This window comes from Azospirillum sp. (assembly GCF_050789165.1).
Genome location: NZ_JBOZRT010000155.1, coordinates 100,399 through 155,450, shown reverse-complemented (window position 1 = coordinate 155,450; position 55,052 = coordinate 100,399). Strand labels below are relative to the sequence as shown.

53 protein-coding genes and 1 pseudogene (2 of these 54 only partly in view) are annotated in these 55,052 nt (G+C 69.9%); 17 read left to right on the top strand and 37 right to left on the bottom strand.

Annotation, left to right across the window (positions count from 1 at the left end; genetic code table 11):
- Nucleotides 1-135 carry the beginning of a metal ABC transporter solute-binding protein, Zn/Mn family gene (locus ACRWK7_RS32705; protein WP_431861635.1) on the bottom strand. 831 nt of this gene lie to the left of the window's left edge, so only the first 135 of its 966 coding nucleotides appear in the window; its start codon is at nt 133-135; the stop codon falls past the left edge of the window.
- Between the two features lie 159 nt (nt 136-294).
- Between ACRWK7_RS32705 and ACRWK7_RS32700 the strand changes: the two genes are divergently transcribed.
- Together ACRWK7_RS32700 and ACRWK7_RS32695 are read left to right on the top strand one after the other, a co-directional pair.
- Entirely contained in the window at nt 295-1,023 is a 729-nt protein-coding gene (locus ACRWK7_RS32700) for an SAM hydrolase/SAM-dependent halogenase family protein (protein ID WP_431861633.1), read from the top strand.
- A gap of 88 nt (nt 1,024-1,111) precedes the next feature.
- Complete coding sequence (locus ACRWK7_RS32695; RefSeq protein ID WP_431861631.1) at nt 1,112-2,713, top strand: AMP-binding protein; 1,602 nt, start codon at nt 1,112-1,114, stop codon at nt 2,711-2,713.
- A gap of 110 nt (nt 2,714-2,823) precedes the next feature.
- Here ACRWK7_RS32695 and ACRWK7_RS32690 read toward each other — a convergent pair whose 3' ends face one another.
- The 4 genes from ACRWK7_RS32690 to ACRWK7_RS32675 form a co-directional block, all read right to left on the bottom strand.
- Nucleotides 2,824-3,201 carry a response regulator gene (locus ACRWK7_RS32690; RefSeq protein ID WP_431861805.1) on the bottom strand — a complete coding sequence of 126 codons (378 nt, stop codon included), beginning with the start codon at nt 3,199-3,201 and terminating at the stop codon, nt 2,824-2,826.
- A gap of 88 nt (nt 3,202-3,289) precedes the next feature.
- A complete protein-coding gene (locus tag ACRWK7_RS32685) occupies nt 3,290-3,937 on the bottom strand; it encodes an HAD family hydrolase (protein ID WP_431861629.1) in 648 nt (215 codons plus the stop codon).
- A 37-nt stretch (nt 3,938-3,974) separates the two neighbouring features.
- The gene (locus ACRWK7_RS32680) at nt 3,975-4,232 is read right to left on the bottom strand and encodes a hypothetical protein (protein ID WP_431861627.1); all 258 of its coding nucleotides are present in this window, start codon (nt 4,230-4,232) and stop codon (nt 3,975-3,977) included.
- 160 nt (nt 4,233-4,392) lie between these two features.
- Complete coding sequence (locus ACRWK7_RS32675; protein WP_431861626.1) at nt 4,393-4,827, bottom strand: Fur family transcriptional regulator; 435 nt, start codon at nt 4,825-4,827, stop codon at nt 4,393-4,395.
- Between the two features lie 306 nt (nt 4,828-5,133).
- Here ACRWK7_RS32675 and ACRWK7_RS32670 point away from each other — a divergent pair, with 306 nt between their 5' ends.
- A complete protein-coding gene (locus ACRWK7_RS32670; RefSeq protein ID WP_431861624.1) occupies nt 5,134-7,059 on the top strand; it encodes a TonB-dependent receptor domain-containing protein in 1,926 nt (641 codons plus the stop codon).
- Nucleotides 7,060-7,126: 67 nt separating this feature from the next.
- On the opposite strand, the gene htpG is transcribed toward ACRWK7_RS32670, so the two are convergent.
- Both htpG and ACRWK7_RS32660 read right to left on the bottom strand, forming a co-directional pair.
- Nucleotides 7,127-8,998, bottom strand: coding sequence for a molecular chaperone HtpG (htpG, locus tag ACRWK7_RS32665; RefSeq protein WP_431861622.1), 1,872 nt, complete (start codon nt 8,996-8,998; stop codon nt 7,127-7,129).
- A 195-nt stretch (nt 8,999-9,193) separates the two neighbouring features.
- Nucleotides 9,194-10,771 carry a hypothetical protein gene (locus tag ACRWK7_RS32660; protein ID WP_431861620.1) on the bottom strand — a complete coding sequence of 526 codons (1,578 nt, stop codon included), beginning with the start codon at nt 10,769-10,771 and terminating at the stop codon, nt 9,194-9,196.
- 146 nt (nt 10,772-10,917) lie between these two features.
- On the opposite strand from ACRWK7_RS32660, the gene ACRWK7_RS32655 reads away from it, so the two are divergent.
- From ACRWK7_RS32655 to ACRWK7_RS32640, 4 genes are all read left to right on the top strand, one after another.
- The gene (locus ACRWK7_RS32655) at nt 10,918-13,452 is read left to right on the top strand and encodes a helicase-related protein (RefSeq protein ID WP_431861618.1); all 2,535 of its coding nucleotides are present in this window, start codon (nt 10,918-10,920) and stop codon (nt 13,450-13,452) included.
- Entirely contained in the window at nt 13,449-13,868 is a 420-nt protein-coding gene (locus tag ACRWK7_RS32650) for an RNA-binding S4 domain-containing protein (protein WP_431861616.1), read from the top strand. The genes ACRWK7_RS32655 and ACRWK7_RS32650 overlap by 4 nt, the downstream gene beginning before the upstream one ends.
- A 98-nt stretch (nt 13,869-13,966) precedes the next feature.
- Nucleotides 13,967-14,701 (top strand): TerC family protein, encoded by a 735-nt coding sequence (locus ACRWK7_RS32645; RefSeq protein WP_431861614.1) that lies wholly within the window; start codon nt 13,967-13,969, stop codon nt 14,699-14,701.
- Nucleotides 14,702-15,169: 468 nt separating this feature from the next.
- A complete protein-coding gene (locus tag ACRWK7_RS32640; RefSeq protein WP_431861612.1) occupies nt 15,170-15,733 on the top strand; it encodes a DJ-1/PfpI family protein in 564 nt (187 codons plus the stop codon).
- A gap of 81 nt (nt 15,734-15,814) precedes the next feature.
- Here the strand turns inward: ACRWK7_RS32640 and ACRWK7_RS32635 are convergent, their stop codons facing one another.
- The 6 genes from ACRWK7_RS32635 to ACRWK7_RS32610 all read right to left on the bottom strand — a co-directional run bounded on the left by ACRWK7_RS32635 (nt 15,815) and on the right by ACRWK7_RS32610 (nt 21,017).
- Complete coding sequence (locus tag ACRWK7_RS32635) at nt 15,815-16,417, bottom strand: hypothetical protein (RefSeq protein WP_431861611.1); 603 nt, start codon at nt 16,415-16,417, stop codon at nt 15,815-15,817.
- 93 nt (nt 16,418-16,510) lie between these two features.
- The gene (locus tag ACRWK7_RS32630) at nt 16,511-16,963 is read right to left on the bottom strand and encodes a PRC-barrel domain-containing protein (protein ID WP_431861609.1); all 453 of its coding nucleotides are present in this window, start codon (nt 16,961-16,963) and stop codon (nt 16,511-16,513) included.
- A 56-nt stretch (nt 16,964-17,019) separates the two neighbouring features.
- Entirely contained in the window at nt 17,020-17,994 is a 975-nt protein-coding gene (locus tag ACRWK7_RS32625) for an Hsp33 family molecular chaperone (protein WP_431861607.1), read from the bottom strand.
- Complete coding sequence (gene argF, locus ACRWK7_RS32620) at nt 17,991-18,908, bottom strand: ornithine carbamoyltransferase (protein WP_431861605.1); 918 nt, start codon at nt 18,906-18,908, stop codon at nt 17,991-17,993. Before argF ends, ACRWK7_RS32625 begins: the two co-directional genes overlap by 4 nt.
- Nucleotides 18,905-20,071 (bottom strand): aspartate aminotransferase family protein, encoded by a 1,167-nt coding sequence (locus ACRWK7_RS32615; RefSeq protein WP_431861603.1) that lies wholly within the window; start codon nt 20,069-20,071, stop codon nt 18,905-18,907. Before ACRWK7_RS32615 ends, argF begins: the two co-directional genes overlap by 4 nt.
- A gap of 142 nt (nt 20,072-20,213) precedes the next feature.
- Nucleotides 20,214-21,017: an ABC transporter permease gene (locus tag ACRWK7_RS32610; protein WP_431861601.1), complete on the bottom strand. Its 804-nt coding sequence runs from the start codon at nt 21,015-21,017 to the stop codon at nt 20,214-20,216.
- Nucleotides 21,018-21,107: 90 nt separating this feature from the next.
- Here ACRWK7_RS32610 and ACRWK7_RS32605 point away from each other — a divergent pair, with 90 nt between their 5' ends.
- A complete protein-coding gene (locus ACRWK7_RS32605; RefSeq protein ID WP_431861599.1) occupies nt 21,108-21,674 on the top strand; it encodes a regulatory protein RecX in 567 nt (188 codons plus the stop codon).
- A 98-nt stretch (nt 21,675-21,772) separates the two neighbouring features.
- On the opposite strand, the gene rpmB is transcribed toward ACRWK7_RS32605, so the two are convergent.
- The 5 genes from rpmB to ACRWK7_RS32580 all read right to left on the bottom strand — a co-directional run bounded on the left by rpmB (nt 21,773) and on the right by ACRWK7_RS32580 (nt 26,757).
- Complete coding sequence (gene rpmB / locus ACRWK7_RS32600; protein WP_109118835.1) at nt 21,773-22,066, bottom strand: 50S ribosomal protein L28; 294 nt, start codon at nt 22,064-22,066, stop codon at nt 21,773-21,775.
- A 177-nt stretch (nt 22,067-22,243) separates the two neighbouring features.
- Nucleotides 22,244-23,017 (bottom strand): phasin family protein, encoded by a 774-nt coding sequence (locus ACRWK7_RS32595; protein ID WP_431861597.1) that lies wholly within the window; start codon nt 23,015-23,017, stop codon nt 22,244-22,246.
- Nucleotides 23,018-23,206: 189 nt separating this feature from the next.
- Nucleotides 23,207-24,208, bottom strand: coding sequence for a methylmalonyl Co-A mutase-associated GTPase MeaB (gene meaB, locus ACRWK7_RS32590; RefSeq protein ID WP_431861595.1), 1,002 nt, complete (start codon nt 24,206-24,208; stop codon nt 23,207-23,209).
- Nucleotides 24,209-24,227: 19 nt separating this feature from the next.
- Nucleotides 24,228-24,785, bottom strand: coding sequence for a biliverdin-producing heme oxygenase (locus ACRWK7_RS32585; RefSeq protein ID WP_431861593.1), 558 nt, complete (start codon nt 24,783-24,785; stop codon nt 24,228-24,230).
- A gap of 133 nt (nt 24,786-24,918) precedes the next feature.
- Complete coding sequence (locus ACRWK7_RS32580) at nt 24,919-26,757, bottom strand: ABCB family ABC transporter ATP-binding protein/permease (RefSeq protein ID WP_431861591.1); 1,839 nt, start codon at nt 26,755-26,757, stop codon at nt 24,919-24,921.
- Between the two features lie 175 nt (nt 26,758-26,932).
- Here ACRWK7_RS32580 and ACRWK7_RS32575 point away from each other — a divergent pair, with 175 nt between their 5' ends.
- The 3 genes from ACRWK7_RS32575 to ACRWK7_RS32565 all read left to right on the top strand — a co-directional run bounded on the left by ACRWK7_RS32575 (nt 26,933) and on the right by ACRWK7_RS32565 (nt 30,176).
- Nucleotides 26,933-27,085, top strand: coding sequence for a hypothetical protein (locus tag ACRWK7_RS32575; protein WP_431861589.1), 153 nt, complete (start codon nt 26,933-26,935; stop codon nt 27,083-27,085).
- Between the two features lie 138 nt (nt 27,086-27,223).
- Nucleotides 27,224-29,653: a methyl-accepting chemotaxis protein gene (locus ACRWK7_RS32570; protein ID WP_431861587.1), complete on the top strand. Its 2,430-nt coding sequence runs from the start codon at nt 27,224-27,226 to the stop codon at nt 29,651-29,653.
- 148 nt (nt 29,654-29,801) lie between these two features.
- Nucleotides 29,802-30,176, top strand: coding sequence for a hypothetical protein (locus tag ACRWK7_RS32565; protein ID WP_431861585.1), 375 nt, complete (start codon nt 29,802-29,804; stop codon nt 30,174-30,176).
- A 1-nt stretch (nt 30,177) separates the two neighbouring features.
- Here the strand turns inward: ACRWK7_RS32565 and ACRWK7_RS32560 are convergent, their stop codons facing one another.
- Nucleotides 30,178-31,047, bottom strand: a complete 870-nt coding sequence (locus ACRWK7_RS32560) for a LysR substrate-binding domain-containing protein (RefSeq protein ID WP_431861583.1) — start codon at nt 31,045-31,047, stop codon at nt 30,178-30,180.
- Nucleotides 31,048-31,168: 121 nt separating this feature from the next.
- On the opposite strand from ACRWK7_RS32560, the gene bla reads away from it, so the two are divergent.
- Nucleotides 31,169-32,068, top strand: coding sequence for a class A beta-lactamase (gene bla, locus ACRWK7_RS32555; protein ID WP_431861582.1), 900 nt, complete (start codon nt 31,169-31,171; stop codon nt 32,066-32,068).
- 39 nt (nt 32,069-32,107) lie between these two features.
- Here bla and clpB read toward each other — a convergent pair whose 3' ends face one another.
- Nucleotides 32,108-34,714, bottom strand: a complete 2,607-nt coding sequence (clpB, locus tag ACRWK7_RS32550) for an ATP-dependent chaperone ClpB (RefSeq protein ID WP_431861580.1) — start codon at nt 34,712-34,714, stop codon at nt 32,108-32,110.
- Between the two features lie 247 nt (nt 34,715-34,961).
- Between clpB and ACRWK7_RS32545 the strand changes: the two genes are divergently transcribed.
- Both ACRWK7_RS32545 and ACRWK7_RS32540 read left to right on the top strand, forming a co-directional pair.
- Nucleotides 34,962-35,459: an NUDIX domain-containing protein gene (locus tag ACRWK7_RS32545; protein WP_431861578.1), complete on the top strand. Its 498-nt coding sequence runs from the start codon at nt 34,962-34,964 to the stop codon at nt 35,457-35,459.
- Between the two features lie 54 nt (nt 35,460-35,513).
- Nucleotides 35,514-36,281 carry an MOSC domain-containing protein gene (locus tag ACRWK7_RS32540; RefSeq protein WP_431861576.1) on the top strand — a complete coding sequence of 256 codons (768 nt, stop codon included), beginning with the start codon at nt 35,514-35,516 and terminating at the stop codon, nt 36,279-36,281.
- Nucleotides 36,282-36,421: 140 nt separating this feature from the next.
- On the opposite strand, the gene ACRWK7_RS32535 is transcribed toward ACRWK7_RS32540, so the two are convergent.
- Together ACRWK7_RS32535 and prmC are read right to left on the bottom strand one after the other, a co-directional pair.
- Nucleotides 36,422-36,874: a DUF4167 domain-containing protein gene (locus tag ACRWK7_RS32535; RefSeq protein WP_431861574.1), complete on the bottom strand. Its 453-nt coding sequence runs from the start codon at nt 36,872-36,874 to the stop codon at nt 36,422-36,424.
- Between the two features lie 254 nt (nt 36,875-37,128).
- On the bottom strand, nt 37,129-37,983 hold the full coding sequence (gene prmC / locus ACRWK7_RS32530; RefSeq protein ID WP_431861572.1) for a peptide chain release factor N(5)-glutamine methyltransferase: 855 nt from the start codon (nt 37,981-37,983) through the stop codon (nt 37,129-37,131).
- Between the two features lie 78 nt (nt 37,984-38,061).
- On the opposite strand from prmC, the gene ACRWK7_RS32525 reads away from it, so the two are divergent.
- Complete coding sequence (locus ACRWK7_RS32525; protein WP_431861571.1) at nt 38,062-38,379, top strand: endonuclease domain-containing protein; 318 nt, start codon at nt 38,062-38,064, stop codon at nt 38,377-38,379.
- A gap of 2 nt (nt 38,380-38,381) precedes the next feature.
- Here the strand turns inward: ACRWK7_RS32525 and prfA are convergent, their stop codons facing one another.
- The 9 genes and pseudogenes from prfA to ACRWK7_RS32480 all read right to left on the bottom strand — a co-directional run bounded on the left by prfA (nt 38,382) and on the right by ACRWK7_RS32480 (nt 48,486).
- On the bottom strand, nt 38,382-39,455 hold the full coding sequence (gene prfA / locus ACRWK7_RS32520; protein ID WP_431861569.1) for a peptide chain release factor 1: 1,074 nt from the start codon (nt 39,453-39,455) through the stop codon (nt 38,382-38,384).
- Nucleotides 39,452-40,765 (bottom strand): glutamyl-tRNA reductase, encoded by a 1,314-nt coding sequence (gene hemA / locus ACRWK7_RS32515; RefSeq protein WP_431861567.1) that lies wholly within the window; start codon nt 40,763-40,765, stop codon nt 39,452-39,454. The genes prfA and hemA overlap by 4 nt, the downstream gene beginning before the upstream one ends.
- A gap of 143 nt (nt 40,766-40,908) precedes the next feature.
- Nucleotides 40,909-42,033: a flavodoxin-dependent (E)-4-hydroxy-3-methylbut-2-enyl-diphosphate synthase gene (gene ispG / locus ACRWK7_RS32510; RefSeq protein ID WP_431861565.1), complete on the bottom strand. Its 1,125-nt coding sequence runs from the start codon at nt 42,031-42,033 to the stop codon at nt 40,909-40,911.
- A 97-nt stretch (nt 42,034-42,130) separates the two neighbouring features.
- Nucleotides 42,131-43,060, bottom strand: coding sequence for a DUF4115 domain-containing protein (locus ACRWK7_RS32505; RefSeq protein WP_431861803.1), 930 nt, complete (start codon nt 43,058-43,060; stop codon nt 42,131-42,133).
- A pseudogene (locus tag ACRWK7_RS32500) lies at nt 43,055-43,321 on the bottom strand (helix-turn-helix domain-containing protein); the annotation flags it as partial. The gene ACRWK7_RS32505 and the pseudogene ACRWK7_RS32500, both read right to left, overlap by 6 nt.
- Nucleotides 43,322-43,453: 132 nt before the next feature.
- Entirely contained in the window at nt 43,454-45,742 is a 2,289-nt protein-coding gene (ptsP, locus tag ACRWK7_RS32495) for a phosphoenolpyruvate--protein phosphotransferase (protein WP_431861563.1), read from the bottom strand.
- Between the two features lie 94 nt (nt 45,743-45,836).
- Nucleotides 45,837-46,109: a hypothetical protein gene (locus tag ACRWK7_RS32490; RefSeq protein ID WP_431861561.1), complete on the bottom strand. Its 273-nt coding sequence runs from the start codon at nt 46,107-46,109 to the stop codon at nt 45,837-45,839.
- Nucleotides 46,110-46,171: 62 nt separating this feature from the next.
- Nucleotides 46,172-47,227, bottom strand: a complete 1,056-nt coding sequence (locus ACRWK7_RS32485) for an NAD(P)H-dependent flavin oxidoreductase (protein ID WP_431861559.1) — start codon at nt 47,225-47,227, stop codon at nt 46,172-46,174.
- Between the two features lie 23 nt (nt 47,228-47,250).
- Nucleotides 47,251-48,486, bottom strand: coding sequence for an aspartate kinase (locus tag ACRWK7_RS32480; protein ID WP_431861557.1), 1,236 nt, complete (start codon nt 48,484-48,486; stop codon nt 47,251-47,253).
- A gap of 175 nt (nt 48,487-48,661) precedes the next feature.
- Here ACRWK7_RS32480 and ubiG point away from each other — a divergent pair, with 175 nt between their 5' ends.
- Entirely contained in the window at nt 48,662-49,405 is a 744-nt protein-coding gene (ubiG, locus tag ACRWK7_RS32475; RefSeq protein WP_431861555.1) for a bifunctional 2-polyprenyl-6-hydroxyphenol methylase/3-demethylubiquinol 3-O-methyltransferase UbiG, read from the top strand.
- Nucleotides 49,402-50,238 (top strand): hypothetical protein, encoded by an 837-nt coding sequence (locus ACRWK7_RS32470; protein ID WP_431861553.1) that lies wholly within the window; start codon nt 49,402-49,404, stop codon nt 50,236-50,238. Before ubiG ends, ACRWK7_RS32470 begins: the two co-directional genes overlap by 4 nt.
- On the opposite strand, the gene ACRWK7_RS32465 is transcribed toward ACRWK7_RS32470, so the two are convergent.
- The 6 genes from ACRWK7_RS32465 to ACRWK7_RS32440 form a co-directional block, all read right to left on the bottom strand.
- Entirely contained in the window at nt 50,239-50,799 is a 561-nt protein-coding gene (locus ACRWK7_RS32465; protein WP_431861551.1) for a Uma2 family endonuclease, read from the bottom strand. It lies immediately after the preceding gene.
- A 68-nt stretch (nt 50,800-50,867) separates the two neighbouring features.
- Nucleotides 50,868-51,326, bottom strand: a complete 459-nt coding sequence (gene ptsN / locus ACRWK7_RS32460; RefSeq protein WP_431861549.1) for a PTS IIA-like nitrogen regulatory protein PtsN — start codon at nt 51,324-51,326, stop codon at nt 50,868-50,870.
- A gap of 43 nt (nt 51,327-51,369) precedes the next feature.
- Nucleotides 51,370-51,957 (bottom strand): ribosome hibernation-promoting factor, HPF/YfiA family, encoded by a 588-nt coding sequence (gene hpf / locus ACRWK7_RS32455; RefSeq protein ID WP_431861547.1) that lies wholly within the window; start codon nt 51,955-51,957, stop codon nt 51,370-51,372.
- A gap of 123 nt (nt 51,958-52,080) precedes the next feature.
- Complete coding sequence (rpoN, locus tag ACRWK7_RS32450) at nt 52,081-53,628, bottom strand: RNA polymerase factor sigma-54 (RefSeq protein ID WP_431861545.1); 1,548 nt, start codon at nt 53,626-53,628, stop codon at nt 52,081-52,083.
- Nucleotides 53,629-53,644: 16 nt separating this feature from the next.
- Entirely contained in the window at nt 53,645-54,451 is an 807-nt protein-coding gene (gene lptB / locus ACRWK7_RS32445) for an LPS export ABC transporter ATP-binding protein (protein ID WP_431861543.1), read from the bottom strand.
- A gap of 20 nt (nt 54,452-54,471) precedes the next feature.
- On the bottom strand, nt 54,472-55,052 hold the 3' portion of the coding sequence (locus ACRWK7_RS32440; protein ID WP_431861541.1) for an LptA/OstA family protein. Its footprint extends 259 nt past the window's final position; 581 of the gene's 840 nt are visible here — the last part of the coding sequence; its start codon lies off the right edge, out of view — the gene reads right to left on this strand; its stop codon occupies nt 54,472-54,474.

Sequence of the window (55,052 nt, the reverse complement as noted above, 5' to 3'; positions counted from 1 at the left end):
GGCCACGGCGCGCGCCACGTCGGCGACCATGCCCGTGGTGGCGAGGACGTTGAGGCGCTTGGATTGCGCGGAGGCCGGAGCGGCCGTCCACAGCAGCGTCAGCATCGCCAGGAGAAAAGCTGAATACCTGTTCATATTCCCGATCATTCAGACGAGTTCCGTCATAACAAAATAAAGATGCCGCGATCGTCTTTTCCGCCTCTGGATATATGAAGCGGAGTCGCGGCGAGACAAGACATGTTCCGTCGCTTCGGATGGGTTACAGGTCGGCGGTCGCGCGCTATACTGGCGGGCATGATCGTGCTGTTCACCGATTTCGGGCTCGCCGGGCCGTACACCGGGCAGGTCAAGGCGGCGCTCCTGCGCGAGGCGCCGGGCGTGCCGATCATCGATCTGTTCGCCGACGCCCCGGCCTTCGACCCGCAGCTCTCGGCCTACCTGCTGGCCGCCTACGCGCCGGAATTTCCGGCCGGCACGGTGTTCGTCTGCGTCGTCGATCCCGGCGTCGGCACGGAGCGCAGGCCGCTGTGGGTGCAGGCCGACGGCCGCACCTTCGTCGGCCCGGACAACGGCCTGTTCGAGCTGGTGCGCCGCCGTGCGGTGGACTTCAAGGCGGCGGTCATCGACTGGCGCCCGCCGCGGCTGTCGAACACCTTCCACGGCCGTGACCTGTTCGCCCCCGTGGCGGCGCGGGCGGCGCTGGGCCGCGCCCCGCTGGCAACGCCGGTGAGCCAGGAGGAGATCGCCCGGCCGGACTGGCCGGACGATCTGGCGCGGATCGTCTATGTGGACGTCTACGGCAACGCCATGACCGGGCTGCGCGCCGGCAGCGTGCCGGAGTCGGCGCTGCTGATCGCCAACGGCTACGAGTTGCGCCACGCCCATACCTTCGGCGCTGCGGCGGAGGGCGAGGCGTTCTGGTACGTCAACTCCAACGGGCTGGTGGAGATTGCCGTCAACCGCGGGCGCGCGGACCGCGACCTGGAACTGGAGGTGGGGATGGCGGTCGAGGTGGAAGCCTGAGTCGCACCCTATGACTTGCCCCAGGCCCGATCGCCCCGCTACCCTTCCATTCCAATGAGATAAGAACCGGGGTCAGGGAGGGCGTCGCATGTATCCCCATCTGCGCGACGAGGCGCGCTGGGTCGTGCCGGAGGTGCTGGCGTATCAGGCCGCGGCGCGCGGCGACCGGCCGTTCGTCACCATGGCGGACGGGGCGGCGCTGACCTACGCCCAGGCGCAGGACGAGGCGGCGCGGGTCGCCGGGTTCCTGGCGTCGCTCGGGGTCAAGCCGGGCGACATGGTGGCGGTGATGCTGCCCAACGGGCTCGACTTCGTGCGGGTCTGGCTGGGGCTGGCGCGGCTGGGCGCGGTGCTGGTGGCGCTCAACACCGACCTCAAGGGATCCTTCCTGGAGCACCAGCTGGAGAACGCCGGGGCGGCGCTCGCCATCGCCGACCAGACGCTGCTCGACCGCTTCGCCGAGCTGGGATCGCGGCTTACCGCGCTGAAGACGGTGCTGAGCGTCGGCACCGCCGTGGCGCCCAGCGGCTTTCCGTTCGCCCTGGCGGCGCTGGAGGGCTGGCGCGGCGCCGGGCCGTACGAGGGGCCGATGCCGCGGGCCGGCGACACGCACTGCGTCATGTACACCTCTGGCACCACCGGGCCGTCTAAGGGCGTGCTGATGCCGCACGGGCACGCCTTCCTGTTCGGGCTGGGCTCCATCGACAACTACGCGATGACCGAGGCGGACCGCTTCTACATCTGCCTGCCGCTGTTCCACGCCAACGGGCTGTTCATGCAGCTGTTCGCCACCATGATCGCCGGCTGCGACGCGGTGCTGCGCGAGCGGTTCAGCGCATCGGCCTGGATCTCCGACGTCCGCCGCTACGGCTGCACGGTGACCAACAGCCTGGGCGCCGTCACCGCCTTCGTGGTGGCGCAGCCGCCGCGGCCCTACGACCGCGACCACCGGCTGCGCCTGGTCGGCGCCGCGCCCAACCCGGCGGCGACCGAGGCGGTGCTGCGCGAGCGCTTCGGCATCCGCGACGTCATCGGCCTGTACGGCATGACCGAGGTGAACATTCCGCTCTATTGCGAGATGGGCAACCCGCGTCCCGGCACCTGCGGCCGGCTCTACGACCGCTATTTCGAGGTGGAGATCCGCGATCCCGTCACCGACGTCCCGGTGCCGCCCGGCCACATCGGCGAGGTGATGGTGCGCCCCAAGGCGGCGTTCGGCTTCATGACCGGCTACCACCGCATGCCCGACAAGACGGTCGAGGCGTGGCGGAACCTGTGGTTCCACACCGGCGACGCCGCGGTGATGGGCGAGGACGGCTACGTCACCTTCGTCGACCGCATCAAGGACTGCATCCGGCGGCGCGGCGAGAACGTCTCCTCCTACGAGGTGGAGACCGCGATCTCCCGGCTGGAGGGCGTGGAGGAGGTGGCGGCCTACGGCGTTCCCTCGGAAGGGGAGGGCATGGAGGAGGACATCATGCTGGCCGTGGTGCCGTCCCCCGGGGCGGCGCTGACGGTGGAGGCCGTCGTCCGCCACGCCGCGCGCGAGCTGCCGCGCTACGCCCAGCCGCGCTACGTGCAGATCGTTGACGCGCTGCCGAAGACGCCCACCGCCAAGGTGCAGAAGGGCAAGCTGCGCGAGCGCGGCGTCGGGCCCGGCGTGTGGGACCGGGTGCGGGATGCTACGTAGAGGCGCGCATGCCCCTCCCCAGCCCTCCCCCGCTTCGCGGGAGAGGGGGTAGAGCGGCCAAGTTCCCTCCACCTCGAAGAGGGTGAGGGTTAGGGAGGGGGCAGCAGTCTTTACGCCGCCTCGAGCAGGCAGCGGTCGAGCCCGCGGGCATCGGCCGGCAGGGTCAGCACGGTGAAGGCGTCGTCGCCGGTCCGGGCGTCGGCCGGGCCGGTGGTCATGATGATGCGGGTGCGCGGGTACAGCATGCGGGCCAGCGCCGCGATGCGCTCGCCGTCGTCGGACTCCGCGTGGCTGCGCAGCAGGGCGATGCCGGGCTCGCGCTCGCCGATGATCGACAGCGCCTCGTAACCGTCGCTGGCCTGCGCCACGGTGAAGCCCAGCGCCTCCAGCTGGCGGGAGACGGCGGTGCGCTGCTCCAGGTCGGTGTCGGCGACCACGGCCAGCCGCGCCGGAGAGGACTTCCCGACCTGCACGTCGATGCTGAACACAGTCAAGCCTCCGCCTCATGTCATATGGCCAGGACGGCAATACCTGACCAATGTCATACACTATTGGCCGGAGGGCGTAAAGAAACCATTAAGGGATGCGAACGACGATCTTCCGGTCGAGCAGCGCCAGCATGGGCAGGTCGCTCGGGCGGTTGCCGTAGCCCCAGGTCTCGCCGGCCGGGCCGTTGGCGGCCAGCCAGGCGCGCACGCGGTCGGCCTTGTCGATGCGCACGCAGTTGCCGGTGGCGAGGCGGCCGGTCAGGCGGCCGTCCTGCACCTCCATGCCGGTGGCGAGCAGGTCGTCCACCGCCTCCTCCCGCAGCAGGAAGGGCATGTAGACGTCGAGCGCGCCGGTGGCGACCACCACGCGGCGTCCGGCGCGGCGGTGCTCGCGCAGGGCCTGCACGGTGGGCGGGTGCCAGCGCAGCTTGGCCGACATCCGCTCAGCCGCGGCGTGCGCGTCGGCCAGCGGCAGGCCGCGCAACGTGCGCTTCAGCAGGATCTCCTTGATCGAGCCGCGGAAGTCCACCCCCGGCCCGCGGCCGCGCAGGTGGCGGTGCCCCGCGGAGCGGATCGCGTCGGCGAAGGCCAGCCGCGTGCGGCGCCGGCCGATCACCTCGGCGATGAACATGGGCAGGGTGTCGCCGTGCACCAGCGTGCCGTCGAAATCGAAGAAGGCGACGCCGGGATGCTGCTCGACAGCAGGCCGGTCGAGGGTAGGGGCTTCCGTCCGCATGACGCGTGTGTAGCAGATCGCTGACGGAATGGCGTCCTCAATGAATGAAGTGCCAGACGGTCTCTGACTCGTCGTCATCGTCCTCGTCGTCGTCCTCCGCCTCCTCGACCAGCTCGTCGACGGCGCAGTCGAGGCTGGCCTTGATGGAGACCAGCAGGTTGATCATCTCGCCGGACTCGCGCTCCAGGTTGCGCAGCCGTGCGTCCATGGCGTCGAACTTGGCCTCGACGGTGTCGTGCAGGCGGTCAAGGCGCGCGAGGATCGCCATCAGAAGGGGGTCGTCGCTGTGATCCATGGGCGGCCTGGAGTCCCGTGCTTTTGCGGTCGATTCTGAACCTAGACCGTAGGGGACGCCACGCACAGTCCCGCGGGCGGCGCACTCCGCAAGGGTTTCCAGGGCTCCGGCCGGTTCCGGACGGCGCGACCGGCGAATCCCGCCGGATAACCCCCTTCTATCAAGAGTTGTCTTGCGAGGCCGTCTGACGGCCGAGGGGGACGCCGTACAGCTCCAGGCGATGGCCAACCAGTTCATAGCCCAGCTTGCGGGCGATGGTGGACTTCAATTGCTCCAGTTCCTCGCTGGTGAACTCCACCACCTCGCCGGTCTGCAGGTTGATGAGGTGATCGTGGTGCTCGTCCTTCTTCTCCTCGTACCGCGCGCGGCCGTCGCCGAAGTCCAGCCGTTCGATGACCTGGGCGTCCTCGAACAGGCGCATGGTGCGGTACACGGTGGCGATGGAGATGCGCGGGTCGATGACGACGGCGCGGCGGTGCACCTCCTCCACGTCGGGATGGTCGGTGGACTCCGACAGCACGCGGGAGATCACCCGGCGCTGGTCCGTCATCTTGAGGCCCTTCTGGGCGCAGAGGTCTTCGATCCGCGAAGGCATAGGATCCACTTTCCGGGACTGACCCAAGAAAGATAGTGCGGAGGCGAAGCGTTCCAAAGGGGGAAGAAACGGCTTTATTCAAGGGGCGTAGAAACGTTCGCATGACCAGCATTGCTGGCCTTGGGCGCCGTGATTCCGGCGTCGCCTTGACCGCGGTCAAGTCATGGACGAAAGGGGTGCTGCATTGTTGCGAATGCGTCGCATTACCGATTTTGGCCGGTCGTGCGACGCGACGCCATACCGCCCGCCAGCCCGCCGTTTCGCCAGCCAGCCAGGGCCCGTCCAACACCCAGCCATGGACCGCCCATGCCTGCTTCGCGCACCCTGCGCCCTCTGGCGCCATTGCCCTTCCTTTTGCTCAGCGTTCCCGCCATCGCCCAGGACGGGGCGATGCGGCTCGATCCGGTGTCCGTCACCGCCACCCGCACCGAGCACACGGCCTCCGAGGCTCCGGCGACCGTCACCATCATCAACGCCGACGAGATCGCGGCGAAGGGGGCCGCCGACCTCCAGGAGGCGGTGCGCTCCACGCCCGGCATCAGCCTGCTCGGTCAGCAGGTGGGTGGGCGCAAGACCTTCTCCATCCGCGGCACCGACAACCGCCACACGCTCGTGCTGATCGACGGGCGCCGGATCTCGGCGACCGACGACGTGATCGGCCACTCCGACTACCAGTACGGCTGGATCCCGATGGGGCAGGTGGAGCGCATCGAGGTGGTTCGCGGCCCGATGTCGGCGCTCTACGGCTCCGAGGCCATGGGCGGCGTCGTCAACATCATCACCAAGAAGACGGGCAAGATCTGGACCGCCCAGGGAACCGTGCGCGGCGACCTGAACCCCGACGCCGGCGGCGACGGCCGTCAGGTGGCGGTTTCGGCGGGTGGCCCGCTGGGCGACAAGGTCTCCGTCGGCTTCTCGGCCGAGGACTTCCGCGAGGCCGCCGTGCCGCTGCCCGGCACCCCGCTTCTGAGCGAACTCGAGGGGCGCAGCCGGCGCGGCGGCACCCTCGACCTCACCTTCCGTCCGGTCGAAGGGCATGAGGTGTCCGTCAACCTGCTGGAAAGCCGGGAGACCCGCTGGCGTGGCAACCAGGAGACCTCCGGCGCCCGACGCTACTTCACCGACAGCTACGACCTCGATCGCAGCCAGCGCTCGGTGGGGTACCGCGGCGACTGGGGGGTGGCGCGGTCGGAGATCCGCTACACCGAGACGGAGTTCGACGTCACCAACAGCCGGACTCTCGGCATCGCGCCGACCCGGCCGCAGAACCTCAAGGACCGGATCCTCGACGGCAACGTCATCGTGCCGGTCGGCGAGCGGCAGGTCGTCACGGCGGGCGGCGAGCACCGGACGGAGACCCTGCGCAACGCCGGCCTCCTCGGCGGCGAGGACAGCGCCACCCACAAAGCGCTCTACCTGCAGGACGAGATCGTGCTCACCGATACGGTGTCGGTGACGCTCGGCGGGCGCCGGGACGTGCACCAGACCTTCGGTGCGGAACTGAGCCCGCGCGCCTACGTCGTCTGGAAGGCGACGCCGTCGCTCATCGTCAAGGGCGGTTACGGCGAAGCCTTCCGGGCGCCGACGCTGAAGCAGATCTCCCCCAACTACGTCGGCGCGGAGGGGCCGCACACCTTCCTCGGCAACGCCAACGTGCGGCCGGAGACGAGCCGCACCTGGGAGATCGGCTTCGACTGGGCCGGCCAGGGCCGGTCGCTCGCGGCGAGCATCTTCCGCAACGATTTCGACGACCTGATCGACACCCGCCTCGTGCGCGTCCAGGGCGCCCGGCGCACCTACATCTACGACAACATCTCGCACGCCCGCATCGACGGTCTGGAGGCCGCGGGGCGCCAGGAACTGGGGGCCGGCTTCGCGCTGTCCGCCAACTACCTGTACCTGCACGCCACCAACCGGGACACCGGCGCCGATCTGGAAGGGCGGCCGCGGCACAGCGGCACCCTCGGGCTGGACTGGGAGAGCGGCCCCTGGCAGAGCCGGCTGAGCGCCGAGTACCTGGGCCGCCAGTATCTGTCCGGCACCGCCGGGCCGACGAGGGCGCCGTCCTACACCCTCCTGCACCTGACCGGCAGCTACCAGATCAACGAGAACCTGCGTCTGCGGGCCGGCCTGAACAACATCGGCGACGTGCGTCTGGCGGACAAATCCCCGCTGTTCCCTTACGCCGAACGGGGGCGGACGGTGTACGTCGCCATGAACGCGTCCTTCTGACAGGCACGTCCGCCTTCAAAAGGGAAAGGGCATGCGGCATGCCCTTTCCCCATGCTTTTGCGGACGGTCAGGCCAGCCCCTTCTCCATCATCGCGGACAGCCGCCTGGCGAAGGCGACCGGGTCGGGCAGGGCCTCGCCCTCGACGATGCGCGCCTGGTCGAGCAGCAGCCACGCCACCTCGGCGAGGTCCTGATCGGAGGCGCCGGCGCTCCGGGCGCGGTCGACCAGCCGCTTGATCAGCGGGTGGCCGGGGTTCAGCTCCAGGATGCGCTTGGACTCGCCGGCGCCGAGCTGCTTGTGCTGCTTCAGCAGGCGTTCCAGGTGCAGGTCCATGTCGGTCTCGTCGGCGACGAGGCAGACCGGGCTGTCGGTCAGGCGCTCCGACGGGCGGACGTCCTTCACCGCGTCGGCCAGCGTCAGCTTGAACAGCGCGATCAGGCTGGCGACGTCGCCCTCGGCCGGCTTCTCCGCCTCCGGCTTGTCCTCGCCGCCCTGGATCTTGCCGAGGTCGGCGCCGCCGCGGGTGACCGACTTGAACGTCTTGTCCTTGAACTGGCCGACCGCCGGCACCCAGAACTCGTCCACCGGGTCGGTGAGCAGCAGCACCTCCACGCCCTTGGCGCGGAAGCCCTCGAGCTGCGGGCTCTTGAGGAGCGTGTCCACGTCGTCGCCGGCGATGGTGTAGATGGCGTCCTGCCCCTCCTTCATGCGGCCGACGTAGTCCTCCAGCGAGACCAGCCCGTCGCCGTTGGTGGAGCGGAAGCGCAGCAGCTTCAGCAGCTCGTCGCGGTGCTCGTAATCCTCGTACAGGCCCTCCTTGAGGACGGCGCCGAAGTTCTCCCAGAAGGTCTGGTACTCCGCCGCGGTCTCCTCGTCCCTGGCCTTCTTCGACAGCTCGCCCAGCACGCGGCGGGTGATGCCGGCGCGGATCTTCGCCAGCATCGGGTTGTGCTGCAGCATCTCGCGGCTGATGTTCAGCGGCAGGTCCTCGGTGTCCACCACACCCTTGAGGAAGCGCAGGTAGGGCGGCAGCAGGCCGTCCGCGCCCTCGGTGATGAACACGCGCTTGACGTACAGCTTCACCCGGTGGGCGCGCTTCGGGTCGAACAGGTCGAAGGGACGGGTGGCCGGGACGTACAGCAGGTTGGTGTACTCGATCGCCCCCTCGGCCCGCCAATGGATGGTCAGCCACGGGTCGTCGAAGCCGTGCCCGACGTGGTGGTAGAACTCCTTGTACTGCTCGGGCGTGATCTCGTTCTTGGAGCGCATCCACAGGGCGGACGCGCTGTTCAGCGCCGTGGCGTCGTCACCCTCGCCGAACAGGATGGGGATGGCGATGTGGTCGGAGTACTTGCGCACGATGGCGCGCAGGCGGTGCTCCTCCAGGTACTCGTCGTCGCCCTCGCGCAGGTGCAGGATCACGCGGGCGCCGCGCGCCACGTTGTCCGCCTCGCCGATGGTGAACTCGCCCCGGCCGTCGGAGATCCAGCGCCAGCCCTGCGCCTCGCCGGCCTTGCGGGTCAGCACCTCGACCTTCTCGGCGACCATGAAGGCGGAGTAGAAGCCGACGCCGAACTGGCCGATCAGGCTGACGTCCTTCTTCGAATCGCCGGTCAGCTGGCGCATGAAAGCGGCGGTGCCCGAGCGCGCGATGGTGCCCAGGTTCTCGACCAGGTCCTCGCGGTTCATGCCGACGCCGTTGTCGGCGACGGTGAGGGTGCGCGCCTCCTTATCGACGATCAGCCGGACCTTCAGGTTCGGGTCGTCGGCCGACAGCTCCGGCTGCGTCAGCGCGGCGTAGCGCAGCCGGTCGCAGGCGTCGGAGGCGTTGGAGACGAGCTCGCGCAGGAAGACTTCCTTCTCGCTGTAGAGCGAGTGCGCGACGATGTCGAGCAGGCGGCTGACCTCGGCCTGGAAATTGAGCCGTTCCTCGGTCATCGGGTTCACCTTGGTTCTTTTTGTTGGTCGGACGAGTTGGTGGATCGGAGTTCCGGGCGCCCCTCCTGTACCGTCATCCCCGCGAAGGCGGGGATGACGGCAAAAAGGGTTCGGGCCGGAGGTGCGCCGGGCCGATCCGGCCGGATATGTGTGAAAAATCCGGCCGGGGTGCAAGAGCGTCGGTTGCGTTTTCGCTCAGTTCTTCTTGCCGCCCTTCGGCTTCGCCTCTGGCGCCGGCTCGGGCGCCGTGGCGCCCAGGCCCATCATGGCGCTCATGTCGGCGCCGTTCAGCAGCATCTGCCCGCCCTCGGTCAGCTCGAACTTGTAGGTGCGGATGTCCTTGCCGGCCTCGTCCTTGCCCTGCTGGCCCATGGCCTGGAGCATGGCGATCATGCCCAGCGTCTCCTGGGTGCCCGGGTCCGGCTGGGCGCCGGGCTTCGGTTTCAGCGCCTCGGCCGCGGAGTCGAGGCCGCGCAGGATCACCTCGGCGCCGCCCACGGCGCCCATCGCCGCCTTGGACAGCATGCGCAGCGCGCCGGTGACCGAACCGGTGGCGGCGGGCGTGTCGAGCGTCAGCTTGTCCAGCCGCAACTCGGTGCCGGCGTTGGTGGCGGCCTCGGTCAGCATGGTGCCGGTCACCGCCATCAGCGCGTCGCGCGCCTCGTTCTTGTTCTCATCGGCGCCCTTCTTCTTGGCGCTGGGCTTGCTGGGCTTGGCGCGCTGCTGCTCCTCCAGCGCCGCCATGGCGGTCACCGCCTGGCCGATGGCGGCGTTGGGCAGCTTGGCCAGCGAGACCTGAAAGTCGAAGCGCTGCGGCATGAACTGCTGCGGGCCGGGCAGCGGCTCGATCTTCAGGCCGTCGCCCTGGAAGCCGAAGCTGAAGGTGGAGGCGGCGCGGTCCATGTCGGTGATGCCGAACTGCAGCGCCGCGAGGTCGAAGGCGACGCGGCCCTCGGCGTCGCCGGCTGCGACGTTGCTGACGCGCAGGCGCATGGTGGCGTCGCCGAGGATGCCGCCCAGCAGGGGCAGGAACTGCGCCGACGGCGGCTCGGTGCCGGCGGCCGCGTACTTGGTGGCCAGCGCCTTCAGCTGGCCCACCTTGGCCAGGTCCAGGCGGCCGTAGTTGGCCTCCATGGTCACCGAGCCGATCTTCAGCAGCGTCGCCTTCTTGTCGGACAGCGTCACGTCGCTGATGGCGCCGGCCACCGGGCCGCTCCAGATGTTGGGGCCGCCATCCGGGCGCATGTCCTGCGTCGCGGTCAGCGAACCGATGCGCAGCGCGCCTTCCTTCTTCGGCGGCACCAGCGCGATGTCGCCGTAGGCGACGTCGGCCTGGACGAAGTTCTCCACCGCCGTGTTCCACACGCCGGTGAAGCGCTGCTTGCCGATGGTGAGGGCCGAGGTCTTGTCCTCGTCGTCGGTCAGTTCCATGCGCGAGGGCAGCGTCACCTCCACCGCGTAGGTGGCGTCGGCCTTCGGCACAACGTTCAGCTTGATGACGCCGACGTCCAGGCTCGCGTCCTCGCCGGAGATGGTGAGCGGCGGCAGCGCCACTTCGTAATGGTCGCCGGCGGGAGTGACGGTCGGCTCGCCGTCGAAGAAGACCTCGACGCCCTCGTCCTCGGACTCGGGAAAGGTCTGCTTCAGGCCCTTGGCGATGGCGGCGCGGATGGCGGCGGCCCCATCGGCGCTGATGGCCGGTGCCGACTGCGCCCAGGCCGGGCCCGAGATGGCGAGGGCGACGGCGGCGGCCAGCGTGGCGGAGCGGAACATGGAGCCTCCCGGTTCGGTTGGTCTTTGCTGACGTCCAGTAGAGCGCGTCCCGCGGCCGCGGTCCATCACGATGCGGCGGGCGCGGTGCGGGACACGGCTTCCCTTACGCTTGCAATCATGGGCCGCCAACCCCAATGCTTAGAGCCATGGTAGAGGCCCGCTACGACCCGTCGGGGGTGGGGGGCCGGGTGGTCGCCGTCCTCGGACCGACCAACACCGGCAAGACCCACCTCGCGATCGAGCGCATGCTCGGTCACCGCACGGGAATGATCGGTTTCCCGCTGCGGCTGCTGGCGCGCGAGAACTACGAGCGCATCGTCGGCATCAAGGGCAAGGCCAAGGTCGCGCTCGTCACCGGCGAGGAGAAGATCCTCCCTCCGCACCCGGACTACTGGGTCTGCACCGTCGAATCGATGCCGCTCGACCGCGCCGTGGATTTCCTGGCGGTGGACGAGATCCAGCTGTGCGCCGACCCGGAGCGCGGGCACATCTTTACCGACCGGCTGCTGAACGCGCGCGGGCTGGTGGAGACGATGTTCCTCGGCTCCGACACCATCCAGCCGCTGATCCGCAAGCTGGTGCCGCGCGTCGAGTTCATCACCCGCCCGCGCTTCTCGCAGCTGACCTACTCCGGCTACAAGAAGCTGACGCGCCTGCCGCCGCGGTCGGCCGTGGTGGCGTTCTCGGCCACCGACGTCTACGCCATGGCCGAGCTGATCCGCCGCCAGCGCGGCGGCACCGCGGTGGTGCTGGGCGCGCTGTCGCCCCGCACCCGCAACGCCCAGGTCGGTCTCTACCAGGCCGGCGAGGTGGATTATCTGGTGGCGACCGACGCCATCGGCATGGGCCTCAACATGGACGTCGATCACGTCGCCTTCGCGCGCATCGTGAAGTTCGACGGCTTCGCACCGCGCCGCCTGCGCGCGCCCGAGGTCGGGCAGATCGCCGGCCGCGCCGGCCGCCACATGCGCGACGGCACCTTCGGCACCACCGACGAGGTCGGCGAACTGGAACCCGAGCTGGTCGACCGCGTCGAGAACCACGAGTTCGACACCTTGAAGGCGCTGAGCTGGCGCAACTCGGCGCTGCGCTTCGAGACGCCGGGCTTCCTGCTGCAGTCGCTGGAGGCGCGCCCGCCGATCCCCGAGCTGATCCGCACCCGCGACGCCGACGACCACCTCGCGCTGCAGGCGCTGGCGCGCGATCCGGAGGTGATGGCGCTGGCCAAGGGGAAACCGGCGGTGCAGCTGCTGTGGGAGGTCTGCCAGGTTCCCGACTTCCGCAAGGTGCTGTCGGACGCGCACACGCGGCTGCTCGGGCAGATCTTCCGCTACCTGCGGGCGCCGGCCGGGCGGCTGGACGAGGACTGGGTGGCCAAGCAGGTGGCGCGGCTGGACCGCACCGAGGGGGATATCGACGCGCTGGTGGCGCGCATCGCGCACATCCGCACCTGGACCTACATCTCCAACCGGCCGGCGTGGCTGAAGGACCCGGTGCACTGGCAGGAGCGCACCCGCGTCATCGAGGACAAGCTGTCCGACGCCCTGCACGAACGCCTGACCCAGCGCTTCATCGACCGCCGCTCGGCGACGCTGGTACGCACGCTGGCGGACGGGCGGGCGTTGATGGGCGGCGTGCGCGCCGACGGCGAGGTGGTGGTGGAGGGGCACGCGGTCGGCCAGCTGGAGGGCTTCCGCTTCATCCCCGACGCGCCGGACCGCTCGGACGAGGCGCGAGCGCTGCTGACCGCCGCCCGGCGGGCTTTGCGCGACGAGATCGCCAACCGGGTGCGCACGCTGGAGAACGAGCCGGACGATGCGTTCGCGCTGGGCGAGGATGGCGTCCTCTCCTGGTCTGGAAGTTTTGGGCGCGGCATCGCCGTGGCGCGGCTGGGTGCCGGGCCGTCGGTGCTGGCCCCGGCGGTGGTGCCGAACGCCGAGGCGCTGCTCGATCAGGCGCAGAGCGACCGCGTGCGCGCCCGGTTGGAGGTCTGGATGCGCAGCCACGTCGCCGCGACGCTCAAGCCGCTGTTGCGGCTGCACGAGGCCGAGGGGCTGTCGGGACCGGCGCGCGGTCTGGCGTTTCAGCTGGTGGAAGGGCTGGGCGTGCTGGCGCGCAAGCCGGTGGCGGCGATGGTCGAGGGGCTGTCGCGCGAGGACCGCAAGGCGTTCCATGCGCTGGGCGTGCGCCTGGGCGTCACCCACCTGTACCTGCCGGCGCTGGCCAAGCCCGCCGCGGTGGGGCTGCGCGCGCTGCTGTGGACCGTGCACCAGGGCCGCGCGTTGCCCGCACCGACGCCGCCGCCCGGCCGCGTCTCGGTGGCCGGCGAAGGCGCGCCGCCGGCCTTCTGGGAGGCCATCGGCTACCCCACCGCCGGGCCGCGGGCGGTGCGTGTGGACATGCTCGATCGTCTTGAAGTCGAAATGATGAAGCAGAGCAAGGGTGAGGCGCCGCCGGTGGCGGAGCCGGCGCTGGCGCAGATCATCGGCGTCGGCGCCGAGGATCTGCTGGCGGTCCTCGCCGGCCTGGGCTACACGCGGTCCGTGGCGGAGGACGGTGCGGTGACGTGGCGCCGCCGCCGTTCCAAGCGTCCCGATACGCCGCGCCGCCCGAAGAAGGCCCCCTCGCACAACGCCGACCACCCCTTCGCCAAGCTCCGCCAACTGCACGGTGCCGGATGACCACAGAGCGCGATGACCACGACGACTTCGACGATGGGCAACCCGAGGCCGGCGCCGGCCGGCTCCGCATCGACAAGTGGCTGTGGTTCGGGCGCTTCTTCAAGACGCGCAGCCTCGCCGCCAAGGTCTGCAACGGCGGTGTGGTGCGGTGTTCGGGTTCGCTGGTGACCAAGGCGCACCACGCGGTGAAACCCGGTGACGTGTTGACCTTCCCGCAAGGGCGGCACATCCGCGTCGTCAAGGTGCTGGCGCTGGGCAGCCGCCGCGGCCCGGCGGAGGAGGCGCGCGCCCTCTACGAGGACCTGTCGCCGCCCGCTGCGGAAACCGCCATGGACGTGCCAAGCCGGCCGCAGAGCGCCGGCCGGCCGAGCAAGCGCGACCGCCGCGCGCTGGAGCGGCTGAAGGCCGAGGAGTGAATACGGCGCAGGTCAGGCTATTGCATGGGATGGGCGGCGACCACATCTAGGCCGGCATCGCCGCCCTCTGCGGACGCACAGCGAAACGAACCGCCACCATGCTCGACCTGCTTTCCGATCCCGACGTCTGGGCCAGCCTGCTGACCCTGACGGCGCTGGAGATCGTCCTCGGCATCGACAACATCATCTTCATCTCGATCATGGCGGCCAAGCTGCCGGCGCACCAGCAGGAGAAGGCGCGCAAGGTCGGCCTGGCGCTGGCGCTGATCACCCGGCTGCTGCTGCTGGCGTCCATCGCCTGGGTGGCGACGCTGACGCAGCCGCTGTTCTCCGTCGGCTCCTTCGCGGTGTCGGGGCGTGACCTGATCCTGATCGGCGGCGGCCTGTTCCTGCTCGCCAAGGGCACCCTGGAGATCCACCACACCGTCGAGGGGCACGAGGAAGAAGGAGTGGCCAAGGCGGTCGCCACCTTCACCGGCGTGGTGATCCAGATCATGCTCCTGGACATCGTGTTCTCGCTGGACAGCGTCATCACCGCGGTCGGCATGTCCGATCACCTGCCGGTGATGGTGGCGGCCGTGGTCATCGCCATGGCGGTGATGCTGTTCGCCTCCGGCCCGGTCGGCGACTTCGTCAACCGGCACACCACGGTGAAGATGCTGGCGCTCTCGTTCCTGCTGCTGGTCGGCGTAGCGCTGGTGGCGGACGGCCTGGGCTTCCACATCCCCAAGGGCTACCTGTACTTCGCCATCGCCTTCTCGGCCCTGGTCGAGGCACTGAACCTCATGGCCTCCGGGCGCCGCAAGAAGCGGCGCGAGGCGGCGGGAGGATAAAGGGGAAGGGCGCCGCTGTCGGATCGAACGTTCCGGAATGGATCGAACCCTTGCGCGACAAGGCTTGCGCAACGCACATGGCCGCCTTGCGTATGACCGCGGCCCAACCCCGGGCTTCGATGGCGCAAGGCCAAGCCCCAGGCCGTTCGTAGGCTGTGACAAGGCCCCGAATCCGTGGTTTTCCCTCGCTGCGCTGCGGAATCAACCATTGACTCGGGACCTTCTTGAGGCCACTTGTGTTCCATGCTCAAAACACATCGACCGGGGCGTGCTCGCCCCTGCGCCGGCTTTCCCCAATAGACGGCCGCGGGTCCCTTCGCCACACCCCGCCGACCGGCGCGGTGGGCGGATGCATTCCCATAGGCGTCCCGAGGATCAAGGACACGCGCGGCGGCTTCGGTCGACCGGGAGCGCGGCCCCACAGCCCGTCTCCCGTCCAGGATGAACAGTGAAAGGACGAATATGAGTATGGATCAGCCGCTCGCGGGTAAGAGAATTGCCATCCTCGTCGCCAACGGCTTCGAGGAGGTCGAGATGACCGAGGCACAGCGGGCCCTCCTCAAGACCGGTGCGACCCTGCACACGATCTCCACCGAAACCGGCCTGGTGAACGGCTGGCATGGCCGCGCCTGGGGCCACTACTTCCCGGTCGACAAGCAGCTGGGCGACGTGCTGGGCTCCGACTACGACATGCTGGTGCTGCCGGGCGGCGAGCGCAGCGTCGCCAAGCTGCAGCAGTCGGCGCACACCCGCCGCATCGTCGGCCACTTCCTCGACGCCGGCAAGCCGATCGCCGCCATCGACCAGGGCATCCAGCTGCTCGCCATCCCGGGCAAGCTGCGCAGCCGCACGCTGGTCGCCATCGAGGGCCAGGCCGAGACGCTGACCGCCGCTGGCGCCAAGCTGAGCGACGAGAACCTCGTGGTGGACGGCCTGACGGTGACTGCCCGCGGTGCGGACGACGTGCCGGCGTTCGTCGAGACGCTGCTGAAGGTCTTCTTCGAGGCCGCCCAGGTGAAGAAGGCCGCCTAACGCGGCCTTTCCTTTCGACGCTGCCGCAGGGCGGCGGGTGCCGGTGAGGCGCCCGGCCGCCCTTTTGGTTTTTCGGGCTCTCTACCGCACCACCATGGCCGTCAGATCCTTGCGGATGCCGGCGTCGAGGCGGGCGTTGATCTCCTCGGCGAGGCGGCGGGACACCTCGCTGATGGTGGCGTCGCGGTCGTGCAGCGTGGCGTTCTCCGCCACGGTGGCGGAGTAGGTGGCCGCCGCCTTGGTGGTGCCGCGGAAGCTGCCGCCGCCGGACACCGGCGCCTCGCCGATGATCTCGACCTCCATGCGGCCGTCGTAGCGGTGCGACTGCTCGTTGGTGAAGTAACCGGTCACGCCGCTCTTGGTCTTCGCCAGCGGCACCTCGACGATGCTGGCGTCGCGCACGGTGACGCGCACCGAACCGGCACGGCCGGCCGGCTGCAGGCGCTGGGCGGTCCACTGGCGCAGCGCCTCCAGGGGCGGGGTGACGGCGCGCGGCTCGACATGCACGCCGGCAGCCGGGCGGGTGGCGTCGACGAAGTCGATGGTCGCGGCGTTCAGCACGATCGGACCGAACGCCGAGAAGTCGACGGGACGCGGGGCGGGACGCACCGGCGCCGCGCTCTGGCAGGCGGCGAGGGTCACGGACGCCACGGCGGCGAGAAGGAGGAAACGGCGGGACGACATGCTCTCTCCGGTCGGGGAGGGGAAAGGATGGCCGCCCCTATATACCCCCGGCGCCGCGCCGCACCAAGCCGGCGCGGCGCCGGGATTGCGCCGTCACTGCTTCATGTGGCGCGAGCGGTTCAGCGACACCATGCTGCCGTCGTAACGGTACTCGGGCAGGTTGGCGATCTGGTCGCGGGTCATGTTCATGGCGACCAGCGCGTTGCGGTCGCCCGACCAGCGCAGCTTGTCGACGTCGAGCGCCACGTTGCGCTCGCCGATGCCGAGGAAGCCGCCGGCGCCGACCACCACGTGCGAGGCGCGGTTGGAGCGGTTGCGCAGCAGCACGTCCTCGACCTCGCCGATCTTCTGGCCGCTTTCGGTGACGACGTTCTTGCCCATCATCTCCTGCGGCGTCAGCGACGCGACGCTCATGGTGTTGCGCTGGGTGAGCGGCTGCTGGGCCTGCGTGGACGACGACCCGCCGAACATGTCCTCCATCTGCGCGCAGCCGGCGGTGGACAGCAGCGTGAAGGCCGACAGGAACACAAAGGCTGACGTGCGCATGACGCACCTCCCCTAACAGTTGTCGATAGGGGAAGAACAGCCAAGACGGCGTTACCTCACGCGGAGGGGTCGTCTTTCCCTTCGTACACCTTGTCCAGCGCGGCTTCGTCGAAGCGGTAGGCGGTGGAGCAGAACTGGCAGACCACCTCCACCTCGTCCGTGCCCTCGACCTTCATGGTCTCGACTTCCGCGCGGGGCAGGTTGGAGAGCATGGTCACCACCCGCTCGCGCGAGCAGCGGCAGCCGAAGCGCAGGTGCGACGGCGGCCACACCCGCACGCCGTCCTCGTGGAACAGGCGGAACAGCAGGTCGTTGGCGCGCAGGTCCGGGTCCAGCAGCTCGTCCGACGTGGTGCTCGCCATCAGCACCATGGCGCGGCGCCAGCCGTCCTCGGAGTCGCTGGAGAGCTGGGCTCCACCAGCGCCCGGCTGCTGCTCGGGCAGGCGCTGCAGCATGATGCCGCCGGCGCGCCAGTGGCCCTGGTCGCTCCTGCCGACGCTCACCGTCACGCCGGTGTCGATCTGCTCCGACTGGCGGAAGTAGTGTTGGACGCAGTCGGCCAGCGTCTTGCCGTACAGCTCGACGATGCCCTGGTAGCGGTCGGTGTTCTGGCCCTGGTCCACCGTGAAGGCGATGTGGCCCTTGCCGAGCAGAGCCGGGGCCGGGGCGATGTCCACGTCGTCGCCGGCCTTGCGCAGTTCCTCCTCGTCGAACTGGGCGTAGGCGCGCACGTCGCCCACCGAGGTGACGTCGGCCACCATCAGCTTGATGGGGCCGTCGCCCTTGGTCTGCAGCGTGAAGATGCCTTCGTACTTCAGCATGCTGGACAGCAGCACGGCGAGCGTCATCGTCTCGCCGAGGAACTTCGCCACCGCGTCGGGGTAGGCGTGCCGGGCGAGGATCTCGTCCAGCGTGGGGCCGAGCCGCACCATGCGCCCGCGCAGGTGCGACGCCTCGATCTGGAACGGCTGGACGAGATCGTCCACCGCCGGATTCTGAGGGGCCGGATTGGTCACCGCCGCGTCCGTCATGCGCCCATGCACCAGGCCAGGACCGCCTTCTGGGCGTGCAGGCGGTTCTCCGCCTCATCCCAGACGGCCGACCGCGGACCGTCGATGACGGCGTCGGTCACCTCCTCGTTGCGGTGCGCCGGCAGGCAGTGCAGGAAGATCGCGTCCGGCTTGGCCAGACCCATCAGGCGCTCGTTCACCTGATAGGGGCCGAGCGCGTCGTAGCGCTCCTGCTTCTCCTCCATGGAGTGGTTCATCGACACCCAGGCGTCGGTGACCACGCAGTCGGCGCCGCGCACCGCCTCCTCCGGGGTGTCCACGTTGACGACCGAACCAACGCCCTCCGCCTTCGCCCAGTCCATGAGGGCCGGCGGCAGGCGAAGATTCTTCGGGCAGGCGAGGCGCAGCGTGAAGCCGAAGCGCACGGCGGCGTGCACCCAGCTGGCGGCGACGTTGTTGGCGTCCCCGGTCCAGGCGACGGTGCGGCCGGCGATGGGGCCGCAACGCTCCTCGAAGGTCTGTATGTCGGCCATGATCTGGCAGGGGTGCGATTCGTTGGTGAGACCGTTGATCACCGGAACAGCCGCGTGCGCGGCGAGTTCCTGAAGGCGGGTCTCCGGCCCGGTGCGCACCATGATGGCGTCAACGTAACGCGACAGCACGCGCGCGGTGTCGGCGATGGTCTCGCCGCGGCCGAGCTGCATGTCGTCGTGCTTCAGCACCACGACGTTGCCGCCGAGTTGCATCATGCCAACCTCGAACGACACGCGGGTGCGGGTCGACGGCTTCTCGAAGATCATCGCCAGCGTGCGGCCGCGCAGCCGGTCGGCGTAGGCGGCGCGGTTGCGCTTCATCGTCGCGGCGTCGTCGAGGATGGCGCGCAGCGTCGCGGTGTCGAAGTGGTGCAGGTCGAGGAAATGCTTAGGGGCGTTCATGACGCCAGCTCCCGTGCGGTACGGTCGAGAATGCCGATCGCTTCGTCGACCTCGGCCTCGCCGATGACGAGCGGCGGCAGCAGCCGGACCACGTTGTCGCCCGCGGCGACGCTCAGCAGGCCGTTGGCGCGCAGGCGTTCGATGACGGTTGTGTTGGTCGGCACGGACTTCAGGCCCAGAAGAAGGCCCTTGCCCCGCACCTCGGTGAAGACGGAACCGTGCGTGCGCACCAGATCCTCCATGCGGTGCTGGAGCACGCCGGCGATGCGCTCCACGCCGTCCAGGAAGCCCGGCGCCAGCACGACGTCGAGCACGGCGTTGCCCACCGCCATGGCCAGCGGGTTGCCGCCGTAGGTCGAGCCGTGCGTGCCGGCGGTCATGCCGACCGCGGCCTTCTCGCTGGCGAGGCAGGCGCCCAGCGGGAATCCGCCGCCGATGCCCTTGGCCACGGCCATGACGTCGGGGGCGACGCCCGCCCACTCGTGCGCGAACAGCTTGCCGGTGCGGCCCATGCCGGTCTGGATCTCGTCCAGCATCAGCAGCAGGCCGTACTCGTCGCACACCGCGCGCAGGCCGCGCAGGAAGTCCTCTGACCCGACGCGGATGCCGCCCTCGCCCTGCACCGGTTCGACGCAGATGGCGGCGGTCTCCGGCGTGATGGCGGCGCGCACCTCGTTCAGGTTGCCGAAAGCGACCAGATCGTAGCCCGGCACCAGCGGCCCGAAGCCCTTGACCAGCTTCTCCTGCTGTGCGGCGGAGATGGCCGAGGTGCTGCGGCCGTGGAAGGCCTGCTCGAAGGTGATGACGCGCCAGCGCTCGGGATGGCCGGTCTCGTACTGGTACTTGCGGCAGACCTTGACCGCGCACTCCCACGCCTCGACGCCGGAGTTCGTGAAGAACACCGTGTCGGCGAAGGTGGCGTCCACCAGCCGCTGCGCCAGCCCGTACTGGCCCGCGGTGCCCGCGGCCTTGAACAGGTTGGAGATGTGCCAGACCTTCTGCGCCTGCTCGGTCAGCGCCTTGACCAGATGCGGGTGCGCGTGGCCGAGCGCGTTGACGGCGACGCCCGACGCGAAATCCAGGAATCGTCGCCCGGCGGTATCGTAGAGATACGCGCCTTCGCCCCGCTCGAACTCGATGTCGGGCCGGGAGTACGTGGGCATGACGACCGGAATCACGGGCATTCCCCCAATAAAAAAGGGTCCGGCGGGCACCCTGCCCGACGGAAAGCGGCCACTATCCTGGGATCACTCCGCTCTGTCAACGGATGGGCTACGCCGTCAGGGCATGGCGGGCCTTCGATTTTCAGGCCTTCAGCTTGTACCCGGTGCTGAGCATCCGCCACGCCAGCCACCACAGCCCGGCGTTGATCGCCGCCATCACCACGATCCCCAGCCCCAGCGTGCCGTCCGAGCGGCCGATGAATCCGTAGCGGAAGCCGTCGATCATGTAGAAGAACGGATCGAAATGGGCCAGCCACCAGAACGCCGGCGGCAGGGTCTCCACCGAATAGAAGGTGCCCGACAGGAAGGCCAGCGGCGTCACCACGAAGTTGGTCACCGCGGCGATGTGGTCGAACTTCTCCGACCAGATGCCGCCGACGAGGCCCAGCAGCGACAGCAGCATCGACGCCATGATCGCGTGGTAGACGACGAAGCCCCAGTGCGCCACGTGGTACGGCACGAACAGCCGGATCGCCACCGCGGTCACCAGGCCGACCAGCACGCCGCGGGTGACGCCGCCGCCGACGAAGCCCAGCACCAGTTCCAGCGGCGCCATCGGCGGCATCAGGATGTCGACAATGTTGCCCTGCACCTTGGAGATGACGATGGAGGACGAGGTGTTGGCGAAGGCGTTCTGCGTCATCGCCATCATGATCAGGCCGGGCGCCAGGAACTCCATGTAGGGCACGCCGCCCACCGTCCGCACGGCGCCACCCAGCGCCAGCGCGAACACCGCGTAGAACAGCAGCGTGGTGACCACCGGCGCCCACACGGTCTGCTGGTGCACCTTGATGAAGCGCCGCACCTCGCGGGCGTAGAGCGTCCACAGGCCGACCCAGTTGACGGAGCCGACCGTGCGCGGCATGGGAGGAAGCGGATGAGTCATCGTTTCACGTTGTACGCTGGGGCGTTGGAGATTAGGGCGCCGGCCCTGCCGCCGCAACCCGCCGCGAGGCCCAGGGGGAGGGAAGCTGATATGACCGCCGACCAGAAAGGCCCCAGGGAGCGGCGCCCGCCGAAGCGGGTGACGCCGCAGTACCTGGAGAACGCGGCACTGCACTACCTGGAGCGATTCGCCAGCTCGGCCGCCAACCTGCGGCGCGTGCTCATGCGCAAGGTCGAGCGCTCGGCCCAGGCGCACGGTACCGACCGCGAGGAGGGCGCCGGCTGGGTGGACGCGCTGCTCGAGCGCTACCGGCGCAGCGGCCTGCTCGACGACGCCGGCTACGCCCGCATGAAGGCGGAAAGCCTGCACCGCCGCGGCGCCTCGACCCGCGCCATCCGCGAGAAGCTGGCCGCCAAGGGGGTGGGCCGCGACCACGTCGACCAGGCACTCGACCGGGTGGAGGAGGACGTCGAGGGCGACCTTGACCTTACGGCCGCCCTGGCGCTGGCGCGGCGGCGGCGACTCGGGCCGTACCGTTTGCCGGAGGCACGCGCCGCGCACCGGGAAAAGGATCTGGCCGCGCTGGGGCGGGCGGGATTCGCCTACGACATCGCGCGGCGAGTCGTGGACGCGGCGGATCCGGACAGCGTGGAGTGAGTTTCGAGCTGGGCCCTAACGAGAAAAGCCCGCCACGGTGATCCGCGGCAGGCTTGCGGCCGGGGAGCTCGCGTCTCCCCGGCGATCCCGGTGCCGGATTAGGCGGCGGCCTTTTCCAGAGCCTTGGCGATGCGGCGCTTCAGGCGGCGCGCGTCGAGGCTCAGGACCGCGTCCTTGGCGTCGAGCAGGAAGGCGTCGAGGCCGCCCTTGTGCTCGATCGTGCGGATCGCGTTGGTGGACAGGCGCAGGCGGACCGACGTGCCGAGCGCGTCGCTCAGCACCGAGGTCTCCTGGAGGTTCGGCTGGAAGCGGCGGCGGGACTTGTTGTTGGCGTGCGAGACGTTGTTGCCAAACTGCGTGCCCTTGCCGGTCACGGAGCACCGACGAGCCATCGGACGGTTCCTTCGTTTTAACAATGTAAATCCGGTCTCGGGCGGCGCTCCGCCCAGAGAAGGCCGGCGTTATAGTCGAACAAGCGCGCGCCCGTCAAGGCAGGATGACTCGGGCGCGCGCCCGATCGGGACTCCTGGGCCGAAACCCCCGGCCGGCGGGGGGCGGCAATGCCGGAGTTACTCGGCGGCGACGGCCGGCTTGGTCTCGGCCTTCGGGGCCTCGGCCTTCACCTCGGTCTTGATCTCGGCCTTCGGGGCCGGGGCGGGCGCGGCGACGGGCTTCGCTTCGACCTTCGGGGCTTCGGCCTTCGGCGCCTCGACCTTCGCCGGGGCCGGGGCGGCCTTCACCGGCTCGGTCTTCGGGGCCGGAGCGGCGGCCTTCGGAGCCTCGGCCTTCGGGGCGGGCTTCACCTCGGCCTTCGGGGCCGGAGCTGCCTTCGGAGCCGCCTTCACGGCCGGCTTCTTCTCTTCGGCCTTCGGCGCCGGGGCGGCGATGGCCTTCGGGGCCTCGACCTTGGCGGCGGGCTTCGGCTCGGCGGCCTTCACCTCGGCCTTGGCCACGGGGGCCTTCGGAGCCGGGGCCGGAGCGGCGGCCTTCGGGGCCTCGGCCTTGGCCGGGGCGGCCTTGGCGGCGGCCACCGGAGTGGCGACCTCGGCGGCGATCTTCTGCGACAGCTCGACGAACGCCTTCACGTTCTCGGCGGCGCGGGTCGAGGCGCTCACCAGCAGGGTGCGCTGCAGCTCGGCGATGTCGGCCGGGCCGCGCACCTTGCCGAGGTCCTGGACGAGCTTGGCGGTCTCGCCGAGCTGGGCGGTGACGCCCTCGGCCCAGCGGCGCGCGCCGTCCTGGATCAGGCCGGCGATGCGGGCCGAACGGGCGGCGGCGGTCTCGGCGTTGGTCTTGGCCAGCGCGCCGGCCTGGGCGTAGATGTCCAGAAGGTTCGTGCTCATGGATTGAAGTCCCCCGAATGCTGAGTTAAAGGCGATCCCGGCCGGCCGCCCCGGATAACTCACGGACAAGACCCTGCCTCGGTGCCGTGCAAAACGGCACCCGCACTTCGCCGAGCGTCAGGGTAGGCATCCCGATACCGCAGCGCAACAGAAATATTGCACTGCGGTATAATCCGTCAGTCGGCCCTATCAGCCGGAGTTGGTCACCGGCCGCCCCAGGAAGCGCTGCAGCAGCGTTCGCGCGGCGGCGGTGGGGATGTGGGTGCCGGCGGTGACGGAGGATTCCAGCGCCGGCAGGGCGGCCTGAACTTCCGGGTGGCGGCGGAAGGCGTCGAGCAGCGTCTCGCGGATCTCGCTCCACAGCCAGGCGCGGGCCTGCTCGGCGCGGCGCTGGTTGCGCAGGCCGGCCTGCTCCATGGCGGCGCGGTGCTCGCCGATGGTGGTCCACACCGCGTCGATGCCGGCCTTGTGGAAGGCCGAGCAGCTCAGCACCGGCACCCGCCACGCCCCGCCGTGGCGCAGCAGCGCCAGCGCGTGGCGGTAGTCGGCCACCGTGTGCCGGGCGGTGGCGGCCAGGTCGCCGTCGGCCTTGTTGACCACCACCACGTCGGCCAGCTCCATGATGCCCTTCTTGATGCCCTGCAGCTCGTCGCCGCCGGCCGGGAGAAGGAGCAGCAGGAACAGGTCCACCATGTCGGCGACCGCGGTTTCCGACTGGCCGACGCCGACCGTCTCGACGACGATGACGTCGAAGCCGGCGGCCTCGCACACCAGCATCGCCTCGCGGGTGCGGCGGGCGACGCCGCCCAGCGTCGACCCGGCCGGCGAGGGGCGGATGAAGGCGCTCGGGTCGCGCGACAGGTCCACCATGCGCGTCTTGTCGCCGAGGATCGAGCCGCCGGTGCGCTGCGACGACGGGTCGATGGCGAGCACCGCCACCTTGTGCCCCTGGCCGATAACGTGCAGCCCGAACGCCTCGATGAAGGTCGACTTGCCCACCCCCGGAACGCCCGAGATGCCGACCCGCACCGAGTTGCCGGTGTGCGGCAGCAGCGCCTCCAGCAGGGACTCGGCGCCGGCGCGGTGCGCCGGGTTGGTCGATTCGATCAGCGTGATGGCGCGGGCCAGCGCGCGGCGCTCGCCGCGGCGGACGGCGTCGGCGAGCGCTTGGGGGGAGGTGGGCGTCGTCATGGCCGCCAAACTAGCGGCGTCAGCCCGGCGAAGAAAGGGGGCAGCGCTCCAGCCAGCGCTCCAGCGACTCGAACAGCGCGACCGCCGCGGCGCAGGCGAGGGCGCGGGTTTCGGGGGTGGCGATCTCCGACTCCAGGCGGGCGAGCAGGATAGACCATTCCGACTTCGTATCGATGCCAGTGGAGGCAAGGAATCGTGCGCCGTGGCTGGCGTCGAGGCCGAGGGTGCGCGCAACGTTGGGCAGCATGGCGCGCCCGCCGTGCGCCGAGCCGTCCAGCACGTAGCGCGCGGCGAGGCGAGCGGGGGAGGCGGACAGGTCGGGGAGGTCGCCCATCACCGGGAGGCGCGCCGCGTCGACGCCGAGGGTGGCGAGGTCGGCGCGCAGCAGGGGCAACCGGCCGCCTTCGCCGATGCGGGCTTCGACGGGGGCATGGAAGCCGTGCAGTGCGATGAGCGCGGCGCGGTACTGGTCCACGGTGAGCGTGGGGGAGGTGAGAGGGTGCAGGACGGGCGCGCGGTCCAGGCGGTCGTGGACGGCCTGGATGGCGTCGCGCAGCGCTCGGCGGGTGGGGCCCATGGGCATTTCCGGCTTCTGAACTCTATTGATCGTCATCCCCGCGAAGGCGGGGATCCATACGTTCCACAGCCGCACCCTTTGCGAATTATGGATCCCCGCCTTCGCGGGGATGACGAAGAAAGGGGTGCGGAGGTTACGTCGGCGCCAGAACGCTCGGCACCGGCTCCGGCCCTTGGCTGGAGTCCTGCTGGCGCGCCCACAGTGCGGCGTAGGCGCCCCCCAGGGCCAGCAGGTCGGCGTGGCGGCCGCGCTCGATGATGCGGCCCTGCTCCAGCACGATGATCTCGTCGGCGTCCACCACGGTGGACAGCCGGTGCGCGATCACCAGCGTGGTGCGGCCGCGGCTGACCTCGCGCAGGTTGGCCTGGATCTCGCGCTCGGTGTGGGTGTCCAGCGCGCTGGTCGCCTCGTCGAACATCAGGATCGCGGGGTTCTTCAGGATGGTGCGGGCGATGGCGACGCGTTGCTTCTCGCCGCCGGAGAGTTTCAGGCCGCGCTCGCCCACCGTGGTCTGGTAGCCGTCGGGCAACGCCATCACGAAATCATGGATGTGCGCCAGCCGCGCCGCCTCCTCGACCTCGGACGGCGAGGCGGAGGTGCGGCCGTAGGCGATGTTGTAGAAGATGGTGTCGTTGAACAGCACGGTGTCCTGCGGGACGATGCCGATGCTCGCCCGCAGGCTGGTCTGCGTCACGTCGCGGATGTCCTGACGGTCGATCAGGATGCGCCCGGCCGAGGTGTCGTAGAAGCGGAACAGCAGCCGGCTGATGGTCGATTTTCCGGCGCCCGACGGGCCGACGATGGCCACCGTCCGGCCCGCCGGCACGGTGAAGCCAACCCCCTTGAGGATCGGGCGGCGTGGGTCGTAGCCGAAGGAGACGTCCTCGAACACGATCTCGCCGCCGGTCACCACCAGCGGCTTGGCGTCCGGCGAATCGGCGATCTCGCGCTCGACCGACAGCAGCTTGAACATCTGCTCCATGTCGGCCAGCGCCTGCTTCATCTCGCGGTAGACGAAGCCGAAGAAGTTGAGCGGCTGGTAGAGCTGCAGCAGGTAGGTGTTCACCAGCACGAAGTCGCCGATGGTCATGCTGCCGCGCACGATGCCGCGCGCCGCCATGGCCATCACAACGGTCAGGCCGACGGCGATGATCGCCGCTTGGCCGACGTTCAGCATGGACAGCGTGCGCTGGCTCTTCACCGCCGCCGCCTCGTAGCCGCTCAGTGCCTGGTCGTAGCGGCGCGCCTCGTGCTCCTCGTTGCCGAAGTACTTGACCGTCTCGTAGTTGAGCAGGCTGTCGATCGCCTTGGTGTTGGCGCGGCGGTCCTCCTCGTTCATCTGGCGGCGGAACTTGGTGCGCCACTCCGACACGGTGAAGGTGTAGCCGATGTAGGCGGCCACCGTGACGAAGGTCGCCAGCGCGAACCAGCCGTCGAACATCTTCCACAGGATGACGGTGACCAGCCCGATCTCCACCAGCGTCGGCGCGATGGAGAACAGCGAGAAGCGCAGCAGCGTCTCGATGGCCGAGGTGCCGCGCTCCAGCGAGCGGGACAGGCCGCCGGTCTGCCGTTCCAGGTGGAAGCGCAGGCTGAGCGCGTGCAGGTGCCGGAAGACGCTGAGCGCCACCCGGCGGATGGTGCGCTGCCCGACCTTGGAGAAGATGGCGTCGCGCAGTTCCCCGAAAGCCAGTGACAGGACGCGCGCAGCGCCATAGGCGAGGATCAGCCCGACCGGCACCGCCACCACCGCGCGTTCCGGCGTCGCCGTCAGCGCGTCGATGGCGTGCTTGAAGTAGATGGGGATGACGACGGTCGCCGCCTTCGAGGCGATCAGGAACAGGAAGGCGACGACGACGCGCGCCCGCATCTCCACGGAATCGCGCGGCCACAGGTAGGGCAGCAGCATGCGCAGGGCGCCGCCCTCGCCGGGGCCGGGCATCGTGGGCGATTCGGGGGCGGGAGCGAGCATGGGCGGCGGCCGGATGTGACGGGGGAGAGGGGAGACGCGGTATGCTCCCGCTAACCTAGGCGCGCCGGGCGGTTTCGCAAAGGCACCGGTCGTGCGTTAACTCATGCGTTAACGGTTCGGTTGCCATGTCCGTGCTTCCCTCGGGACCTGTCTTAGCCCCGCCGGAGCCGCCGCCATGACCCGTTTCGCCGTTCTCACCCTTGCCCTGACGCTCCTTGCCGGCTGCGGCGTGGTGAGCGGGGCAGCCAGCGTCGTCGGCACAGCGGTGAGCGTCACCACCTCGGCGGTCGGAACGGCGGTGGACGTGGTGACTGCGCCCGTCCGATAGGGTGACAGGTGTCTCCATCTTGTCCCAGTCGTTCGTATAGGGTTCAGTAACCCATATGGGATATGTTACCCCACCGCCGATGGGGCTTTGCGGGTTCCGCCCGCTGCGGCCGCGCTTTCGCTGTTGGGAAGATCGATCATGCAACAAGCCAGCTTTGCCGGCCGCTTCAAGGTAGCGACGCGGATTTCCGGCGGATTCCTCTCCGTCCTGGTGCTTCTGGTGCTGCTCGCCGTGATCGGCGTTCAGGCCATGGGCACGGTGGAGCGGCAGTTCGGCGGCTACACGGCCATCGCCGACGGCACGCTCCAGGTCTCGGAGATCGCCGGCACCGTGGCCGACATGCGCCGCAACGCGCTGGCCTTCTCCAACACCGGCGACGATGCCGCGCAGAAGCGCGTGCTGGAGCTGCAGGACAGCCTGAAGACCAGCCTCGCCGCCGCCGTCGCGCAGGCCACCGACCCGGCGCGGCGCGCCAACCTTGAGCGGATGAGCCGCATCCTCGACACCTATTCCCAGCAGTTCGCCAAGCTGGTGCAGACCCGCGACAAGCGCGACGACCAGATGTACCGGGTGCTGACCCCGGTGGGCGAGGCCGCGCGCAAGGGGCTGGCCGACGTCTTCAAGACGTTGAAGGAGCGCAACGAGCACCAGGCCGCGGTGCTGGCCGGCACGGCCGTGGAGGACGTGCTGACCATGCGCCTGTTCGCGGCGCGCTTCCTGATCGACACCGAGATGAAGTGGGTCGAGCAGTTCCGCGCCCGGGCCGCGCAGCTCGTGTCCAACGCCGAGACGCTGCAGGCGCAGCTCCAGGACCCGGCGCTGAAGGCGATGGCCTCCGAGGCGCTCGACGGCGTGCGCAAGTATCTGCCGGCCTTCAACGAGACGGTGGAGGCGGTCAACGAGACCTCCCGTCTGGTCGCCCAGATGGGCCGCGACGTCGCCGAGTTCGCGCAGATCGCCGAGACGACCAAGGCGGCGGCGCTCGAGTCGCTGGGCAAGACCAAGCAGTCGATCGACGCCGGGCTGCAGAACACCGCCACCACCAGCATCGTCGTCGGCATCGCCGCGGTGGCGATCGGCCTGCTGCTGGCGTGGCTGGTGGCGCGCTCCATCGTCCGCCCGGTGCGCGCGATGACCGAAACCATGACCAATCTGGCGCACGGCGACCTGACCGTGACCATCCCGGCCCTGGCCGACAAGGACGAGATCGGCGAGATGGCGCAGGCGGTCCAGGTCTTCAAGGACAACGCCATCGAGAAGAAGCGCATGGACGAGGCCGAGCGCGCCCGCCTGGAGGCCGAGCGTCAGGCCGCCGAGGCGCAGCGCGCGCGCGAGCAGGCCATCGGCCACGAGATCGCCGACCTGATCGACGGCGTCTCCAAGGGCGACCTGTCCAAGCGCATCGACCTGGAGGGCAAGGACGGCTTCTACCGGACCATGTCGGAGGGCATCAACCGCCTGACCGACACCGTCGAGGGCGTCATCGGCGACATCGGCGCCGTGCTGGGCGCCCTGGCGCAGGGCGACCTCAACACCCGGATCGAGAAGGACTACCAGGGCGCCTTCCAGCGCCTGAAGACCGACGTCAACGCCACTTCGACCAAGCTGGGCGAGATCGTCGGGCAGATCACGCTGGCCGCCGACGCCATGGCGGGGGCGGCGTCCGAGGTGTCGATGGGCTCGACCGACCTCGCCGAGCGCACGGAGCAGCAGGCCTCCAACCTGGAGGAGACGGCGGCGTCCATGGAGGAGCTGGGCGCCACCGTCCGCTCCAACGCCGACAACGCCCAGCGCGCCAATCGCATGGCCGAGGATGCCAAGAAGGCGGCGGAGAACGGCGGCAACGTCGCCGGCTCGGCCATCGAGGCGATGCGGCGAATCGAGGACGCCAGCCGCAAGATCACCGACATCATCGGCGTGATCGACGAGATCGCCTTCCAGACCAACCTGCTGGCGCTGAACGCGGCGGTCGAGGCGGCGCGGGCCGGCGACGCCGGCCGCGGCTTCGCCGTGGTGGCGCAGGAGGTGCGGCAGCTCGCCCAGCGCTCCGCCCAGGCGTCCAAGGAGATCAAGGGGCTGATCCTCGCCAGCGACAGTCAGGTGCACGACGGTGTCGATCTGGTGCAGAAGGCCGGCGACGCGCTGCAGGGCATCGTGTCGGGCGTACAGGGGGTGGCGTCGCTGATCGCCGAGATGGCTTCGGCCTCGTCCGAGCAGGCGAGTGCCCTGGACGAGATCAACGCCGCCGTCGCCCAGATGGACGAGATGACTCAGAAGAACGCCGCGCTGGTCGAGGAGACCACCGCCGCCGCCCAGGCGATGGCCGGTCAGGCCGGCGACCTGAAGGCGCTGGTCGGCTTCTTCAAGCTGGACCAGGCGGCCGCCGCCCGCCCGGCGGCGTGGCAGGCCCCGGCGGCCAAGCCGGCGCGTCCGGCCGCGGTGCAGCGGGTGATCAAGCCCACCCGCCCGGCCCAGGCGCCGCGCCCGGCGGCGTCGCCCAAGGTGGCGGCGGGCGGCACGCTGCGCCACGCCGGCGACGCGCCGGACGACGATTGGAAGGAGTTCTGATCCGCAGCCGGTTCGACCGGACGATGAAGGGGACCATTCGGTCCCCTTTTTCGTGCCCGCCCCCTTTGTCGGCTCTGGACCGGCGGGTGGTATCGGGTGTTTTATGGATGGGTCGTCGCAACGCTGTGCCGTATGGGCAGAGGGCGTCATGTCTCGGAAGATCGTTGGGGTTCTGCTGGTCGGCGCCGCGCTGGCGCTGCTGACCGCACCTGCGTCCGCGCACGGAGCGCGCGTGGGGATCGGCGTGGGCATCGGATTCCCGGTGTTCGCCTACCCGCCGCCGGTCTACGTGCCGCCGCCGCGCGTCGTCTACTACCCGCCGCCTCCGGTGGTCTACGCTCCGCCGCCGCCCGCCGCCTACGCGCCAGGCCTGTACGCCGACCCGACCGGCCCGGCGTATGTTGGCCCGAACGGCGCCTACTGCCGCGAGTTCCAGACCTCCGGCGTGATCGACGGCCGGCGGCAGCCGATGCATGGCACGGCCTGTCAGCAGCCGGACGGCTCCTGGCGCGTGGTGCGGTAGCTCAGGCCTCCGACGTCAGCCAGTCGCGGAACGCCGTCATCGCCGGCGTGGGCGGGCGGGACTTCAGGCGCGTCAGCCAATAGCTGCCCATCGACGCGTGGACGTCGAAGGGCTGCGCGATGCCGCCGATGGACAGCAGCCGCGCAAACATAAGCGGCGGAGCGAGGGCGACCCCGGCGCCCTGCTGTGCCGCCTCCATCATCGCCAGCGACGAATCGAAGACGATCCCCCTCACAAGCGGCGCTGGGGCGGCGACGCCCGCCGCCGCGAACCAACTGCTCCATTCGTCCGTGCGGTAGGAGCGCAGCAGGGTTTCCTTCAGCAGGTCCGCCGGCTCCCGCAGGCGTGCCGCGATCTCCGGCAGGCACAGGGCGGACAGCGGCGCCTCGAACAGATGGGCGGCGTCGGTGCCGTGCCACGCGCCGTCGCCGAAGCGGATGGCGTAGTCCAGCCCCTCCGCCGCCATGTCGACGCGGTTGTTGTTGGTGGACAGGCGCACATCGACGAACGGATGCGCCTGCTGGAAGCGCGGCAGGCGCGGCAGCAGCCAGCCGACCGCGAAGGTGCCGACCGCGCCGACCGTCAGGATCTCGCGGACCCGTCCGCCTTCGAACCGTTCCAGCATGTCGGCCATGCGGTCGAAGGAATCGCGCAGCACCGGCAGCAGCGCCTCGCCCTCCGGCGTGATCATCAGGCCGCGGGGCAGGCGCTTGAACAGCGTCACGTTCAGCCGCTGTTCCAGGACCTTGACCTGATGGCTCACCGCCGCCTGGGTGACGCACAGCTCGATCGCGGCGCGGGTGAAGCTGAGGTGCCGGGCCGAGGCCTCGAAGGCGCGCAGCGCGTTGAGCGGGAGGTGCGGCCGGACCATCGAAGCCCAAATCCAATTTATGGCTCGTCCTAGATAACGTGGTTTGTGAGGGGCGTTCAACCTCCGTACGCTCTGGGCGTGTTCGACAATCATGGCGTGCGTACGCCGGAAGGGAGGTGTCGTGACGATGGTTATGACGCGGCGCGGGTTTTCCGCGCTGGTGGGGGTGCTGGCCGCCGGGGGGGCGCTGGCGCGGCCGGGCGTGGTGCTTGCGGGGGCCAAGGCCGATAAGGATTTGGGCAGCGCGCTGGCGGCCCTGGAGAAGCGCATCGACGCGAGGCTCGGCGTCGCCGTGCTGGACACCGCGACCGGGCGCTCCTGGGGGCATCGTACCGACGAGCGCTTCCCGATGTGCAGCACCTTCAAGGCACTGCTCTGCGGCGCGGTGCTGGCGCGGGTGGACGAGGGCAAGGAGCGGCTGGACCGCCGCGTGCGCTACACCGCCGGCGATCTGGTGACCTACTCCCCGACGACCAAGGAGCGCGTCGGCACGGGGATGACGATGGCGGAGATCTGCGAGGCGGCGATGACGCTGAGCGACAACACCGCCGCCAACCTCATCCTCGACAGCCTGGGCGGCCCGGCGGCGCTGACGGCGTTCGTGCGGACGCTGGGCGATTCGGTCACCCGCCTCGACCGGCGGGAGACCGAACTCAATACGGCCATCCCCGGCGACCCGCGCGACACCACGACGCCGGCGGCCATGGCTGGCAACCTGCAGGTACTCGCCGTGGGGAACCGTCTGTCCGCCGTGTCGCGCGACCAGTTCAATGTGTGGATGGTCGCCACGAAGACCGGCGACGCCCGGCTGCGCGCCGGACTTCCGAAGGACTGGCGCGTCGGCGACAAGACCGGCACCGGCGATTACGGCACGGCGAACGACGTGGCGGTAATCTGGCCGCCGGGCCGCAAGCCGCTGGTGGTCAGCGTCTACGTCACGCAGACCAAGGCCTCCCTCGACGACCGCAACGCGGTCATCGCCGAGGTGGGGCGGCTGGTGAGAGGGGTGGTCGAGGCATAAAGGGAGCGAGGGGCCGCGCGGCCCCTCGCCCCATCATCCTTACTTCGCCGTCCTGACCTGCGCGGCGACCGGCTGGCCGTTGATGGTCAGCGCGCCGGCTTCGGCCGAAACCTTGACCGTGTCGCCATCGGCGACCTTGCCTTCCAGGATCATGGTCGCCAGCGGGTTCTGCAGCTCGCGCTGGATCACCCGCTTCAGGGGACGGGCGCCGTACACCGGGTCGTAGCCGGTCTCGGCCAGCCAGTCGGTGGCGGCGGGATCGACCTCCAGCGCGATGTCGCGGTCGGCCAGCATCTTCGTCAGCCGGCCCAGCTGGATCTTGACGATGCCGCCCATGTGGCCGCGGGTCAGGCGGTGGAACAGCAGCACCTCGTCCAGGCGGTTGAGGAACTCCGGCCGGAAGTTGGCGCGGACCACCTCCATCACCTCCGACCGCACGCTGTCGATGTCCTGCCCCTCGGGCATCGCGGCGATGACGTCGGAGCCGAGGTTCGAGGTCATGATGATCAGCACGTTGCGGAAGTCCACCGTGCGGCCCTGGCCGTCGGTCAGGCGGCCGTCGTCCAGCACCTGGAGCAGCACGTTGAAGACGTCCGGGTGCGCCTTCTCGACCTCGTCGAACAGCACGACCTGATAGGGCCGGCGCCGCACCGCCTCGGTCAGCGCGCCGCCCTCCTCATAACCGACGTAGCCCGGCGGGGCGCCGATCATGCGGGCGACGGAGTGCTTCTCCATGTACTCGCTCATGTCGAGGCGGACCATGGCGGTCTCGTCGTCGAACAGGAACTCGGCCAGCGCCTTGGTCAGCTCGGTCTTGCCGACGCCGGTGGGCCCCAGGAACAGGAAGGAGCCGATTGGCCGGTGCGGGTCCTGCAGGCCGGCACGCGCCCGGCGGATGGCGTTCGACACCGCGACGATGGCCTCGTCCTGGCCGACCACGCGGGTCGCCAGCCGCTCCTCCATCTTCAGCAGTTTCTCGCGCTCGCCGGCCAGCATCTTGTCCACCGGCACGCCGGTCCAGCGGCTGACCACCGCGGCGATGTCGGTGTCGCGCACCTCCTCGTTCAGCATGCGCGACTGCGACGCCTGCTCGGCCTCTTTCAGCTTGCGCTCAAGCTCGGGGATGACACCGTAGGTCAGCTCGCCCGCCCGCGCCCAGTTGCCGGAGCGCTGCGCGTTGTCCAGTTCCGTGCGGGCGTGGTCGAGGTCCTCCTTGATCTTCTGCGCGCTGTTCAGCTTGTCCTTCTCGGCCTGCCAGCGGGCGGTCAGCTCGGTGGACTTCTGCTCCAGCTCGGCCAGTTCCTCCTCGAGGTCGTCGAGGCGGTTCTTCGACGCCTCGTCGGTCTCGCGCTTCAGCGCCTCGCGCTCGATCTTCAGCTGGATGATGCGGCGGTCCAGCTCGTCGATCTCCTCCGGCTTCGAATCCACCGCCATGCGCAGGCGGCTGGCCGCCTCGTCGATCAGGTCGATGGCCTTGTCGGGCAGGAAGCGGTCGGTGATGTAGCGGTTGGACAGCGTCGCCGCCGAGACGATGGCGCCGTCGGTGATGCGCACGCCGTGGTGCACCTCGTAGCGCTCCTTCAGGCCGCGCAGGATGGAGATGGTGTCCTCCACCGTCGGCTCGGACACGAAGACCGGCTGGAAGCGCCGGGCCAGCGCCGCGTCCTTCTCGATGTGCTTGCGGTACTCGTCGAGCGTGGTGGCGCCGACGCAGTGCAGCTCGCCGCGCGCCAGCGCGGGCTTCAGCATGTTCGACGCGTCCATGGCGCCGTCCGCCTTGCCAGCGCCGACCAGCGTGTGCAGCTCGTCGATGAACACCACGATGTCGCCGGCCGCGGCCTGGATCTCCGCGAGGACGGCCTTCAGCCGCTCCTCGAACTCGCCGCGGTACTTGGCGCCGGCGACCATGGAGCCGAGATCGAGCGACAGCAGCTGCTTGTTCTTCAGGCCCTCCGGCACATCGCCCTTGACGATGCGCTGGGCGAGGCCCTCGACGATGGCGGTCTTGCCGACGCCGGGCTCGCCGATCAGGACGGGGTTGTTCTTGGTGCGGCGGGCCAGCACCTGGATGGTGCGGCGGATCTCCTCGTCGCGGCCGACGACCGGGTCGAGCTTGCCGTCGCGGGCGGCTTCGGTCAGGTCGCGCGCGTACTTCTTCAGCGCGTCGTAGCCCTGCTCGGCCGAGGCGGTGTCGGCGGTGCGGCCCTTGCGGATCTCGTTGATGGCGGTGTTGAGCGCCTGCGGGTTGACCTGGGCGGTCTTCAGCACGCGGCCGGCCGGGGTGCCGTCGGCCATGGCCAGGGCCAGCAGGATGCGCTCGGCGGTGACGTAGCTGTCGCCGGCCTTCTCGGCCACCTTCTCGGCCTGCTCGAAGACGCGCGACAGCTCCGGCGTGATGCCGCGCAGGCCGGCGCCCGAGCCTTCCACCTTCGGCAGCTTGTCCAGCTCGGCATCGACGCCGGCCAGCGCCGCGGCAGGATCGCCGCCGGCCTTGCGGATCAGGTTGGCCGCGAGGCCTTCCTTGTCGTCGAGCAGCGTCTTCAGCAGATGCTCGGGGGTGAGCAGCTGGTGCCCCCGGCGGAGCGCAAGCGTCTGCGCCGCCTGAACGAAGCCGCGGCTGCGTTCGGTGTATTTCTCGAAATCCATGACCAAACTCTCCATCGTTCGCCGACCGTCCGCCAGGCAGCCCGGTCAGCCTTGACCCACGCGATGTGTGCGATCCAGGAGGATGCTGAGGTAGATATGGCATGGGGTTCGGCCTATGCAAGACCACCCGCAATGAAGGGTTATTGGCCGCGCGAACGATAGGGGTAATCACCCGTCGCCGCTTCCGGCGGGACGGGGAAACGCCTACCGTAAGGGCGTCCCCGCACCGCGCACGGCCCCCACCGGAATGTCCGACCTCACGCTGCCGACGCCCGTCATGCCGCACCCGCTGAACCCGCTCCGCCTCGCCTGGCACGCCCGCAGGGCGTGGCACAAGGTGGTGCGGCCGCTCACCATGGGGGTAAGGGCGATCATTGCGGACGGCGAGCGCGTGCTGCTGATCCGGCACAGCTACGTTCCCGGCTGGCACCTGCCCGGCGGCGGCGTGGACAAGGGCGAGACGCTGGTCGAGGCGATGAAGCGCGAGGTGCGCGAGGAGGTCGGGCTGGCCGTCGAGGCCGCCGCGCAGCCCCTGGGCATGTACGCGCGCTTCCGCAGCGGGGCCAGCGACCACGTCGCGGTCTTCGTGGCGGAGCGCTGGAGCGGCACCCCGAAGGCCGACGGGTTCGAGATCGTCGAGGTGGCGTTCTTCCCCCTCGACCGGCTGCCGGAGGACACCACGCCGTCCACCCGCCGCCGCCTTGCCGAGTACCGCGGGCTGACTCCACCGGCCGAGCACTGGTGACATTGATGCTGCACCGCGGTTGACAGAACCGGGCGCGCCGCAAGATACCAGGGTATGACCACCGTCGCCGCCATCCGCCGCTACCCCGTCAAGGGGCTGAGCGCCGAGGATCTGCCCGCCGTCGAACTGACGGCTGGGCAGACGCTGCCCTTCGACCGCGCCTACGCGATCCTGCACGGCCCCGCCGCCGAGATGGACCAGGAGGGCTGGCGGCCGAAGTCCGAGTTCTTCACCCTGGTGCGCAACGAGAAACTGGCGGCGCTCGACACCACGTTCGACCCGGAGACGAGCACACTGACCATCCGCCGCAACGGCCGACAGGTCGCGCGCGGCCGGCTCGACCAGCCGATGGGCCGCACGCTGATCGAGCAGTTCTTCGCCGCCTACATGGCGGGCGCCGCGCCCGGCGCGCCGAAGATCGCGGAAGCGCAGGGCTTCGCCTTCACCGACAAGGAGGCGCCGATGGTCTCCCTGGTGAACTTGGCCAGCGTGCAGGATCTGGAGCGGCTGACCAAAGAGCCGGTCGATCCCGGCCGTTTCCGCGCCAACCTGTGGCTTGACGGCCTCGCCCCCTGGGTGGAGCGAGACTGGGCGGCCGGCATGGTGATCCGCGTTGGTGCGGCGGTGCTGGAGATGGTGCAGCCGACCGGCCGCTGCGCCGCCATCGACGTGGCGCCGGCGGGCACGCCGGAGGGCGGCTCGCGCGCGTTGAACCTGCTGACGGCGATGCGGCGCGGCCTGGGGCACACGCACTGCGGCGTCTACGCGCGCGTCATCACCGGCGGCCGGGTGGCCGTCGGTGACGCGGTGGAGCTTGGGTAGGCTGGGCCGGTAGATCATACGGCCGGCGCATGAATGCTTCCATGATCGGCCGGCCGTAAGCCCCTTTCGCTCAACGCGCTGCATTGAGCTGTCGGGTCGAACCAAGGGCGTCTGATGGAAGCCATCAAACGCCTTTGGTATCAGGCGTTGGCGGCGGCGCGCTCTTCGCCGCCGTCGGAGTCGGAGTCGGCCTCGGGCTGATCGTATTCCTCCTGATCCTGGTTCGGCAGGTGCGGCTGGCCGTGGGCCTGTCCGTTGCCGCGACCGTCGCGCTGACGGTTCTCCGACTCCTGGATCTGGGTGATGATGCGGAAATAGTGCTCCGCATGCTGGAGGTAGTTTTCCGCCTGGATCCGGTCGCCCGACGACGCGGCGTCGCGCGCCAGCGTCAGGTACTTCTCATGGACCTGCCAGGCGTTGCCGCGGATGCGGACGTCCGGGCCGTTGCTGTCGAAGGTCTGGTGCCGCAGCGGAACGTTCTGGCGACGGCCGGCGTTGTTGCCGCCACCTCCGCCGCCGCCCCCACCGCCACCGCCGCCACCACCACTGCCACCACGGCCGCGCGAACGTCGGTTGTTCGGTCCTTGTCTCATTCGGGTCTTGTGGCCCCATGTTCGAGATGCGCATTCCCCGCATCGCGACGGCCGTCCTTCCGGCCGCCGGGCCCGCCACGGCACCGTGCCGCGGATCGGAATCGGGGAGTCAATACGGCGTCCGGGACCCATCTTGGCCGCATCGGCTTGGCCTAAGCCCGCCGACTCACGGATCGTCGCTGTCCCGCACCCTAGCGGGGAAACACCGGCAATCCAACTGCTTTTTTGTGGGAGACTCCGGATTCACCCACGTCTCATCGATCGTTTCGCCCCCGAACGCACCGTTCCACGCCGCCGAGATCGCGGAAGGTCCCGGTGACGGTCAGGCCATTGACCTCCAGCAGGGCGGCCACGTCCGCCGACTGTCCGATGCCGACCTCCAGCGCCGCGGTGCCGCCGGGCGTGAGAAGGCCGGGAAGCTGCGCGGCGATCGCGCGGTAGGCGTCCAGCCCGTCGGCGCCGCCGTCCAGCGCCCGCAGCGGGTCGTGCTCGCGCACCTCCGGGTCCAGCGACGCGATGTCGTGGCTGGGGATGTAGGGCGGATTGGAGACCACGAGGTCGAAGCGCTCCGCCAGCCCGTCGCCCCAGTTGCCGGTCTGGAAGCTGGCGCGGTCGCCGAGATGGTTGCGCGCGGCGTTGGCCGTGGCGGCCTCGACCGCGCCCGGGCTGAGGTCGACACCGAGGCCGCTGGCGTTCGGCAGCTCGGCCAGCAGCGCCAGCAGGATGCAGCCGGTGCCGGTGCCGAGGTCGAGGATGCGCAGGGGAGCCGTGCGGTCGGGGAGGGCGTCGAGTGCGGCTTCGACGATGGTTTCGGTGTCGGGGCGCGGGTCGAGGGTGTCGGCGTTGAGCGACAGCTCCAGACTCCAGAACGCCCGCTCGCCCATAATGCGCGACACCGGCTCGCGCGCGGCGCGACGCTCGATGAGGGCGTGGACGGCGGCGGCCTGTTCGGGGCCGACCGGTGAGTCGGGGGCGAAGAGAAGCTGCTCGCGGGGCAGGTTCAGCGCGTGCTGGATGAGCAGGCGGGCATCGAGGTCGGGGGTATCGACGCCGGCTTCCGCGAGGCGCGCTTCGGCGGCGCGGCGGAGGGTGCGGAGGGTGGTGGTCATCTACCGCGGTCTCAAATCCCCTCCCCTGCGAAGTGGGGGAGGGTTAGGGTGGGGGCACGTGTTGCAGATCATGGGCCTATGCGAGATTCGAAGCTCAAGTACCGGGTGAGGGAACTGCGGACCCAGCCGACGGACGCGGAGAAGACGTTGTGGCGCCTGCTGCGGCAGGGGCAGCTTGGCGGTTGGCGCTTCCGCCGGCAGCATGCTGAGTCCTCCTACGATGAGAAGCGGGATCGGTATCTGCGAAGCCTGGGCTGGCGGGTGCTGCGGTTCTGGAACCCCGACATCCTGACCAACCCCGAGGGCGTGGCGGAGACGATCCTTCCGGCGTTGTCCGATCCGGATCACTTGCCCCCACCCCTTACCCCTCCCCCGCTTCGCAGGGGAGGGGGATAGGCTCACTGCAACTCCGCCAGCCGGGCCGCCTCGTCCTCGGCGATCAGCGCTTCGATCAGCTCGTCCAGGGCCTCGCCGGCCATCACCTTGTCGATCTTGTAGAGCGTCAGGTTGATGCGGTGGTCGGTCACCCGGCCCTGCGGGAAGTTGTAGGTGCGAATGCGCTCGGACCGGTCGCCGGAGCCCACCTGGCTCTTGCGGTCCGCGGCGCGGACGGCGTCCTTGGCGGCGCGCTCCAGGTCGTAGAGTCGGGAGCGCAGCACCTTCAGCGCCTTGGCCTTGTTCTTGTGCTGGCTCTTCTCGTCCTGCTGACTGACCACCAGGCCGGTCGGCAGGTGGGTGATGCGCACGGCGCTGTCGGTCGTGTTGACGCTCTGCCCGCCGGGGCCGGAGGAGCGGAAGACGTCGATGCGCAGATCCTTCTCGTCGATCTGGACATCCACCTCCTCGGCCTCGGGCAGCACGGCCACGGTGGCGGCGGAGGTGTGGATGCGGCCCTGCGTCTCGGTCTGCGGCACGCGCTGCACACGGTGCACGCCGGATTCGAACTTGAGGCGCGCGAAGACGCCGCGTCCGGTGATGTTGGCGATTGCCTCCTTGCAGCCGCCGAGCGCCGATTCGCTGACCTCCATGGTCTCGAAGCGCCAGCCGTGCAGGCCGGCGTAGCGGCGGTACATCTCGAACAGCTCCGCGGCGAACAGCGCCGCCTCGTCGCCGCCGGTGCCGGCGCGCACCTCCAGGATGGCGTTCTTCTCGTCCGCCTCGTCCTTCGGCAGCAGCGAGATCTGCACCTTGCGCTCCAACTCCGGGATGCGCTTGGAGAGGTCGTGGAACTCCTCCTCGGCCAGGGACTTCATCTCGGCGTCGCCGTCGGGGTCGGCGATCATCGCGGCGAGGTCGGCGGCCTCCGCCTTCGCCTTCTTCAGCTCGGAGATCGCCGCAGCGATGGGCTCCAGGTCCGAATATTCCTTGGACAGCTTGGCGAACGCGCCGGAGTCGGCCGTGCCCGCCGCCAGCGCGTCGCGCAGCTCGTCATGGCGGGCCAGCACCTTGTTGAATTTCTCGTCCAGGCTCACGATCGCTTGTCCCCAGTCTCTATGGACTCAGTCCGTTCCGTCTCGTTCTTAGCATCCTCGTCCAGCCGGAACAGCCGGAACAGCAGGCGTTCCGCCGCCGCGTGCTCCGGCAGGCCGCCGCCGTCCGTCCCCGCCGCCATCGCCCGCAGCACCTCCGAGGGGTGATGCAGCAGCCGGTTGACCAGCAGCCGCGTCGCCGCCGCCGCGTTCAGTCCGGCGTGCTCGACCAGCAGGCGGCGGCGCTCCTGCTCGAAATGGGCGCGGAGCGCTGCCACCGCCGGCACCGCCGCGCGCTCGGCGCGCTCGCGGGCGAAGGCCGCAACCGCTTCATCGACGATGGCCCAGGCGGCGCGCACCGCGGCGTCGCGTCCGGCCCGGCCCTCCAGCGCCACCCGCTCCAGGTCGGCAAGGTCGTACGTGAAGGCGCCGTCCAGCTTGGCCACCGTCGGATCGACGTCCGCCGGGATCGCCGCGTCCACCACGAACACCGGCCGGTAGCGCCGCGCCTTCAGCGCCGCCTTCACCGCGTCGCGGGACAGGATATAGCGCCCCAGCCCGGTCGCGGTCACCACGATATCGGCGCCGGCCAGCGCGGTGTCCAGCTCCATCCACGGCGCGAAGTGGCCGCCCTGGCGGCGCGCCATCGCCTCGGCCCGGCGGTCGACGTGCGCGGCGATGGTGACGCGGCCGAGGCCGGCTTCCTTCAACCCCTCCAGGACCAGCACGCCCATGTCGCCCAGGCCCATCAGCAGGCCGGCGCAGCGCCCGAGGTCGCCGTGGATGTCGCGCGCCACCTGCACCGCCGCGGCGATGATCGAGGTGGCGCCCTCGGCGATGGGGGTGTCGCTGCGCACCCGCTTGGCGGCGGCGTAGGCAGCCTGAAGCAATGCCTCCAGCTCCGGTCCGGTCATGCCGGCGCCGGCCGCGTGCCGGTGCGCCGCCTTGATCTGGCCGAGGATCGCCGGCTCGCCGACGATCTGGCTGTCCAGCGAGCAGGCCACCGAGAAGACGTGCCGCACCGCCCGGTCGCCGACGTAGGTGTAGAGCTGGTCGGCGAGGTCATCGGCGGCGATGCCCAGCCGCTCCGCCATCACCGCGGCGGCGTCGAGCGCGCCTTCCAGAGGGCGGGGATGGACGGCGTGCACCTCGACGCGGTCGCAGGTGGACAGCCACACCGCCTGCTCGAAGCCCGCTGCCTTGAGGTGCGCCAGCATGTCCGGCACCTCCGCCTCCTCGGTGGCGAGCCAGTCGCGCAACGAGCCCGAACAGGTCCGGTGGCTGGCGCCGATGACGAGGTAGAAAGCGGTCACGCTTGGGCAGCTCCAGGCCGCGCGGTGAACAACAACATCCACACGGATTTCACGGATTTAAGCACGGATCACACGGATTCTCATTCTTCAAATCCGTCCGTGTAATCCGTGACGCAATCCGTGAAATCGGTATGTCCTGGTTGTTATTCGGCCGCCTGGGTCTCGGCGGCCTTGGCGGCTTCGATCTCGGCGGCCTTCGTCTCGACGAGGCCGACGAGGTGGTCGACGATGCTCTGGTCCTTCAGGCGGTGGTCGGTGACGCCCGACAGGTAGACCTGGTGCGTGTTGTTGCCGCCGCCGGTCAGGCCGATGTCGGTCTCGCGCGCCTCGCCGGGGCCGTTGACGACGCAGCCGATCACCGACAGCGTCAGCGGCGTGGTGATGTGCGCCAAGCGCTGCTCCAGGATCTCCACCGTCTTGATGACGTCGAAGTTCTGCCGGGCGCAGCTGGGGCAGGAGATCACCGTCACGCCGCGCCGGCGCAGGCCGAGCGACTTCAGCATCTCGTAGCCGACCTGCACCTCCTCGGCCGGGTCGGCCGACAGCGAGACCCGGATGGTGTCGCCGATGCCCGACCACAGCAGCATGCCCAGCCCGATGGATGACTTCACCGTCCCGGCGCGCAGGCCGCCGGCCTCGGTGATGCCGATGTGCAGGGGATAGTCGCAGGCCTCGGCGAGGCCCTGGTAGGCCGCCACCGCCAGGAACACGTCAGACGCCTTGACCGAGATCTTGAACTCGGTGAAGTCGTGGTCCTCCAGGATCTTGGCGTGGTTCAGCGCGCTCTCGACCATAGCCTCGGGGCAGGGCTCGCCGTACTTCTCCAGCAGGTCATGTTCCAGCGAACCGGCGTTGACGCCGATGCGCATGGAGCAGCCGTAGTCCTTCGCCGCCTTCACCACCTCGCGCACCCGGTCGGCGGAGCCGATGTTGCCGGGGTTGATGCGCAGGCAGGCGGCCCCGCTCTGCGCCGCCTCGATGGCGCGCTTGTAGTGGAAGTGGATGTCGGCGACGATCGGCACGTCCACCTGCCGCACGATGTCCTTCAGCGCCAGCGCCGACTCCTGGTCGGGGCAGGAGACGCGCACGATGTCGACGCCGACGCGCTCGGCCGCCTTGATCTGCTCGACCGTGGCCTTCACGTCGGTGGTCGGCGTGTTGGTCATGGTCTGCACGGAGATCGGCGCGTCGCCGCCGACGAGCACCTTGCCGACACGGATCTGCCGCGATTTGCGGCGCAGGATCTGGCGGTAGGAACGCACGGTCATGGGTCTGGCCTTCGCGGGCTGGGAAAAGCGGGCAGGACTGAAGTGCGGATGGCCGCCACAGATTCCAAGGGGATCCCGGGCATCCGAGGGGGGCCGATCAGCGCGCCGGCTTGGGCTCCAGCGGCACGTCGCGCAGCACTTGGCCGACCGAGCCCATGGGCTGGCCGGCGACGCCGTCGGTCACCACCACGAGCCCGCCGGCATTGCCGGTGCGCAGGCGCACGCCTGGGCGGTCGGGCACGCGGTAGACGTCGCCCCGCTTCAGCACGCGGGTGAAGATGATGTCCTGCGAGTCGCGGATCTGCACCCAGCTGTCCTGGACGGCGCGCACCTGGACGCGCGTGGTGCCGTTCTGCGCACCGTAGACCTTGCCGTCGGCCGGGGCGGCGGGCGCCTGCGGCGCGGCCGGCGGGGCGGTGGCGGCGGGCGACAGCGGCGTCGGGTCCTGCCGGGCCGTGTCGACCTCCTCCTCGTCGCCGTGCGGCGCGGGGGGAGCAGCGATGGTGGCTTGAGGGGCCGGGGCGGGTGCCGCGGCGGGCGGCCGCGGCGGGGTGGTTGCGGCGACCGGGGTGGGCGGGGCCACCGGAGCGGCAGCTGCCGGCGGGGGAGGGGGCGGGCTGATGGAGGCGCCGCCCGGCGTGGGGGGCGGGGCGGACGGAGCCGCAGCCACGGTGGTCGGCGGCGCCACGGTGACGACCGGGGCCGGCGGGGTGGGCGGCGCGGACACCGGGGCGGACGACGGCGCCTCGACGGTGGTCGCGGCGGGCGGCGTCTGGCTGCCGGATGTCCAGGGCAGGTTGTCGAGCAGTGACACCAGCCGGTCCGGCAGCACCGGCACCATGTCGGCCACCGAGCGGTCGGTCGCCGACAGATAGTACCAGGCGCCATAGACGATGCCGGCCACCACCAGCGTGCCGAGCAGCACGGTGCCGCCGGGCACCCGACCTTCGGCGACGGGGGTGGGGAAGTAGAACTCCTGCTTGCCGCCGCGGCCTGCCACCTCGTCCTTGTAGCGGCGCAGGACCATCTCCGGGTCGAGGCCCAGGAACTCGGCGTAGGAGCGCAGGAAGCCGGTCGCGTAGGCAGTGCCGGGCAGTTCGTCGTAGCGCCCGTTCTCGATCGCCTGCAGGTACGGGTAGCGGATGCGCAGCATCGACGCCACGTCGCGCAGCTCGACGCCCAGGCGCTCGCGCGCCTCGCGCAACGTGGTGCTGACGCTGGCCGGATCGGCGGCGCCGTCCCACCCGGTCGCGGTGGCGGAAGAGGCGGTGGTCTTGCGGTCGGCCATGGGAGGATCTGCCGTGTCGTGCGTGCTGCAGCTGAATGCTGCGTCGGTCGGCGTTATACACGCCGTTCGGCCGTGGTCTTAGTAACAAAAGGGCGGCGCGGAAGGCAATGCCGATAGGCTCTGGACGCCGGGCTAGATCAGCACCCCGTGATCCTTCGCAAACGCCTTCAGCTTCGGGCGCAGGCTGTGGTCGGGGCGCTGGAACAAGCCCTGCATGTACTGGCGCAGCGCCGCCACGTCGAGCGAGCGCAGCATCGTCTTCACCGGACCGACCGAGGGCGGCGCCATGGAGAGCGAGCGGAACCCCATCCCGATCAGCGCCATGGCGTCGAGCGGCCGGCCGGCCATCTCACCGCACAGCGACAGCGACACGTTGGCCTCGCTGCACGCTTCGACCAGCCGGCGCAGCAGGCACATCATCGGCGGCGACAGCGGGTCGTAGCGGTTGGCGGTGCGCGGGTTGCCGCGGTCGGCGGCGAACACGTACTGCGTCAGGTCGTTCGACCCCACCGACACGAAATCCACCCGCGGCAGCAGCGCCGGCAGCTGGAACAGCAGCGACGGCACCTCGATCATGGCTCCGACGCGCAGCGTGCTCGGCGGCTCGCGGCCGTGCTCGACCAGACGCTCCAGTTCCAGGTTCAGGATGTTGCGGGCGGCCTCCAGCTCGGCCACCTCGGCCACCATCGGGAACATCACCGACAGCGGCCGGCCGGCTGCCGCGCACAGCAGCGCCCGCAACTGCTGGCGCAGCAGCGAGGGGTGGTCCAGCCCGATGCGGATGGCGCGCCAGCCCAGCGAGGGGTTCTCCTCCTCGCCCGAGCTCATGTAGGGCAGCATCTTGTCGCCGCCGACATCCAGCGTGCGGAAGATCACCGGTCTCTCGCCGGCCTCGTCCATGATGCGGGCGTAGAGGTCGGTCTGCACGTCCACCTCGGGATAGGTGGAGCGCACCATGAACGGGATCTCGGTCCGGTACAGGCCGATGCCCTCCGCTCCGCTGGCGTGCAGGTGCGGCAGGTCGATCAGCAGGCCGCAGTTGAGCTGGATCGAGATCGGCACGCCGTCGCGCGTCACCGAGGGCAGCGAGCGCGTCTGCGCGTACATCTCCTCGCGCCGTGCGCGCAGGTCCATGCTCTGGGTGAAGGCGTCCTGGATGTCCTCGGCCGGGCGGACGAAGATGGTGGCGTGGTCGCCGTCGACGATCAGCGGGTCGCCCGCCTCGATGCGGTTCAGCGCGTCCGACACCTGGACGACCGGGATGTCCAGCGCCCGCGCCACGATGCAGACGTGGCTGGACGGCGAGCCTTCCTCGACGATGACGCCGCGCAGGCGGCGCTGGTCGTAGTCCAGCAGCTCCGCCGGGCCCAGTGAGCGGGCGACCAGCACGAGGTCGTCCGGCAGGGTGGCGCCGTCGGCCTCCGACTTCTTGCCGGCGAGGTGCAGCAGCAGGCGGTTGGTCAGGTCGTCGAGGTCGAGGAGCCGCTCGCGGATGTAGGGGTCCGTCAGGTGGCTCATGCGGACGCGGGTGTCGTTCTGCACCTGCTGCACGGCCGCCTCGGCGGTCAGGCCCATGCGGATCGCTTCGCGGATGCGCGACAGCCAGCCGCGGTCCTCGGCGAACATCCGGTAGGTCTCCAGGATGTCGCGCGGCTCGCCCAGGCCGGCCAGCGCCGCGGCGGCCAGCAGGTCGTCGATGGCGCTGTGCATGGCGGTCAGCGCCTCCGACAGGCGCTCCTGCTCCTTGCCCTCGTCCTCGGCGATCATCTGGCGGATGGTCACCTGCGGCCGGTGCACCACCGCGACGCCCATGGCGAGGCCGGGGTTCAGCGCCACGCCGGACAGGCGGGCCGGCAGCAGAACCGGGTCGCCCTGGTTGGAGATCTCCTGCGCGTTGACCAGCTCGCCGGCGGCGACCAGCTCGGCCACCACCATGGCGATGGTCTGCAGGGTCTCGACCAGCTCCTCGGCGTAGTGGCGGCGCTCCTTGTGCTGCAGCACCAGCACGCCGCGCACCTTGCCGCCGCGCAGGATCGGCACGCCGGCCATCGACTGGAATGGGTCCTCGCCGGTCTCCGGACGGTAGGCGAAGCTGGGGTGCGAAGGTGCGTCCTCCAGCGCCATGGCGCGGGCGTGCGCAGCGATTTCGCCGACGATGCCCTCGCCGACGCGCAGGCGCGTCTTGTGCACGGCCGACTGGTTGAGGCCCTGGGTGGCGAACAGCTCCAGCACCTCACCGGCGCGCATGACATAGCAGGAGCAGACGTCCGCCCGCATCTCGCCGGCGATCAGCCCGACGATCTCGTTCAGCCGGTCCTGCCCCGAGCCGCCCCCGGCCATGACGTCACGCAGGCGCGCCAAAAGACGCCGGGAATCCGGCCCCTCGTACGCTGCGATCGTCTCCCGCTCGGTCGTGTCCATGGCGCGCTCAATCCCACGCGGGGCTCCCGAATGCAAGAGTCCTATGGATGGCGTTTGGAATGCAAGCGTTACGGCCCGCCGGGGCCGGTTGAGTTCAGGCGGCCGGCTTGCGCGACAGCCGCCCGGCGAGCGCCAACTGGAGGAATTTGGACTGCTCCTCGAGCCGGCCGTCGGCGCGCGATATGCGGTCGCCGATTTCCTTCTGGCCGTTATGGAGGTCCCGCATCTCGCCGCGCATGGAGCGCATCTCGGCGCGCACGTCGCGGATTTCCTCGCGCAGACCTTGGATGTCGTTCTCAGTCCGCCGATGCAGTTCGAGCATCGGGTCCAGCTTGGCGAACAGTTCGGCTTCGCGTTCCGGGGTCATCGGCGCTCCGTGGCCGCAGCGAGTGTACCACCGGAACGGGTGGAGCACCAGCCGGTGCCGGCTCAGACCGCGGCTGGAACCGCCCGTGCCGCTTCGCTGGGGAAGCGCCAGCCCAGGGCCGTCTCGGCCTGCGCCAGCAGTTCGGCGAAGATCTCGGCCGTGGGCTGCTCGCGGGTGACCATGCCGACGCTCTGGCCGGCCATCAGCGAGCCGTTCTCGACGTCCCCGTCGATCACCGCGCGGCGCAGGGCGCCGGCCCAGAAATGCTCGATCTCCAGCTGCGCCGCCTCGCGGGTCATCTCGCCACGGTCGACCTTGGCGATCAAGGCGCGCTGGGTATCCATGAAGCGCTTGGTGCCTTCGTTCGCCAGCGCCCGCACCGGGATCACCGGGAAGCGCGGGTCGATCTGCACCGAGGGCTGGGCGTCGCGCGCCGAGGCCCGGATGAACACCTGCTTGAAGTTCGGGTGCGCGATGGACTCCGCCGCGCAGACGAAGCGGGTGCCGAGCTGGACGCCCGCCGCCCCGGCATCGAGGGCCGAGATGATGGCCTCGCCGCGGCCGATGCCGCCGGCCAGGAACACCGGCACCTCGCGGACCTCCGGCAGGATCTCCTGCGCCAGCACCGAGGTGGCGACCGGGCCGATGTGGCCGCCGGCCTCCGAGCCCTCGATGATCAGCGCGTCGATGCCGTGGCGGACCAGCCGTTTGGCGGCCACCAGCGCCGGAGCGAAGGCCATGGCCTTGGCGCCGCCGTCCTTGATGCGCTTGATGATCGGACCCGACGGCAGGCCGCCGGCGACCACCACGTGGCCCACGCCCTGCTCGCGGCAGGCGTCGACCAGCCGCTCCAGGTCGGGGTGCATGTTGATGAGGTTGACGCCGAACGGCTTCGCCGTCAGCGCGCGCGTCGCCGCGATCTCCTCCGCCAGCCGGTCCGGGCCCATGGAGCCGCAGGCCAGCACGCCGAAGCCGCCGGCGTTGGAGATGGCGGAGACGAGGTGGCGCTCCGACACCCAGGTCATCGCACCGCCCATGATGGCGGTCTGCGACCCCAGGAAGGCGCAACCGCGCCGCCAGAGCTGGTCGAGCCGGGTCCTTGCCGGTGCTGCGGTCATTGACCCGGCTCTCCTCAGACTGCTCAGGCCGCGTCCAGGCCGTAGACGGTGTGCAGGGCGCGCAGCGCCAGCTCCGCGTACTCCTCGGCGATCAGCACCGAGATCTTGATCTCCGAGGTGGAGATGACCTGGATGTTGATGCCCTTGTCGGCAAGAGCGCTGAACATGCGCTGCGCCACGCCGGCGTGGCTGCGCATGCCGACGCCGATCACCGACACCTTCACCACGTTGGCGTCCGACACCAGGCGCTGGTAGTTCAGCGTGCCCTTGGCGTCCTCCAGCACCTTGACGGCGCGGGCGATGTCCGCCTTGCCCACGGTGAAGGTCAGGTCGGTGGACTTGCCGTCCTCCGACACGTTCTGGACGATCATGTCCACGTTGACCGCGGCGTCCGTCAGCGGGCCGAAGATGGCGGCCGCCACGCCCGGCCGGTCGGCCACGCCGACCAGCGTGATCTTCGCCTCGTCGCGGCTGTAGGCGATGCCGCTCACAACTTCCTTTTCCACGATCTCGTCCTCGTCCACAACCAGGGTTCCGGGCAACGCGCTGCCGGGCGCTTCCTCGAAGCTCGAGAGCACCTGCACGCGCACACGATGGTTCATCGCCATCTCGACCGAGCGGGTCTGCAGGACCTTGGCGCCCTGCGAGGCCATCTCCAGCATCTCCTCGTAGGTGATCTTGGAGAGCTTCTTGGCCTTCGACACGATGCGCGGGTCGGTGGTGTAGACGCCGTCCACGTCGGTGTAGATGTCGCAACGGTCGGCCTTCAGCGCCGCCGCCAGCGCCACCGCCGAGGTGTCGGAGCCGCCGCGGCCCAGCGTCGTGACGCGCCCGTTGGCGGCGACGCCCTGGAAGCCGGCGACCACCGCGACCTCGCCCTCGGCCATGCGCTGCTCGATCTCGGTGGTGTCGATCGAGACGATGCGCGCCTTGGAGTGCGTGTCGTCGGTGCGGATGGGCAGCTGCCAGCCGTGCCAGGAGCGCGCCGGGATGCCGATCGACTGCAGCGCGATCGCCAGCAGGCCGGTGGTCACCTGCTCGCCGGTGGCGACGACGGCGTCGTACTCGCGAGCGTCGTGCAGCTTGTCGATGTCGTTGCAGTACTTCACGAGCTGGTTGGTGACGCCGGACATCGCCGACACCACGACGGCCACCTGGTGGCCCGCCTTGACCTCCTGCTCGACCTTGCGGGCGACATTCTTGATCCGGTCGATGTCGCCGACCGACGTGCCGCCGAACTTGAGGACGATCCGCGCCATAAATCACACCACATCTTGACGCCGACGCCCAAGGCGCGGCATGCCGATCCCCCCGCTCCACCGTTGCCGGCGCGGGGCGGCGTATCCATACTCCGTTCGGGCGGGGCGAGGCAAGGTCGCCCAGCACATGTTTTGCTGCGTAAGCACAAAGAACACAGGCAGAGGACAGACAGTGATGAACGCGACCGCCGGCACCGTCGATTCGGACGAGATCGCCCGCTTCTCGGCCATGGCCGCCGAATGGTGGGACCCGACGGGCAAGTTCCGACCGCTGCACAAGTTCAACCCCACGCGTCTCGCCTACATCCGCGACACCGTCTGCCGCCGCCTGGGCCGCAACCCGGACACGGCGCGGGCGCTGGAAGGGCTGAGCGTGGTCGACATCGGCTGCGGCGGCGGCCTGCTGGCCGAGCCGATCGCCCGCATGGGCGCCGACGTGCTGGGCGTCGACGCCTCGGAGCGCAACGTCGGGACGGCCGCGGCGCACGCCGCCGAGACCGGCACGGCCGTGGAGTACCGCGCCGCCACTGCCGAAGCCCTGGTCGCCGAGGGCCGGACCTTCGACGTGGTGCTGGCCATGGAGGTGCTGGAGCACGTCGCCGACGTCGACCTGTTCCTGAAGTCCTGCGCCGCCCTGATGAAGCCCGACGGCGTGCTGTTCTTCGCGACGCTGAACCGTACGGCGAAGTCGTACGCGCTGGCCATCGTCGGCGCGGAGTACATCCTGCGCTGGCTGCCCGCCGGCACGCACGACTGGCGCAAGTTCCTGCGCCCCTCCGAGATCGCCCGCGGCATCCGCGCCCACGGGCTGGAGGTGAAGGAGCTGACGGGGATGGCGTACAACCCCATCGCCGACAGCTGGCGCCTCGCCCCGCGCGACCTGGACGTGAACTACATGGGCTGGGCCGAGAAGGCGTGATCCCGGGGGAATACGCCCTGGTCCTCGCCGCGGCGGTGGCGCACGCGGGGTGGAACGCGCTGCTGAAGGCGTCCAGCGACCGGCTTCTGTCGCTGGCGGCGATCCGGCTGGTCGGGCTGCTGCTCGGAGCGGGGGCGCTGCTGGTCGTGCCGATGCCGGCGCCGGGCAGCTTGGAGCTGCTCGTCGCGGCCGCGGCGGCGCACTTCCTGTATTTCTGGCTGCTTATCAACGCCTACCGGGTCGGCGACCTCAGCGTCGTGCACCCGGTGTCGCGCGGGCTGGCCCCGATGGTGCTGGCCTTTGTCGCGTGGCTGGCGGTGGACGAGGCGCTGAGCCCGGCGCAGGTGTCGGCGGTGGCGACGATCTCCGGCGGCATCGGCGTGCTGGCGTTCCGCGGCGGTGCCAGCCGGGCGGCGCTGGCCTTCGCGGTCGGAACCGGCGTGACGGTGGCGGTGTACAGCTTCCTCGGTGCACTGGGCGTGCGGGCGGCGGGCACGGTGGTCGGCTTCCAGGCGTGGCTGGAGATCCTGACCGGCATCGGCGTGCTGGCGTTCACGGCTGTACGCCGGCCGGCGGCGTCGCTGTGGGCGTACGCGCGTACGCAAGGCGCGGTCGGGCTGAGCGCCGGCGTTCTGTCGGTGTGCGGCTACACGGCTTACCTGCTGGCCGTGGCGGCGCTGCCGATGGCGGCGGTCTCGGCGTTGCGCGAGAGCGGCGTGCTGTTCGCCGCGCTGATCGGGACGGTTCTCTACAAGGAGGGTTTCGGCCTGCGCCGCGTGCTGGCGGCGGCGCTGGTCACCGGCGGGATCGTGGTGCTGGGCGTGGCGCGGTGATCAGGCGTAGATGTCGTCGAGCGTGACGGTCACGCCGACGCTTTCAAACGTTGCATCGCCTTCGGTGATGGTGGCGTGCGTCCACTCCTGACCGTCGCGGCGATAGATCTCGACGCGGCGTTCGTCCTGCGCGATGAGCACAAATTCGCAAAGGCTGGGGATCATCTGGTAGTGCGCGCGCTTCTCGCGCCGGTCGATGGCTTCGGTCGATTCCGACAGCACCTCGACGATCAGCGACGGCGCGTGGACGACATAAGGATCATCGTCCTTGGAATCGCAGGTGACCACGAGGTCCGGGTAGTAGAAGGCGTTGGCCGCTTCCACACGAACCTTGACACTCTCCGTGTAGCTCTCGCACCCGCGGCGGCGGATCGAGGGTCGAAGGACAGCGGACAGGTTCTGCATGATGACGTTGTGCCGCCGGCTGGTGCCCACCATGGCGTACACTTCGCCGTTGACGTACTCGTGCCGTACGTCGGCGGTACGCTCGAACGTCAGGTACTCGTCCGGGGAAATCCAGGGTTTCAGCACGGCGGTCTGCATGCGGTGAGTGTACCGCAAGACAGATGGGGCCGCCACGCGGAGTTCGCCAGCGCAGGCGCGGGGAGGCCGGAGCCTCCCCGTCCATATCAAGCCGCGTGGCTGGTTTCCTGCTGGGTGAGCAGGGCGTAGATGGCGTCTGCGCTGTCGGAACCGCGCAGCTTCTCGCACATGCCCTGGTCGCGCAGCAGGCGCGACACGCGGGCCAGCGCCTTCAGATGGTCGGCACCGGCGTGCTCTGGGGCGAGCAGCAGGAAGATGAGATCCACCGGCTGTTCGTCGATCGCGTCGAAGTCGATCGGCCGTTCGAGACGGGCGAAGACGCCGTGGACGCGCTCCAGGCCGGGCAACTTGCCGTGCGGGATGGCGATGCCATGCCCGACGCCGGTGGTGCCCAGCCGTTCGCGCTCCAGAAGGACGTCGAAGACCGCCCGCTCGTGCTGGCCGGTCAGCTCCGCGGCCCGGCGCGCCATGTCCTGGAGGGCCTGTTTCTTCGAGCCGGCCTTCAGGTTGGCGAGGATGGCCTGCGGGGTGATGAGGTCGTGCATGACCTTTGACCGTGCCTGGGGAACCGGAGACCAGCGGCCCTGATCAGGCGCCGGCCGTCTCCAGGGCCGGATCGACCCAGCCAACGTTGCCGTCGGCGCGACGGTAGACCATGTTCAGGCCGCCGTTGGCCCGGTTGCGGAACATCAGGGCCGGCGCCTCGGCCAGTTCCATGCGCATCACCGCCTCGCTGACGGTCAGCGTGTCGATGTGCGTGGTCATGTCGGCGATGACGATCGGGGCGGCCTTCTCGGGAACCGGCTCGTCGTGGTGCTCGGGCTCGGCCTCGATCACCTGATAGCGGGCGGGGATCAGCTCCTCGCCGCCGGTCTCGGCGGTGTGGTGGCCGCGCAGGCGGTCCTTGTAGCGGCGCAGGCGCTTGTGCAGCTTCTCGCACGCGGTGTCGAAGGACGGGTACGGCTCGGTGGCCTCCGCAACGCTCTGCAGCACGATGCCGCGGCCGACGCGGACCTGGATGTCGGCCTTGAAGAGGTGGGCGTCGCGCGAGAAGACGACGGTCGCCTCCATCGGCTTGGTGAAGTACCGGCCGACGATGGTGTTCAGGTTCTCAGCGACGTGCGTGCGCAGGGCATCGCCCACGTCAAGCTGCTTGCCTTTGACGGTCAGTTGCATCTTGGGGAGTTTCCGAGTTTTTGCCCGCAAGGGACTCTGTTGGCGGCGCGCCGCCGCGTGCGGACCGGGACCATAGTCGGGGCGGTCCGGGCTGTCAACGAAACGCCAATTCGCGCATTCGCGCTACATGCGTGACATCTTGGCACGGCGACGCTGCACCGACGACGGGATCCGCATGGCTTCACGATACTTCGCAACCGTGCGGCGTGCAATGTCGATCCCTTCCTTCTGCAGGATCTCGACGATCTTGTCGTCGGACAGCACGTCGTCCGCCGGTTCGGCGTCGATCATGACCTTGATGCGGTGGCGCACCGCCTCGGCGGAATGCGCCGCACCGCCGTCGGCGCCCTGGATGGCCGAGGTGAAGAAGTACTTCAGCTCGAAGACGCCGCGCGGCGTCGCCATGAACTTGTTGGTGGTGACGCGGCTCACGGTGCTTTCGTGCATGCCGATGGCCTCGGCGATGTCGCGCAGGATCAGCGGGCGCAGGTGCGAGACGCCGTGGATGAAGAAGGCGTCCTGCTGCCGCACGATCTCCGTCGCCACCTTGAGGATGGTGGTGGCGCGCTGGTGCAGCGACTTCACCAGCCAGTTGGCCGAGTGGAACCGCTCGGTGATGTATTCCTTGTCGGCCTTGCTCTTGGCGGTGCCGGAGACGCGCGAGAAGTAGCGCTGGTTGACCAGCACCCGCGGCAGCGTGTCGGGGTTGAGGTCGATCAGCCAGCCGCCGCCGGGGTTGGCGCGCATCAGGATGTCGGGGGTGACCAGCTGCGCCGGGGTGTGGTCGAAGGCCAGCGCCGGCTTGGGGTTCAGCTTTCGGATCTCGGCCAGCATGTCCGAGATGTCCTCGGCATCGACGCCGCAGACCTTCATCAGCGCGTTCAGGTTGCGCGCGGCCAGAAGCTCCAGGTTGTCGAGCATCGCCGCCATGGCCGGGTCCAGGCGGTTCTTCTCGCGCAGCTGGATGGCCAGGCATTCCTTCAGCGAGCGTGCGAAAATGCCCGGCGGGTCGAAGCGCTGCACGGCGGCCAGCACGCGTTCCACGTGCTCCGGTGTGGTGCCCAGCTGCTCGGCCAGCGCCTCCAGGTCGGTGCTCAGCCAGCCGGCCTCGTCCAGCGTGTCGATCAGCGCCAGACCGATCAGCCGGTCAGCCGGGTCGGGCAGGTCGACGTTGAGCTGCTCGATGAGGTGGTCACGCAGGCTTTTGTCGCCGGACAGCCGCGCCTCGAAGTTGCCGTCGTCGTCCTCGAAGCCGCGGCCGCCGCGCTCGTTCCACTGGCCGTAGACGTCGGTCGAGCCGTCGGCGCCGTCGGAGAAGCGGTCGTCGGCGTAGTCGTTCTCGAAATCCGTGTCGAGCGGCGCGTCGGAGGCCGAGCCCATGGTCTCCGAACTGGTCATCTCCACCGTGTCGCGGGTCCGGCCGTCCGGCGGCATCGCCGCGGCCTCGGCCTCGCGCGGGTCGACATCCGGTTCGGGGCGGGATTCGGCGGCTTCGGCGGCCGGGCGGTCGCCGTCGTCGCGTTCGAGCAGGGGGTTCTGCTCGATCTCGCGGTCGACAAACTCGGACAGTTCCACGTTCGACAGCTGCAGCAGCTTGATGGCCTGCTGCAACTGGGGCGTCATCACCAGGGTCTGCGCCTGGCGGAGGTCGAGACGTTGTGAGAGCGCCATGGAGGGTCGAAGGTACCTAGAGGCTGAACCGATCGCCGAGGTAGACCCGGCGCACGTCCTCGTGCGCCACGATCTCCGCCGGCTCGCCCTCCATTAGTACCACACCGTCGTGCAAAATGTATGCCCGATCGACGAGGTCCAACGTTTCTCTCACGTTGTGGTCAGTGATCAGCACGCCGATGCCGCGGTCGCGCAGGTGGCTGACCAGCTCGCGGATGTCGCCCACGGCGATCGGGTCGATGCCGGCCAGCGGCTCGTCGAGCAGGATGAAATGCGGCTGCGAGGCCAGCGCGCGGGCGATCTCCACGCGGCGCCGCTCGCCGCCCGACAGCGCCAGCGCCGGTGCGCGGCGCAGGTGGGTGATGGAGAACTCGGCCAGCAGCTCGTCCAGCATCGCCTCGCGGGCGTCGCGGTTCGGCTCGACCACCTCCAGCACGGCGCGGATGTTGTTCTCCACCGACAGGCCGCGGAAGATCGAGGCCTCCTGCGGCAGGTAGCCGATGCCCAGGCGGGCGCGCCGGTACATCGGCAGCGCCGTGATGTCCTGGCCGTCCAGCAGGATGGTGCCGACGTCGGCGGTGATCAGCCCGGTGATCATGTAGAAGCAGGTGGTCTTGCCCGCCCCGTTGGGGCCGAGCAGCCCGACCGCCTCGCCGCGCTGCACGCTGACCGAGACGTCGCGCACCACCGGGCGCTTCTTGAAGGTCTTGCCCAGGTTGCGCGCCACCAGCCCGTCCTGCGGCACCGCCGATTCAGCGGCGCCGTGGCCAGGGCGGGAACCGGGGGTGTGCGTATCGCTTCGGGCGTCCACGTCGACCGCCATGAGATGCGTGATCCGTCGTGTTAACGGGTCTTGGCGGGAGCCGCGCCCGGGGAGTTGCTGGCCTGCACGTCGCCGGGGATCAGCAGGCCCTTGACCCGGCCGCCGCCGGCCGGGCCGGCGATGACGCGGTTGACCTTGGTGGCCATGTTCATCTCGGCGGCGTCGCCGTTGAGCTGGTTGTCGCCGCGGGTGATGCGCACCGTGCCCAGCAGGACCGCGGTGTTGTCCGGCACCGAGTACACCAGCTTGTCCGAACGCGCCACATCGGTCGGCGTGGTCACCACCACGTTGCCGGAGCCGTCGATGCGGTTCATCGCCGTCTTGCCGTCCGGCCCCTTGGCGAACTGGCCGATCAGCACGTCGGCGCGCAGGCGCCGGTCGGTGCGCACCGCCACCGCCTCGCCGCGCGCCACCGCGAAGCCCTGGGCCTCGTAGTATTCCAGCGTGTCGCGGGCGGTCACCACGTCGGTCGGGGTGATCAGCTTCAAGTCCTTGCCGGTGACCACCGCCACCTTGCGGTCCATGTCGTAGACCAGCCGGTCGCCGTAGACCTGCTGGGTCGGACCGATGAGGCGCACGTTGCCTTCGGAGGTGATCTGGA

Excerpts from the sequence above, each read along its gene's own strand:
- ACRWK7_RS32615 (WP_431861603.1), bottom strand. The coding sequence starts at position 20,071 with ATGCCCACGTACTCCCGGCCCGACATCGAGTTCGAGCGGGGCGAAGGC.
- argF (WP_431861605.1), bottom strand. The coding sequence starts at position 18,908 with ATGAACGCCCCTAAGCATTTCCTCGACCTGCACCACTTCGACACCGCG.
- ACRWK7_RS32695 (WP_431861631.1), top strand. The coding sequence starts at position 1,112 with ATGTATCCCCATCTGCGCGACGAGGCGCGCTGGGTCGTGCCGGAGGTG.
- clpB (WP_431861580.1), bottom strand. The coding sequence starts at position 34,714 with ATGGATTTCGAGAAATACACCGAACGCAGCCGCGGCTTCGTTCAGGCG.
- ispG (WP_431861565.1), bottom strand. The coding sequence starts at position 42,033 with ATGACCGTGCGTTCCTACCGCCAGATCCTGCGCCGCAAATCGCGGCAG.
- ACRWK7_RS32630 (WP_431861609.1), bottom strand. The coding sequence starts at position 16,963 with ATGCGCACGTCAGCCTTTGTGTTCCTGTCGGCCTTCACGCTGCTGTCC.
- hpf (WP_431861547.1), bottom strand. The coding sequence starts at position 51,957 with ATGCAACTGACCGTCAAAGGCAAGCAGCTTGACGTGGGCGATGCCCTG.
- ubiG (WP_431861555.1), top strand. The coding sequence starts at position 48,662 with ATGAACGCGACCGCCGGCACCGTCGATTCGGACGAGATCGCCCGCTTC.
- ACRWK7_RS32560 (WP_431861583.1), bottom strand. The coding sequence starts at position 31,047 with ATGGTCCGGCCGCACCTCCCGCTCAACGCGCTGCGCGCCTTCGAGGCC.
- ACRWK7_RS32640 (WP_431861612.1), top strand. The coding sequence starts at position 15,170 with ATGGATCAGCCGCTCGCGGGTAAGAGAATTGCCATCCTCGTCGCCAAC.
- ACRWK7_RS32490 (WP_431861561.1), bottom strand. The coding sequence starts at position 46,109 with ATGACCCCGGAACGCGAAGCCGAACTGTTCGCCAAGCTGGACCCGATG.
- ACRWK7_RS32605 (WP_431861599.1), top strand. The coding sequence starts at position 21,108 with ATGACCGCCGACCAGAAAGGCCCCAGGGAGCGGCGCCCGCCGAAGCGG.
- meaB (WP_431861595.1), bottom strand. The coding sequence starts at position 24,208 with ATGACGACGCCCACCTCCCCCCAAGCGCTCGCCGACGCCGTCCGCCGC.
- ACRWK7_RS32685 (WP_431861629.1), bottom strand. The coding sequence starts at position 3,937 with ATGCGGACGGAAGCCCCTACCCTCGACCGGCCTGCTGTCGAGCAGCAT.
- ACRWK7_RS32680 (WP_431861627.1), bottom strand. The coding sequence starts at position 4,232 with ATGGATCACAGCGACGACCCCCTTCTGATGGCGATCCTCGCGCGCCTT.
- ACRWK7_RS32595 (WP_431861597.1), bottom strand. The coding sequence starts at position 23,017 with ATGAGCACGAACCTTCTGGACATCTACGCCCAGGCCGGCGCGCTGGCC.
- ACRWK7_RS32585 (WP_431861593.1), bottom strand. The coding sequence starts at position 24,785 with ATGGGCCCCACCCGCCGAGCGCTGCGCGACGCCATCCAGGCCGTCCAC.
- lptB (WP_431861543.1), bottom strand. The coding sequence starts at position 54,451 with ATGGCGGTCGACGTGGACGCCCGAAGCGATACGCACACCCCCGGTTCC.
- ACRWK7_RS32675 (WP_431861626.1), bottom strand. The coding sequence starts at position 4,827 with ATGCCTTCGCGGATCGAAGACCTCTGCGCCCAGAAGGGCCTCAAGATG.
- ACRWK7_RS32535 (WP_431861574.1), bottom strand. The coding sequence starts at position 36,874 with ATGAGACAAGGACCGAACAACCGACGTTCGCGCGGCCGTGGTGGCAGT.
- prmC (WP_431861572.1), bottom strand. The coding sequence starts at position 37,983 with ATGACCACCACCCTCCGCACCCTCCGCCGCGCCGCCGAAGCGCGCCTC.
- ACRWK7_RS32635 (WP_431861611.1), bottom strand. The coding sequence starts at position 16,417 with ATGTCGTCCCGCCGTTTCCTCCTTCTCGCCGCCGTGGCGTCCGTGACC.
- ACRWK7_RS32610 (WP_431861601.1), bottom strand. The coding sequence starts at position 21,017 with ATGACTCATCCGCTTCCTCCCATGCCGCGCACGGTCGGCTCCGTCAAC.
- ACRWK7_RS32480 (WP_431861557.1), bottom strand. The coding sequence starts at position 48,486 with ATGGCGCGGATCGTCCTCAAGTTCGGCGGCACGTCGGTCGGCGACATC.
- ACRWK7_RS32485 (WP_431861559.1), bottom strand. The coding sequence starts at position 47,227 with ATGACCGCAGCACCGGCAAGGACCCGGCTCGACCAGCTCTGGCGGCGC.
- ACRWK7_RS32660 (WP_431861620.1), bottom strand. The coding sequence starts at position 10,771 with ATGTTCCGCTCCGCCACGCTGGCCGCCGCCGTCGCCCTCGCCATCTCG.
- ACRWK7_RS32670 (WP_431861624.1), top strand. The coding sequence starts at position 5,134 with ATGCCTGCTTCGCGCACCCTGCGCCCTCTGGCGCCATTGCCCTTCCTT.
- ACRWK7_RS32575 (WP_431861589.1), top strand. The coding sequence starts at position 26,933 with ATGACCCGTTTCGCCGTTCTCACCCTTGCCCTGACGCTCCTTGCCGGC.
- ptsN (WP_431861549.1), bottom strand. The coding sequence starts at position 51,326 with ATGCACGACCTCATCACCCCGCAGGCCATCCTCGCCAACCTGAAGGCC.
- ACRWK7_RS32545 (WP_431861578.1), top strand. The coding sequence starts at position 34,962 with ATGTCCGACCTCACGCTGCCGACGCCCGTCATGCCGCACCCGCTGAAC.
- ACRWK7_RS32645 (WP_431861614.1), top strand. The coding sequence starts at position 13,967 with ATGCTCGACCTGCTTTCCGATCCCGACGTCTGGGCCAGCCTGCTGACC.
- rpmB (WP_109118835.1), bottom strand. The coding sequence starts at position 22,066 with ATGGCTCGTCGGTGCTCCGTGACCGGCAAGGGCACGCAGTTTGGCAAC.
- ACRWK7_RS32525 (WP_431861571.1), top strand. The coding sequence starts at position 38,062 with ATGCGAGATTCGAAGCTCAAGTACCGGGTGAGGGAACTGCGGACCCAG.
- ptsP (WP_431861563.1), bottom strand. The coding sequence starts at position 45,742 with ATGGACACGACCGAGCGGGAGACGATCGCAGCGTACGAGGGGCCGGAT.
- rpoN (WP_431861545.1), bottom strand. The coding sequence starts at position 53,628 with ATGGCGCTCTCACAACGTCTCGACCTCCGCCAGGCGCAGACCCTGGTG.
- ACRWK7_RS32580 (WP_431861591.1), bottom strand. The coding sequence starts at position 26,757 with ATGCTCGCTCCCGCCCCCGAATCGCCCACGATGCCCGGCCCCGGCGAG.
- htpG (WP_431861622.1), bottom strand. The coding sequence starts at position 8,998 with ATGACCGAGGAACGGCTCAATTTCCAGGCCGAGGTCAGCCGCCTGCTC.
- ACRWK7_RS32650 (WP_431861616.1), top strand. The coding sequence starts at position 13,449 with ATGACCACAGAGCGCGATGACCACGACGACTTCGACGATGGGCAACCC.
- ACRWK7_RS32570 (WP_431861587.1), top strand. The coding sequence starts at position 27,224 with ATGCAACAAGCCAGCTTTGCCGGCCGCTTCAAGGTAGCGACGCGGATT.
- ACRWK7_RS32565 (WP_431861585.1), top strand. The coding sequence starts at position 29,802 with ATGTCTCGGAAGATCGTTGGGGTTCTGCTGGTCGGCGCCGCGCTGGCG.
- ACRWK7_RS32625 (WP_431861607.1), bottom strand. The coding sequence starts at position 17,994 with ATGACGGACGCGGCGGTGACCAATCCGGCCCCTCAGAATCCGGCGGTG.
- ACRWK7_RS32655 (WP_431861618.1), top strand. The coding sequence starts at position 10,918 with ATGGTAGAGGCCCGCTACGACCCGTCGGGGGTGGGGGGCCGGGTGGTC.
- ACRWK7_RS32540 (WP_431861576.1), top strand. The coding sequence starts at position 35,514 with ATGACCACCGTCGCCGCCATCCGCCGCTACCCCGTCAAGGGGCTGAGC.
- ACRWK7_RS32505 (WP_431861803.1), bottom strand. The coding sequence starts at position 43,060 with ATGGTCCTGCGCCGCTACAAGGACGAGGTGGCAGGCCGCGGCGGCAAG.
- ACRWK7_RS32700 (WP_431861633.1), top strand. The coding sequence starts at position 295 with ATGATCGTGCTGTTCACCGATTTCGGGCTCGCCGGGCCGTACACCGGG.